This window comes from Treponema sp. J25 (genome assembly GCF_004343725.1).
Classification (GTDB): Bacteria; Spirochaetota; Spirochaetia; order Treponematales; family Breznakiellaceae; genus J25.
On sequence record NZ_PTQW01000016.1, the window covers coordinates 1 to 57,671 of the forward strand.

Consider the following 57,671-nt stretch of genomic DNA (forward strand, 5'->3'; position numbering starts at 1 on the left):
ACCATGTCTGTTAAATAACCACTTAAGGGTGCGTAGCGCCGTGACTGAGGCCCCCGGAGCGAGGGGGAGACTTCCCCCTCATAGTTCTCGTTCAGGATTTTTGTTTCATATTTAATGAAATATGAAACAAAAAAAGAATAGCGTCTCATAGATGAGACACAACTAGAGCCCTTCGGTAATTCGCAAAAGGTCGGTGAACATATAAATACTGGCGGACCTGCCTTTACCACTCCGCAGGGGCTCAATGATGTTATGCTGAACCAATAAATTAACAATGCGGATAGCTGTAGGTTTGGGAATATTTGATTCTTGTATAAAGTGGGGGGTAGAAAAAATCGGTATTCTGAACATAAAGTCCACCGCATTGGGTGCGTACTGGCTATGCGTTATCTCTGTAACCGAGGGCCGAAGTGTATTATACAGGGAAAGAATGTTTTTTGCTTTACGCTCGTTTTCCTGGGCTTGAGACAGTATCCCTTTTAAGAAAAACTCACACCATTCGGTCCAGGATCCATGGCTTGAAATAGCCCGGAGCCGGTCAATGTATTCATCCCGATTTGTTTCTAGGTAGGCGCTCATATAAAAATCCGGGCTGTGTAGCAGCTTTCTCTGATATAAAAAAAGGGGTATTAACATGCGACCCAGACGGCCGTTCCCATCGTTAAAGGGATGTAGCGCCTCGAACTCGGCGTGGATAATGGCTAATTGAACCAGGGCGTCGAGTTCTCGCTTTTCATTGAAGTAGCGTTCCCAAAGATCCATTCCTGTTTGTAGATGTTCGGGGGCTATGGGAATGTAACTGGCTGTCTCGATCGTAGAATCGGAGCTGCCAATCCAATTTTGATTAGTCCGATAAGCTCCCGGTGTTTTTCCCTGTCCCCGGACTCCTTGCATGAGTATTGCATGGGCGGATCTGAGAATATGCTGTGAAAAGGGGCGTTCTTCAAGGGCTTGAGAACAGGCTTGCAAAGCTTTTCGATAGTTGATGACTTCTTCGGCATCGTTCTTTTGAGATTCGGAAAGATTATGTATATGGGCTTCGTACTCAAGTACTTCACCAACAGTAACTCGGGTTCCTTCGATTTTTGAGGACAACACCGCTTCCTGAGTAACCAATGGAGATAGCAGCACATGAGGATTGGGTATCGCGCTAAGTAAACCGTCGTATCGGGCTAACGCTGCGTTTGCGGGACCAATCAGAGGAACTAAACGCTGCCAATCCAGTTGTTTGGGTGGAAACGCCCCCAGGTGATAAGTTACAGGTTTCATATGATGTTACCCATTACTGGTTCTGCCTTAAAAACAGTATGTCCCAAAATCTAGCTCCTGGCAAGGACTAGCGGGGGCACCCCGTATCGCTAAACCTCGGTATGCCATACGGGGAGCATTTAAGCGCCGCACAGAGACACAATCTACGGGGGCGTTGCGGGGGTGTCCCCCGCAGAGGGGGTAGCGGAGGCCGCCAGAGGGCGCGTTACGTGGCTGGGGCTCGCCGTGGGCGCGGCTGACAACCACGGTGCGGCGTCGCGGGAAAGGGCGTGCAGTGGCGAATCGCGTGGCCCCAGCGCAGCGGCGGTGTTTTCCCTCTGGCGGCCGGAGCGAGGGGGAGACTTCCCCCTGTGCATACCCTTTTTACTTGTCAACTTGACAAATATAAATGATGGTGCGATAGTATAACCATGAAAACACTTCCTGTTGGAGAGTTAAAAGCGCGATTCTCAGAGGTTCTGGAACGGGTTAAAGCAGGAGAATCTTTTGGGATCCTGTATGGCAAGAAAAAAAAGCCCATTGCCATGATTGTCCCCTATAAAGATTCAGCAGTAAAAAAAGAAAGGGAAATTGGGCCGCTCGAGGGGAAAGTAACTATTCAATTTGCTGATGACTTTAAGGTAAGTGAAGAGGAACTCCTGAAATTGTCATGAATTATTTATTAGATACCCACACGTTTTTATGGACGATTTCTGATACTAAGAACTTATCCGCTAAAGCAAAAGAAATAATTAAGAGTCCAAAAAATGAAATATTTGTGAGTGCTGTTAGTTTCTGGGAAATATCGATAAAAACACGACTAAAAAAATTACATCTTGGTACCCTTGATCCTGAAGAGTTACTTACGTTAGCTTTGCAAATGGATTTTCAAGTTATAAGTTTAACGCCGGAAGAAGCAATAACCTATCATACGTTAAAAGAAGAAACCCATACTGACCCTTTTGATAGAATGCTTATTTGGCAGAGTATTACAAGAAAAATGCCCCTCATAAGCAAAGATGCCGCTTTTTCTAAATTTATCCCTTATGGATTAAAGCTCATCTGGTAAGGCCTTCCCCTACCCCTCCAGGCTCCGCCCTTCCCAGTCTGTGATATTTCGTTCTTCGCTTGAAAAATTGATGCCGAGGAGGTGTATCCGCTTCCCCTGGCTCTGGTACTTTTCCCAGTAGCGCCGCTCTTCAATCTGTTTGATGGCGGGCTCGCTGCTATCCACCTTAAACTCGATGATGTAGATGTCCCTGAAAGTTTCTATGGTCATGTCGATTCTGCCCTGGTTCGTGGCGTCCTCGCAGGTGACCCGGTACCCGATGGCCGCAAGGAACACGTACACGAGGCTTGCCCAGTAGCCCTCGGCGGTGGCGATGTCGTTCTTCACGTAGTTGTTGTAGGGAATCCCCGCGCACAGCCGCTTGAGCTCATCCACCAGGGCCGAGAGGTTCGCCTGTTCCAGGGCCTTTTCTGCTTTGCTGCCAAGCTTGATGGGCAGGTCCCGGCTTCCGCTCAGGTAATACAGGAAAAATTGATTCAGCGATAATTGCACCTCAGCGTTGGGGACCCCCAGGGTAAAGGTGCGGACTCCCATGCTGTTTGTCTCTACGTCCTTAATCGTAAGGTACCCGGTCTGCCAGAGGAGGGCGCGAATATCGATGTAGTCCACATCAAAGGCATTCAAAAGCTCTTCGCTGGCCTCGCAGTTTTCCAGTTCCGGAAGAAAGTACCGCTCCTGCTTAAGGACTTCGATTAAAAAGCTCGGACTCCCGGTCTGCCACCAGTAGTTGCTGAAAATCTTACCGTTGGACAAAAAGAGGAGGATATCAAAGGGGTTGTAAAGTTTTTCCCCAAAATACCAATAGCCATTGTACCAGAGCTGGACAAGATGCATGTCTGAGCCTTCCATGGCGTCCGCAAAGACCGTCTCCAGGTCATGCTGGGTGTAGCCGCAGATTTCTCCATAGGCAGGGTTGAGCGTAATGTCTTCCAGGTTGTTAAGGCCGCTAAAGAGGGAAAGCTTACTGAACTTGCTCACCCCCGTGATAAAGGCAAGGCGCAGGTACCGATCGCTGTCCTTAAGGACCGAGTAGAGGTTTTTAAGGATGTCCCGGGCTTCCCGGGCGACCTCAGGCCGGGAAAGGTTATCCAGGATGGGCTTGTCGTATTCATCGATAAGGACCGCCACCGGGGCCTCGTAGCGCTCGGAGGCGGCCAGGATGAGGTTGGTGAGGGCGAGCTTGGGGTTCTGGAAGGAGGCTAGGTCGGGCATGGGGAGCTTCAGGCGCCGGTAGTTTTCGGTAAACATGATGGTAAAGGCGGTGGCAAGTTCTTCCTGGAGTTTCTTGTAGTCTCCACTTCCAAAGCTCAGGCGGATGACGGGATAGGGAGTAAAGTCGTATTTATCGTAAAGATAGAGGCCTTTAAAAAGCTCCCGGTTTCCTGAGAGGGCCTCCGCCAGGGTGTCGAGGAAGAGGCTCTTTCCAAAGCGCCGGGGCCGGGAGAGGAAGAAAAACTTTCCCTTGAGAAGCACCTTATGCACAAAAGGTGTTTTATCAACATAGTAATACTGTTCGGTTACAAGCTGGGAAAAAGTCTGGAGTCCAATGGGGAGACGCTTACCGCTCATAGTTCTGAGTATAAAACAAGCGGTCTCTTTAGACAATCAAGGGGGCCGCGGGGCAGAGCAATACGGGCGGCGCGGTTTGATCGGGGGTGTTGTGGCCGTCCCACCATGGCGTACGGCCGCACAAGGGCCGGTCCAGGACGGGGGCGTTGCGGGGGTGTCCCCCGCAGAGGGGGTAGCGGAGGCCGCCAGAGGGCGCGTTACGCGGCTAGGGCCGCTGAGGGGGCGGCTGACAACCACGGTGCGGCGCCGCGGGAAAGGCCGTGCAGTGGCGAATCGCGCAGCCACAGAGCGGTGGGGCCTGGCAGGGGCGCGGTCCTGAGGGCTAAGGGTCGCTGGAGGGGGCGGCGCCGAGGCGAATGGGGCGGCCGGAGCGAGGGGGAGACTTCCCCCTGTGGCCTCTTACTCCCAAGAGACCAAAGAAAAAGGAGCCCCTCGATAGGCGAAGGCTTAGGACACCAGGGCTTGACTAAAACTCAGGGACGAATCGCCCTTGGGGTCAGGAATTCTTCGACAAGGGTTTGGAAAATGAATCGGTATCTCCAAGGGGTAATTCGAGTCTGAAAGTTACCGGATCTGGAGAAACTAAGAACAGTCTCCCTTTATGTTTTTTTTCAACTATTTCTCGGCAGAGATTAAGACCGATGCCTGTCCCGACACCTTCCATCTTTGTCGTATAAAATAAATCAAAGATTTTATCAACCTGATCCGGTGCTAGGGGTTTACCGGTATCCATGATTTCACACCAGAGTGAAGTCTCATCGCAGCCGGTACGGATTTCCAGAATTCCCCGTTTCCCTGTTTCGGCATACTGGGCCTCGATTGCTTGAAGGGCATTGGTAAAGAGATTAAACAAAACCTGATTAATCGCCTGTTTTTGCATTCGCACCGGTGGAACATCCCCAAATTTTCGGACAATATCCGTCGTACGTTGAAATTCTATTTTCATGATGTTTAAAGTGGATTCGATGCAATCATGGATAGAGGCGATTTCAAAGGTTCCTTCAAGAGGATCATTGCGGGCTATATGGAGTAGGGATCGGGCTACTTCTTCTATCCGTCCAAAGCCCTCATAGATTCCCGAGGTAATGGCGGCTAATTCACCAAAGAGGGGCTCAAGAGACTCCGAGTGGGTCTGCCGCTTTAATTCTAGGAGCACATCATTAAGAGAGCGGATGTTGCTTTGTATGTACGCCAGCGGATTATTGATCTCATGGGCAAGGCCGGCCGCCAACTGCCCAAGGGTGGCGAGTTTTTCGCGTTTTATATATTCATTTTTGATGAACATATTTTCGTTGAGAAGTGCCACCTGAGTCGACACATCTTCCAGCATGATAATGGTACCATTTGGCGGGGTGCCGTTGGATTGTACCGTACACTTAAGAAAATAATTATTAATAAAAATTTGTTTTACTTGAGGTTCATTGCGGGTAACACCCTCTTCATATCCAATTTCACGAAGTAATTGGGTTAAAAAGGGAAAGTGTCGGTAATCCTTTCCGACCATCACCGTATCGAGGGATAGGAGTTCATCCACCCTTCTGTTATGGTCTACAATCCTGCCCCTGCGATCAAGCACAAGGATGCCCACATCGATTTCCTGAATAATAACGCTGCGGGAAACCGGCATTATCCAAAAGAGTCGGTGAAAATACATCCCGATCAGGAAAAAAATCCCGGAAGCTGCAAAGCCTATGGGGGTAAAATCTTTCATAATGCCGTGATACTGTCGAGTAAGATTAAGGATATTTGTTATGGCAGGTAGTAAGGTTCCCCCTACAATCCAGAGGGATTGACGGTGGTACAGGGTTTCTCCTTTGAGATAGGAACGAAAAATAATGATACATCCCGTGGCAATGCTCAGCCATGAGTAAACGAAGGCAACCCAATACAGGGGACCATACTGGGGTTTTAAAACCGAAAGGTTCTTCCACTCATAGAAATAGATTTTACTCCAATGGAGGCCATGGAATTCGTTGGTAAACACCAGGAGAATACCAACGGCGGGCCCTACAATTGCTATCAGTATGAGAGGCTTTATGAGCTTTGTAATCCAACCGGTAAAACGCAAGCTAAATGATAGCCAGGCGATAGGAATATACATAAAGGCCACATATTCAAGCTTGGCAAAAAAGACAGTTAAAGCCCCCGCAGGAGCAATTAACTCACCAATATTAGTAACCAGGAGCCAAACACACAAACCCAGATACCATAGGAGTGGCCGAGCTGCTGGCTCTTTACGGTAGGGGACAACAGTAAGGATTGCCACAATCAGTATAACAATCGCTACGGGCGCAACATTAATGAAGAATTCAAATCCGTTATCCATGAGAAGCTTCCGGTAAAAAGAGTATCGACATAAGGGTTACATCGTCGGTAAAGCAACCTCCGGGGAGGGCGGAACGGAAGGTGGCAACGATGTCTTCTATCGGCTGCTCCGGCATTGTCTGTAGGGTAGAAATAACCTCCGGACCTTTCATCGTAAAAAAATGCGGTACCGATTCAATAAGTCCATCGGTAAAAAGGAACAACCGATCTCCTGGAACAAATTCCCGTTCCACTTGTGTAAAGGGGGCATCTATGAAGGCCCCAAGCATGGGGTTACCACCCGAAAGAAATTCGGGTAAGGCCTGGTGGACATAGATAACGCTCGGCATTCCTGCATTCGCCACAGAGAGTCGTTTTTTTTCTATACTGATAGTAACCGCCACAAGGTCAATAAGCACCTCTGGCTCGTTGCGCAAGAGTTGACAATAGTAATTATTAAGGGAAGACAAAAAAAGGTCCGGTGTTTCTGGCAGTCCAGGCTCAAGAGCTATCAATTCGTCCATGGCGGTCTTAAGCATCACGGCCATCATGGCGGATTTTAAACCATGGCCTGCCACATCCCCTAGAATAACAAAAAAATTGTTATCGTCTAACCGGCGAAACTCGAAAAAATCTCCACCACAATGAAAGGTTTCAAAGGGGATAAATGATACCTCTATCTGCAGTTCAGAAATTGAAGGGATGGTGGAGGCAAACAGTCTTTTCTGGAATTCCCCTGCCTCTTTGAGCATGGAATCTATACGGCTAGCAAGCAAGGTGTTTTCCCGTCTGATGTTCCATAGTTCGTAAGCCTTAGCAATTTCTGTTTCCAGGGAGTCTCTGGTCCATGGTTTAAAAAGCAAACTCTGGATGGAAGCCATGATAGCTTTTTGAATGTCCTCTATATCCGTATAGGCGGTAAGCAAAATCGTCTGAATTTCCGGTGAGGCCTTCCGAACAAGAGTTAAAAGTTCACTACCGCTCATGGCGGGCATTCGCAAATCCGATATTACCAGAAATACGGAATCCCGATTATCCGCAATATACTTGGCTGAAATAAGAGGATCATTAAAGGCTTTAATAGAAAACCGCTCGTCACCGAAGATATGCCGGATTTCACGTTCCAGGGCCTCGGTCACCCGGCTTTCATCATCAACTAAAACTAGTTCATATTTTGTATTCATGTTCATTATGATCCATTGATACTAGTATACTACATTTAAGCCTTTCATGGGTGGGCTATCCACACCCATCCCTTAGTATGGTATACTCTTTTAAGCTAAAGAATAGGGTGTTTTTGGTGGAAAAATACGTTAGCCCAGGGATACTTTCTTATTGTAATTCCCCTGAGAATCTAGAAAAAACCTCCACCGCAAGGCACTATAAAAAGGGCATTATAAAGAAGGAGCAGTATGGAAACACCGGTTGTTTTTTTACATGGTTTTTCTCGGGAACAATTAGGGGCCATCATGAGGGCCGTTAAGGCGGTGGCCGCCGAAACAGGGATGGATCCCAAAGAAATCGCCTTTGCCACATCGACCCCAACAAACATGGAATGGAAGGTGCGGGACCTTATCGATGAGGTCCGGCAAGAACACGAATATCTTAAAAACAATCCGCCCCCTCGTATGGCGTAGTTGGGCATAGCTGGTGATTGGGGGGCCCCCAGAGAAACCCATGGAGCCCCCACACAAAGGAAAGCCGGCCCTTTGTTCCCCTCGCCGCTAGCTCCTCCCCGGGCCCGCCTAAGTTTCGGTGGCTTCTCCATGGCATAGCCAGCTATTAGATGATGGCGGGGGCCGTTCAGAGAAACCCCGGGGCCCCCAGACAAAAAAGCCGGCCCTTTGTTCCCCTCGCCGCTAGCCCCACCATCGGAGGTTAGCCCCCTTTCATGGAGGGTAGTGAGGGATGGAAGGCTGGCAGATTCAGTGGCGCACGCCCGAGGAGATTCCGCGGCGCCCGTCACCGTTACTTAAATCGATACCGGGATGGCCGGCCGGCGGTATTCTTTTTCAAGGCTCCGGGCAACCTCTTCTCCTGCAAGAAGGGCCAGGGGAGCCTGTTCGTATGCTCGATACAGTTCCCGGGCCCGCTGCGCCAGCGCCTCGGCGGTGCAGTTCACCAGGAATTGAAGCTTTTGTTCCCGCTGTCGCTCCGTAATACCGGTCAGGAACCGTAAAAAGTCGGCCATGGCCTTTTCAGGATTGGTTTTAGGCCGGGTCTCTTTGGCATAGGCGCCGATGATGATCTTTTCAAGATATTCCTCTGGAAGTTTCTCCTGGGATGCCTGTTCCAGGACCGCCCGGATACTCTGGATTGATCGGTGCACCTGGGGATCCCGATAGGTCGCCAGGACAAATACCGGCTCTAGACCATCGGGGAAGGCAAAGGCCCCATAGGCTCCCCCCTGCATGCGGATTTTCTCCCAAAGGGGCCCCGTGGACACATGATGGGCCAGCACCAGTTCTGCGCTGTGTTCGGGGCTCGCAAAGGGGGCCGCGGGAAAGGCCTGGGCCACAAACCCCACCTGGAGGGGCGGCACCAGAAAAATCTCAAGTCGCTGAGGGGACTGCGAGGGCTCTGAAGCAAGCGAGGCCCCAGCCTCCCCCCATACTTCCTGGGAAAACAACTCCTTTTGGGGCCGGGGAGCCGAAAAACCCTGCAGGTGCTGGGCAAGCAGGGCCTCGGCCCGTTCCCGATAGGAATCTTCGCTCGTCAGGTGCACGAGGAGCCCCGCGGAAGCTACCAGGGTATCCCGGAGAGCCGAGAGTTTTGCGGCCACCTTCTCTATATCGTCGCGCACCAATGTTTGAACATAGCCAATCTGGGGAATCCCATACCAGAGATCTTCCACATAGCGAGCGCGGGAAGCGTACCGGCCCGCCGCGGAGATCGCATAGGAGTGCCCCGACTGAATAAGAGAAGAGATCAGATCGTTTCGATACTCTACAAGGAGATCCTTAAGGCGGCGATGATCCGAAAAATCTGCAGTCCGGATAAGATCAAGCACGAGGGGCAGGGCCGCTTCAAACCGCTCGTGAAGGGTCTTGAACCGAAAAACAATCCAATCCCGGCCCACCAGATCGAAGATCCCCGGCGAAGTGGCCACGGCCCTTGCCGCCCCCGGCGCAGCCGAGGAACTGTGCAAGAAGGCAGAAAATCCACCCACCACCCGGGCCATTCGGCTTGAGACCTGAGCGTAGGATTCGCCGGGAAGCCCCAGGGCCGGAATACAGCGGGCAAGGAAGGGAAGGAGCGCATAATCTTCCTTACCCACCACATCTACCGGGAAGGCCAGGTCGCCGTAGGTAATCCCATTGGTATACAGGCTATGGGCCACAAGGGGAATGGCTCCCAGGGACCCCACGGACCGTTCAACCCGTTCTACCTTGAGGGATATATCGGTCCGACGGAGGTGGGGAATCCGCCCCAACATGGCCGGGTCATCCCCCTCACTTTGCTTTTGACGGACAAACTCGCTTTTCTGAAGGAGTTCCCGCCGTTCCTCTTCCGAAAGGCGCTCATAAAGGGCCTTCAGTTCCCGGGCTTCCGCTTCGGCTTTGCGCTGCGAAAGCCCCACCTCAGGGTACACCGAAACCAGGGCCCGATGGGGATTGTCCAGCAAATACCGGGTGATAAGCTCCTCAAAGTACCGGGGGTTTTGGGCTATCCGGTGCTTGAGCTGTTCAAAGGGCCTTCGAAATTGCAGGGTCTCCCAGGGGCTTGTGCCGTGGAGCCAGCCCCTGAGGCTCCGGCGCATAAGCACGAGCGAGAAGGGTCCCCCGGCCCGACGAAGTTCCTTGTTCGAAAACTCTAACGAGAAGAGGGCCGCCTCTATCTCCTGGGGCGGGATGCCCCTCTCTACCAGGTCATGGAGGGTGCTCAGGATGAGGGCTTCCACATCCTTTTCCCGATTCGGCGCTACCCCCCGCAGCCCTGCGGCAAAGACCGTTTCCCGAAGGTCAGTCTCGAGGCCCGTTCCGGGGGCCAGGTCCTCTCCCAGATGGGATTCCACCAGGGCCCGGGCAAGGGGAGATCCGTCGTGACCAAGGAGCACTTCCGTTAAGGCTGCGAGGCCCAGGGTTTCTTCTATGTCGGTGCTGTCCCCCGCAAGCCAGGAAAGGAGGACAATCGATTTTGCATCGGGAGAAGCCGCCGGATAGGGAACGGCAATGTGGCGAGGTTCCCCCCAGCGGGGAGCCCGCGGGAACAGTCCCCCCCTCTTTCCCGGTGCGACTCCGTTTTCAAACGGGAAGGAATCCGTAGCATTGCTAAAAAATCGTTCCTCTAAAAAGGCAAGCTGGTCTTCCGTAGGGATGTTCCCGTACAAGAAAATGCGGCAATTCGCAGGACTGTAATAACGGCGATGGAACGCCCGAAGTTCTTCCCAGCTCAGGCGGGGGATTTCGTCGGGGTCACCCCCCGAATCAAAACCGTAAGGGGTTCCCTGGAGCACCGAACGGAAGACCCAATCGGCGGCGATGGATTCGGCAGATGAGTAGTTTCCCTTCATTTCGTTATACACCACCCCCGTCCGAATCAGCGGGGCCGACCGGTTAGCCATCGCCCCGTTTGTATGGGGTTCCCCTTTTTCTATAGTGGCGGGGATTTCGATCCGATGGCCTTCCTGCATAAAGGTCCATTCTTCCAAAAGGGGATGAAACACCGCATCACCGTACACCGCCATCAGGTTAAAATAATCCTGCCGATTGGTAGAACTGGCGGGATATACCGTTTTATCAGGGAAGGTCATGGCATTCAAAAAGGTCTGGAGGCTTCCCTGGGCAAGCACCACAAAGGTATCTTTAAGGGGATACTGATGGGAGCCGCACAACACCGAATGTTCCAGGATGTGGGCCACCCCCGTTGAATCCGAAGGGGGTGTCGCGAAGGCAAAGGCAAAGAGGTTTTCTTCATCATCGGTATAGAGGTGGAACACCTCGGCCCCGGTTTGTTCGTGGCGGGCCCAGATACCCACCCCATTCAGTTCCTCGAGCGGTTCAATGGAAACAATAGTAAAACCGTGCAGGTTTTGACCAATCGTAAGGGATGTTTGTATCATGTTCTATTCATACCCCAGGGGACAGGACCGTGTAAACAGGCCCCTCTCCTGTGGATACCCCCTTGTGTATCCAGGGGGACCGCTCAAATTTCACCCGCCGAGTCGCCTGTACCACCACAAAAAGGGCGCCCGACACGTCCGTTGCCGCTAAAGTAACAAGGGGTTCATTTTCCCAAACCAAAAGATGGGAACGGGGCGCCCTCTTTTTCAAAAAGGCTCATCGTCTCAAACCCGTATAAAAGAGGGGAAAAGGGGCTCCTTCTTCGTCAAAAGGGATCGTTAGTTTTAAGCATTAGTTTTAAGAAGGGCATCCAACAAAAAAGCGTCGGGGGATCCTCTTCGCCAAAAGGATCCATCAGTCGTTAGGTAACCAGGTCTTCCTCATCGATAAAGGGGATGGTCCCCTTTTCACGGCCCAGACGAAGCCACGAAAGGAAGTCCCGCTCTATTTCCGCCACATCCCGGCGGGGAACCGCCCCCAGGAGTTCTCCTTCCTGTTCCACCAGGGTACGACGGGTACTCGAGAGATTCGATTTAATCTTATCCACCACCCGATGGGTCTTGCCTTTCAAAAGAAGGGCAATATCCCGATCGCCCATGGAACGGAGTTTTTCCTGGAGCACCCGGTCTTCTATTCGCACAATATCCTCGATGGTATACAACCGCTCTTTTAATTCCTGGCCCAGGGTAGGGTCCTGTTCTTCTAGGGCCTCTAAAATCTCTTCCCCCAGTTCTGGATTGCTATGTCGCAGTATTTCAGCCAGGGTAGCCTTCCCATCAATTTCAGGGCTATCTACCTTTCCTACATTCCGAATTTTCTCCCGGAGGGCCTCCGAAACCCGTTCGATCACCTCAGGGGCAATTTTCTGCATCTTCGCAATCCGTCGCACCACCTGGACCCGGATAGAAGGATCCAACAGCTTGATGCAGCGGGCCGCCAATGGGGGCGAAAGGTGGGAGAAAATAAGGGCCAGCGTAGGGATGGTTTCTTCTTTTAAAAGGGGGACAATCTGTTCCGCCCGGTATTCTTCTAAGAACTGAAAGGGTTTTTCCAGGGCTTGTGGAGCGGCCCGCCGGAGATAGCGCTCTGCCACCTCTTCCCCAAAGGCCTGGGTAAGGAGCAGTTTCGCCGTTTCAGGCCCTCCCTGTGCCTTCCGATCGACCCCATAGCTTCCCAAACGATGGGCCAAGAGGGCCCGAAATTCTTCCAGAACCTCTTTTGCCTCTTCCTGGGTAACCACCTTAATCGAGGCAAGTTCCCGGGTTATCGCTTCGATTTGGGCCTCATCCAGCCGCGAGAGGATCTGGGAGGCCTCTTCTTTACCGATAATCAGGAGCAGCTTGGCCACCCGCCGAAACTTGCTTTCCTGGGTTCCCCCCTTTGGAGTCGCCCCCCCTTCCTTCTCGGCCCGGGGTGCGCCCGACGGCAGCGGACCTTCTCTCGTTTGTTTCTGAAAGCCCCCCTCCCTCTCTCCTCGAGGGGTGTAGCCCTGTGAAGGCTTCCGCGACTTTTCTCCCTGTACACCCTTTGTGCGATCCTCCGCAGCATCAGGGGTACCCCTCGAAGAAGTAAAAGGGGCTCCCCTGGAAGAAGAGCCTTTTTGAGTATCCTTTTTGTGATCCTCTACAAACATGGACTTTTCCTTTGATGCCCCAGCCCCTGCGGTGGTAACCTTGAAGAAACCTCCCGCTGACGGTGCTTCTGTCGCCGAAGGGGCTCTTGTGGTCCCACTTTTTGGGGAAGGGGACCCTTCTTTATTTACAGGAGGTTTCTCATCGGAGCGAAGCGGCACCTCCTGGAGGACCGGGGAACCAGAGCGCCGGGGACGCCCAGAGCCGTCGCGAGAAGAACCAGGGCCCCCCGTTCCCTCCCCTTCTTTCTCCCCTTCTTCCGTATCCTGTTTGAGAATCCGCTTATACGCGGCGAGGCGCATCTTTTCCAGCGGTGTTTCGGAAGCACCCATGGGAAACATCCTATGCCGAGAAGCGGCGCCTCGTCAATGCGGAATCACTCCAGTCCGCCGGTCAATGCGCGAATATATTGAAGTCGTTCATAGGACGCTTCCCGGTTATTCGCCATGTAGGAAAGACAACCCCGGAAGGCATTGATATCCTCTATGTTTCGGCGATCGAGGTGAGCCGAAAATTCCTCTATCAGCCGTTCTAATACCCCGAGCCCCTTTTGGTACAATAGTGAACAGACCTGCACCGCCGTAGCCCCCGCAGCAATCATCTTAAGGGCCGTTTCAGCCGAATGAATCCCCGTGGCCGCCACCAGTTCACAATCTACTTTACCATAGAGGTTTGCAATCCAGCGGAGACTTTCATAGTAATCCTGAGGGGAGCTTAACGTCGGGCCAGGAATAACGGTCATGGAGTCTAATTTAAAATCAAAGCGGTAAAAGCGATTAAACAGCACCACCGACCGGGCGCCGGCCCCGGCAAGCCGTTCAATAAGGTTTCCTGGATTGGTGTAATAGGGGCCAAGTTTGACCGCGATGGGCAACTTTGTTCGCACCGAAACCTGACGGACAATGGCAAGGACCTGTTCCTCCAGGTCCCGGCCTTGTTCCTGGGGAGAGCGGGGCCAGAGGGCAATATTCAGTTCCAGAGCCCGGGCGCCAGCCTGTTCAATCTGTTCTGCAAAATCCACCCATCGGGAGGAGCTTATACAGTTAATGCTCGCAATGATAGGGACGTCCCCCGCACTGGCGACGGCCCGGCGAATCAATTGGAGATATTCGCTTGCCCCCGCCTCTATACCAAGATTTTCCAGAAAGGCCTCCGCTTCCGGGTGAGCCATATCAAGATCCTGTTGTACGCTGGCAAGATAGGAGCGGATCTGTTCCTCAAACAGGGATTTGAGCACGATGGCCCCCGCACCGAGGCTTACCAATTTCTGAATATTCTCCGGTGCATTGGTGATACCACTGGCCGCCACAATAAAGGGATTCCGCAAAGGAAGCCCCATATAGGTAGTGTTAATAATTGCCATGGATGCGCCTCCCCAACGATATTCACGCTACCTCAAATATACGGGACTTTCCATAAAAATGGTAGGGATTTTTCGAGAGAAAATCACTTCTTTCAACACCTCTGGGCTCCCCCCTTGCGCCTCTGGAACCACCAGTTCCTCCGCCCCCACCGGAAAGGCGGCTCGTGCCCTCATTGTCCAGGCGGGGGAGCACCGCAGCGCCCCCTACCGGCTTGGCCCGTACCAGACTGCCGCCTCATCCCTCGCGGCTCCCCCCACGCGCCTGCTTCCTTCGTCGCTTCGACATTACCCCCAGGCCGGGCTTCCAGCCCGGCCCACTACCTTAGCTCCCACGGCTCAGGCGATCAGGCGCTCCCCCCACTCCGGGCTCACCCCCGGCGGGGCCCTTCTCAGGGCCCCGCCGGGAGTTCGTGGGGAGGACGTCCCCCAAAAAAGATACAGGATTGCTATTTTCTCGCTATTTTTTAAGCGGTAAGGATTCTGATTTCTTGAACACAAAACTATACGCTTTACCGCTTACCTTTCCCATACCACACCATCAGATGAGGCCCACACATCGTCATAATAGTATCGCTACCGCCCCTGCCCGAGCGGGAAAAGTCTTAAATTAGTATAAGCACTTCATTATTATGCAATTTGAGCAGGATCCCCTATTTCTTTAGCACATACACACCCTCAGCACTGACTCCTGCACCAAAATCTAGATGTGCTGGATCACCATATTCATACACAAATATTCGATCCTTAAAATAAATAAAAAATAAAAGGCAGGTATCTTTGAGACGTACGGACGTTGGATTTGCTTCATAATAACCGAGAACAAGCTTATTTATCATAATAGTAATAGCCAAAAAGATAGACCTCATTTTCTACTTTGAATTCCTTCAATACCCTGGAAATAGGGTACTTCCCATCAATTTCTCCAGAATATTGCCGCATTGATACATCAGGACTTATGGCCTACGAAAAATCTGAAAAGAGAAAAAGAATAAAAGAAAACAATAGCACCATAGACACATTCCTTTTACCTTTTTTTTGGGATTGTAATAGATTGAACAAAGATGTCAATAAAATCCAGAAAAAATGACAGCCCCGTTTTTATCTATACAAGACATAAAAAAGTGCAACAGCGGCACTTCGAAATTCTAAAAAGACATGACTCGATCGTGCCGCCATCCTACTAACAGCATAATAACAGGGAAAGATGATTTATTTTAATGAAACGAGAATATTCTGTACCAGGCCGTCGGCCATTTCCTGCAACTGAGGAGAAAGATTCTCCCACAGGAGAGCCCCCCGTTGAGCTAGTTCCTGATGCCAAGGGAAACGGGCCAATACGGGGATACGGAGACTTCCCCTACTATCCCTTCGCTGAGCCTGAGAGAAAAGAGAAAATTCGGTTCCACAGTGGGGACACACCATGGATCCCATGTTTTCCACCATGCCCAGAACCTTTACGTTTGTTTTTTTCGCCATTTTTACTGATTTGGCCACGATCATGGACACAAAGTCCTGAGGGGTCACGACTACTACAATACCATCCAGGGGAAGTTGCTGGAAACCACTCAGGACCACATCACTTGTTCCCGGAGGAAAGTCCACCACAAGGTAATCCAGTTCACCCCATTCCGCTTCTTCATAGAATTGTTTTAGAGCCCCCGACAGAAGCGGTCCCCGCCAGATTACCGGTTCTTCTTCATCGGGCAAGAACATGTTAATTGAGATAACCTTAATACCTTGCTCGGCTTCTAGGGGGAAAATTTTTTCCCCATCACTTTCACCCTTCAGACCCTCAAGACCAAGCAATCGGGGGATACTCGGCCCAGTCATATCAGCATCGAGAATCCCCGTGGTATAGCCCCGGGCAGCCAGAGCCTGGGCCAACAACACGCTGGTAGTAGATTTCCCTACTCCACCCTTTCCGCTCACTACCCCAATCATTTGTTTAATTCCCCTCTTGGGGAATTTTTCTATTTCTCCACTCATGATGCTTTCATTATGAGCATATGACCATTTTTGTCAAGACAAAAAGATTTCACCATTTCTGGGTGAGGGAGGTGGATAGTATTGCAAAAATGCTCTTTAATTATGCCGCTACTACTCTGTAAAATGAGTATCGCCACCACCACATAGAGAAGTGCCTAAGAGCCGACAATAATACCCACTAGTTTGACCGATAGGGGCAGAAATCTGCGATTCATCTCATGAGTCAGTATGGGCTCGTATGGATTTTTCTGCAACCTTTATCTCCGGATGATCCGGGCTGCGCCGGGCAAAATCGATGGCCCGGCGGGCCGCTTCGGCAGGAAGGGTTGCGTAGGCACAGGTCTCCAACACTTCGATCCGGTCCACCAGACGGCCGGGGACCCCTCCGGCACGCTGTAACAGTTGGGCCACATCCCGGGCCCCTGCACCATGACGCCGGCCAATCCCAATAAAGATCCGCTGGCCCGCCCCATACGAAGAACCTCTTTTCGAAACAGTTCCGGCCTCGGCAGTACCCAGAACTTCAAAGCGATGGTGGAGCTGGCTTTTGAATTTTTCCCGGGGGAGGTTTTGTCCCTCTTTGAATCGCCGATGGTCCCCATCGGAGGCTGCTTCGCCCCATCGTCCCTTTTTCTTCGCCGTCGAGCCCCCCTGAAGAGAGCCGTTTCGCCGGGATCCAGAGGATTGCAGAGGACGACTTTGCCGACCTTCGAAGGGTCTATCCTTAAGTTCCACAAGAGGTCCGTAGCGGGAAGGATCCAGTTCGTTCCCAAAAGAAGCCCGCAGCACCAGTTCCAGCGCCCTCTGGGGGCCCACTTTTTCTGCCAGGGAGCGGGCTAAGCGATGGAGGGGATCCATACGGGGGGAACCTGGTTCCTCCTCGGTGACACTCCACGGTCCACCCTCCGAAGGAACCGCCATACGCAGGTACGGCGGGTTTTGTTCTTCCGTAAAAGTTCCTTTTTCAGAGACGCCGGCATCGCCCCAGGGCTGCAGTTCCTTTTTATTCTGAAAAATCTCAACATCACCTACTTGATCAGGCTCGCCGGTTTCCTCAGAGGCCAATGAAAGGATCCGGGCAAGGACCCGCCGTTCACAGGCCTGGATAACCGCTTCTACAGAAGGAACAGGCAATACGCGGAGGGGAGACCCAAGGGTTTTCTCCATGCTTCGGGAAAGGTGCTTAATCCGGCCCAGACTTTTAAGATCTCCAAAGGTAATGGCTACTCCCCGGCGGCCCGCTCGACCGGTTCGACCAATCCGGTGCACGTAGGTTTCCGTATCGTTGGGAAGTTCCCAGTTGATCACATGGGTCAGTCGTTCAATATCGATGCCCCGGGCCGCCACGTCGGTGGCCACCAGGATGGTGGTCATCCGGGAGCGGAAACGCCGCAGGGTACGTTCCCGGGCTTCCTGCGAAAGGTCCCCGTGGATAGCTTCGGCGGCATAGCCGTTCTCCACCAGGCGACGGGCAAGTTCATCGGTTTCCACCTTGGTGGGACAGAACACAAGGCCGTAAAATTCATCGGCCCCATCGATGATACGTCGCAGCGCCTCCAGGCGATCTTCCCGCCGAACCAACAGATAGTATTGATCCACCGCCGGCTTTTCTTCGAGGGAGCGGGTGTCTTCAACAATCTCCACGGGCCCAATAAAACGATGGACCACATCCAGAATTTCCGGGGGCATGGTGGCCGAAAAAAGAGCGACCCGACGCTGGGGATTGGTAGCGGAAAAGATCTTCTCCACATCTTCAAAAAAGCCCATGTCGAGCATCTCATCGGCCTCATCCAGGATAAACCAGTCGATGGCCGAAATATCCAGGCTCTTCCGTTCCAGATGATCCATTACCCGGCCGGGGGTCCCCACGACAATCTCCACTCCCCGGGCCAATTCTCGGAGTTGGGCCCCCAGAGAGGCCCCCCCATACACCGCCGCAATGCGAGGGTACGGGCCACCCGCAAGGGAACGAATTTCCTTTGCCACCTGCAGGGCGAGTTCCCGGGTAGGGGTTAAAATAAGGGCCCGGGGTTTTGGGCTTGGTCCCTGTATGCGCTCCACCAGAGGAATGCCAAAGGCGGCGGTTTTACCGGTACCGGTACGGGCCTTGGCAATGAGGTGGCCCTCATCGGCCAAAAGCCGGGGTAAGGCAAGGACTTGAATCGATGTTGGTGTGGTAAATCCCTTTGCCCGCAGGGCAGAAAGGACCCGTTCGGATAAACCGAATTGTTCAAAAGAGGAAACAGTTTCTTCTGTCATATACATCCCTGGCGCATATCCCGACGGAGCGTCACAAAATCGGTAGGATAGCCTCTATTCGGGATAGACCGGTACCTCAGACAGGATTTATAAACGCTAGCAGCGGGACGTTACGCCCATATAAAATACGGGGCCTTCTCCTACGCAAGGACAGCCCCTGCACCCCCTTTGGTCCCCCAAAGGGATAAAGGAATACATGGGTTCTCAAGATTAAAGAAAAAAACCTCTACAACCTTGTTCTGGACTCTACTATAGATGACCCTTTCCTGTCTAGAGGTTACGGTAAGCCTTTTGAAAACTTGGAGGAACATCTTTTTCAGGCCTACCACAGGCATCAATCATTTCCCCGGCAAGGGCCACAAAATTCAATCAATATTATTCAATCAACATTGATGGATTTCTTCTTCTTTTTTGGTAGCTATGATGAACAACAACATCCTCCTTTTTTCAGAGGTGGTTTCCCCTGAATCACCCCTTGCTACGGTTTCACAGGAGGGTCCTTTTACAGGAGAGGAGGCCCCCATTTCCCCCGACATCCTCAGCGCGGCGGCCCAACAGATCTTTGGACTTTCTTATCTTTATCCTTACCAGCGGCTCGTAATCACCAATATCCTGGAAGGCGCTCAAAGGGCTGGCATTTCCCTTATGGGGCCGCCAGAGCTTATGCGGGCCTTTCAAGAGAATCCAGAGCAGGCTCAAGGAGCAGAGATAGATCCTGAAGCACAGGAACCACCAGGGGCTAGAGGTTCTGAAGCACAGGACGGGATAGAGGAACGGGCCGGGGCATACCAGCATCAGATTGTGGTGCTCCCCACCGGTGCCGGTAAGTCCCTGTGTTTTTTGCTCCCCGCCCTTCTTATGGAACGGCCAACCCTGGTGTTATATCCCCTCCTTGCCCTGATGGAAGATCAGCGGCGACGCCTTGAGGCCCGGGGTATCCAGCCCCTTATACTGCGGGGAGGACAGACCGCCGAAGAGCGGCATCATATCTGGGATCGCCTTCGGGAACACAGGGCGGGGACCATCCTTATTGCCAATCCAGAAGTGCTCTGTACGCCCTCCGTCTGGGAACATCTTCCGGGGCTCACGATTGGGCAGGTGGTTGTTGATGAAGCCCACTGTGTCAGCGAATGGGGAGAAAGTTTTCGGCCTTCCTATTTGGAAATAGGAAATATCATTCAACAGTGTAAGGCTCCCCTGGTTACGGCTTTTACCGCCACCGCATCTCCGCCGGTGCTGGAAAAGATCCGCCACTACATTTTTCCCGACGGTGAAGCCCATACCATCCTCGCCAACCCCGATCGGCCGAACATTTCCTATCAATGTCAGGGAGCCGTTCTTAAGGACCTGGCAGTTCGGGATATCCTCCGTTCCGTAGAACGGCCCGCCATCGTGTTTTGTGGTTCCCGGACCCGCACCTGGGAACTCGCCCACTACCTGGCCTTTTACTATGGCTACGAGAGGGTTCGCTTTTACCATGCGGGGCTCAAAAAAGAAGAAAAAAAGGCCATAGAAGAATGGTTCTTCGCCAGTCAGGAGGGCATTCTCGTGGCCACCTGTGCCTATGGGATGGGGGTGGACAAGAGCAATATCCGAACGGTTATCCACAGGGATATACCTCCCAGTGTGGAAGCCTACCTACAAGAAGCCGGACGGGCCGGCAGGGATGGCAATCCCAGCACGGCCATTCTGGTGTGGGGGCCAGAGGATGAACTAGGCAGGGGACGAAGGACCGATGCCTACCATTTTCAACGGTATCAGGAACTTTTCGCATATGGCCGTAGCGCAGACCGTTGTCGACGGGAACAACTCCTTGCTTTCTTAGGCCACGAAGGGACAAGCTGTGTCCCCGGCCCCACCGCCTGTGACGTCTGTCAGGGAAAGGCCAATTCCCAGTGGCGGGAAACAAGAGCCTTGGTGGAATATGTCAAAAAACATCCCCGCCGTTTTACGGTCCCCGAGCTTTCCCAGCTTCTTATGGAGTCCCTTTTTGGCTGTTCCTTTCAGGAAGGAGAGAGACTGCTCCGCCATTTAGTCCAGACTGGGTACTTGAAGGAGCGTCGCTCCTGGTGGCTTCGGGGAAGACTGGAAGCGCCTCGCCGGTAGGTAATATAGGCCCTTCTTCCTGGTTGCACTAAGCACCACCTGTTTACTTTTTCGGGGGAAACGGACCCTGTCGCTCACCCTGTAGAGAACTCGCCCCCTTTTGCACAGAGCTTACTCTACCTCTACCTCGGGGGTCTCAGCATTGGTTGAAGGAGAGACCTCTTTCTTGGGGCGCTTTTTTTTGGGTTTATTACTTTCTAGCATCAAAAAGGAACGGGGCCGTCGGTTAAGGCGAGCCACATAGAGGACGAGGGAAAAATAAAAAATAACAACCAGGGTAACCGCCCACACTTCCCAGGAAAGGAGGACCCCTTTTAATAAAAACCACAGGTCTGTCATCATCATCCTCTTCTTGACCTTCTATTGGTATATCTCCTGCCTAGCCCTATCCTTACCTTTGAAGGGCCCCAAAACCCAGGACACCCTCGGCGGGGACCTTCTAAAATCGATATCCCTGGCTATTCAACCACGTTTTGAATTCCCCGTCGGTAGCACAGACCGCGGCCTGCTGGAGCAGGAAGGGGTCCGACAAAATGGTGTCCAGGGTATCCACATCCCATTGAATGGCATCCAAATAGGTAAGACTTTCTGGACCATCGGACGTAAAAAGCACGTATACTATTCCCTGCACAAAAATATCCCGTCCCCGGCCCAGAAGTTTTTTCCGTTCCCCCACCGTGGGAACCAAAAAAACCGCCTCAGACTGGAGGGCCCGGACAAGGCGCTCCCCTGCCACAGTACCCAGGAGGCCCGGTAACTGGCTGAGCCAGCCCTCAAGGCGTCGCTCCATTTCCTGGATCCGCTGGGGATCCCGATCTACATCCAGTCCCCGGTGTTTTAACAGGGCCTTGTGCATCTCGTTGGTTATGCCCCGATGGGCCCAGAGGTCCTGGTATGAATGGGTAAGCACCCCCAAAAGGTAAAGCCCATCTCGCAAAGCCCGGGGATTGGTATCGGCACTTTCCAGAAGATGCCGCACCCGAGAGAGCCCCGAATGCATGTGCTGGATATACTCCCTCAATGCCGCCGTTTCAATCTGGATAAGCTCTTCGGAGGAATACTTCTTTTTATATGAAAAACTTTTGGTCTGGGCATGGGGATACAGGGGACCAAAGAAGAACATATCTATGTCCCGGGCCGCATCGGCCATAAGATTTGCCGCATAGTAAGGATCCCACCGATACTCTTTAATGCCATACACGGGCATGGTTTTAACTAACTGGGCCGTCCCCAGGGGGCTTCCAAAAACCTTTTGCAGGGTCTTCCCCAGGGTATACATGTGGGAACCCGGATCATTGGAAAAACCCTCAAAGGCCCAGCCATACCTTCCCCAGCCTATGACAAGCCCCAGAACTCCCAGGAATCGAAGCCAGGACCGCTTCATATCAGGCTCCTAAAAATCGAGACAGGTAGTGGATCAGGGCTTCCCCGCCTTGCACCAGGAGGGCAAAGACCAGCCCCGATACGATAGAGGCAAGCAATTCCGTTCTTGTTTCCCGTTCATCCTGGACCGACCCACTGCGGGAGATGATCTCTACCAGGATTAACATGAGGGCGATAAAGAGGGCCAGGGCCGCCGAATAATATACGAGCCCCATACGGCGAATATACCGATAAAAGGCGTCGGAAATCATAAAGATCCCCGAGGAAAGGATGCCCCGCCAGAACGACACCATATACTGGCGGGTATGGACCCCCTTGCTAATAATGGAGACCACCACCAGGGCCAGAATCACCATGAGGGTCCCCAGGGATACTCCCGAAATCAGGTTCTGGTTCAAGGTACGGTCAAGCCGGGCCAGGGTAACTTCCGCTTCATCAAGCACAATATCAAAGGGATGAAAGAGTTCCTGGACTATCAGAAATGCGGCCCCCACAATAAGCATGATGATAACGCCATAGGTAAGGCGGGAAAGGAAACGCTTAAGTCGACTGGTGGGTTTTCGCACCACTACCATACGCTGCTTCTGCATAGCCATCACTCCTGCTTCACAGTACAATTTTTCTCACGGACCGGGGCCCCTCCTCTCGAATTCCCCGGGACTGGCCGGCAAACCCTTTTTCCCATCCCCTGCACCGACCGGGGCCCCTTTTTTACATCTTCCTGCACCGGCAGAAAAACTTTGGTCCGCCGAGGGCCGACCGGGGAAGGTATTCCGCACCCCGAACACACCGAAGGAAACCCTTTTCAGAGGTCCCCTATAGAGACTAAATCAGAGAGGTCCTGGATGACAAGATCGGGAACAAGATTTTGACAGAGCCGGTTGCCCTCCCGCAATCGGAGAGAACGACCATCGCCGGCAAAGAGGACCGTCCTGAATCCCACCATATGGGCGCCGTACACATCATTCAACATATCGTTTCCTACATACAGCACCTGGCTGGCCTCTATGCCCCGTTTTTCAAGGGCCCCTCGAGCCTGTTTAAACAGGGTTGGCGAGGGTTTTGCCTCTCCTACTTCAAAGGAATATATACAAAGGTCTAGCGCAAAACCCGCCGCTTCCAAGGATTTCCCCAAAACGGCTTCGAGCATTAAGGGGGTGTAAAATTGGGCATTCGACACGATCCCCAATACAAGGGACCCACGCCCAAGCTCACGGAGACATTCTTCCAGATGGGGCATGGGATACACCGGATTAATCGCCAGTTCGTAGCGCAGAGCCAGTTCCTGGGGATCCACATCTTCTCTTTTTCCGGGGAGGCGGGCCCACAGTTCCTCCACCCGCACCTCCGGATAGGGGGTAGTGGCATACTGGCGAAGATGCTCTGCCTGCACCGCATCCCTGAAGAAGGCCTTTAGTTCTTCCCCTGTCATGTCTTCGGTTGCCCACAGGGCCACCGCGTCGGCGGACCCCCGCAGATACTCGGTTTGAATAGCCATGTCTCCCGTGGCAGACTGCAGAAGCGTCCCATACACATCAAAGAGCACCGCCCGAATCTGCCAATCCTTCGGCTGATACGACGGATACAGACGCCCCCCGAACGGCTCCGGGAGTTTCCCAATCCCCTCCGGAGTCAGAGGACGAAGGGATTCTCGAATCAGGGCCAAAAACTCAGTCTTTTTCTGTTCATCCATAGGAAGTACGCATCCGTTTACTACAGTAATCCTATCCCCACTAAAGAAACCTTAAGGGGATCCAGGAAAAGGTCTAGGAGAATAGACCGGGAAATATGCATCCTGACAGGGTGCTCCTGTACCCCCCGATAGGCTGCAAGGAGGCGATCCAGGATAACCTGTTCCCGATAGTGCTGGAACACCCGCGTTTTATTTGCTTCTATGAGGGCAGGATCCTCGTTCCAGTTCTGTAGATTCTGAAGAAAAGGATTGAGTTCCCGCAGATCCTCTTGCACCGCTTCGTTGGAAGCCGCCATGGTAATCACATCCCGCTGCAGTTCCTCATCCATCCTGCCAAAATCAAAGACCTCCCGGGAAAAAAGGTCATCCGTAATCAATTTAAGCACATGGGGGGCCAGTTCAAGATTGAAGTCTTCATACACCTTTCGCAGGGTTCCTTCTATTTTTTTCCGAAGTATTACCGGCGGAATATAAGCAAAGGGAATATCTATACGTTCGTACAAATCGGGGAATTGGAGCCCCTCTTTCTCAAAGTCACTACACACATAATCAATCCGCCGCCCTATGACGGCCCGCCCGGCAGTCCAGGGTTCCAGGAAACAGAATCCAAAGCCTTCTTTTACCGAGGTGGTGATAATTGCCCGGGCCCGGCCGTACAGTTCCGGTAGAGGATGATGGAGACCCACTTCGAATTCTACAGGAAGACGCAGGTCCTGGGCCAATTGTTTCCAGGACTGGTAGATGGGTTCGTCCCGGGAAGACGTGGGTGGCAAGGTTATGGCAAGCCTGGTCCCCCGGGGAAGAAAGAGGGACAGGAGCAGGGCTTCCCCCAGATTTTTTCGCCGAATGCCCCGGACGGGATACAAAAAGAGATCCCGCTCGTGTTGCTCCACTCCTGAAGGGGAACTTTGAATGGGTACCACCACATTCGGTATAATGTGCACCCCTTCTCGCAGAGCCCCCGCCCGGATCATAAAAGAATAATCCCGGCTATTGATCACCCCATAATGACAATCATCAGGATAGGCCACTGAAAAGGCATACACATCGGGCCGAAAGTCCTCTGCAAAATCATGGACCTGGAGAAAGAGGGGTATCCCCCGCTCTTTCAGAAGCGCCAAGGCTGGCAACAATTGTCTGTTTTTACGCAAGAGAGGATTGTGTACATGGAGGACGTCTATCGAAGAAAACGATTTTGCTATGGCCTTTTCAAGATGCCGGGCGAGGTCCTCTGCCGAAACCTCTTTTTGATGGGGACCTTCTTTTTCTCTCCCTGCAATTGGCGGAACTCCCGTTTCGTACAGCTTTCCCTCATATCCCAGGCCAGGGATTTCTACAATCGGGATATCAGACAGGGCCTTTCCTTTCTGGCCCGTAAAAACAACCACCCTATGACCAGCCCGCTGCAACATCCGGGCCTGCTGGAGGAGTACCGTCGTGACTCCCCCCTGGAGCAGATGATAATGAACTAATCCTATTTGCACCGCCGCGCTCCTTCTTCGCCACTTCTTGTCATTCTCTTTATTCTATTCTATAACAACTATCCTGCCAATAATATACTGCAAATTCCCTGCGGCCCATCAATTTTTCTGGTAAAACCCACGAATTCTCTTAAATTCGAAATAACACTTTATATAGAGTATTCATCCTTTACATTACACCATTAGTATGGTATTATAAGAATATTGATAATGATACGGCTAACAGAGCATCATAGACCGTGGACAGAAACAAGGAGCATCCTATGAAGATTGAACGGTATTTTACCGCCGGCACACAAGGTCCCTACAGCGATATTCTCTGGGAAAAACGGAAAAGTGAAATCAGGAATCCCGATGGGAAACTGATTTTCTCGGAAGAGACCGTGATCGTTCCCAGTTTCTGGAGTCAAATTGCGACAGACATTTTGGCCCAGAAATACTTCCGAAAGGCGGGGGTTCCCGCCGATCGGGCCCTGGCATGGCAAGAGTGGGTCCCCGGGGGAAGCGGCCGGGGAAGTGGAGAAAGCGGTGAGGATATTCCCCGGGACGGGGCCGAACACGATGCCCGACAGGTGTTTCACCGTCTTGCCTATACCTGGATGTGGTGGGGGAAAGAACAGGGCTATTTTGATACCGATGAAGATGCCCGGGCCTTTTATGACGAAACCTGCTATATGCTGGCCCATCAGATGGGGGCCCCCAATAGTCCCCAGTGGTTCAACACGGGGCTCTACGCCGTGTATGGTATCGATGGTCCACCCCAGGGCCACTACTACGTAGATCCTGCCGATGGGCAGGTAAAAAAATCCGACAGTGCCTACAAACGCCCCCAGCCCCATGCGTGTTTCATCCTCTCCATAGAAGATGACCTGGTAAACGAAGGGGGCATCATGGACCTTATTACCCGGGAAGCCCGGCTCTTTAAGTATGGGTCCGGGACGGGGTCTAATTTTTCTAAAATTCGGGGAGCCAACGAGCGGCTTTCCGGTGGCGGGGTTTCCAGCGGGCTCCTCTCATTTCTTAAAATAGGAGATCGTTCGGCCAGCGCCATTAAATCGGGGGGAACCACCCGACGGGCCGCCAAGATGGTCACCCTCGATATGGACCATCCGGACGTAGAAAAATACATCGACTGGAAGGCAGAGGAGGAACACAAGGTGGCCTCCATGGCTACCGGTTCCCTTATCATCAAAAAACATCTGGAACGGATACGGCAGGCCCTTGCTAACTTCCGGGGTCCCGATACCGACCGCTTCAACATAGAAAAAAATCATGAATTAACGGTGGCCCTCCGGAAAGCCCTGGAAGACGCCATTCCGCCCACCTACCTGTATCAACTTTTGCGTCGCCTTGAGCAGGGGGATACCACCGTAAACCCCGCGGTCTTTAGCACCGCCTGGGATGACGAGGCCTATAACACCGTTTCCGGCCAATCGAGCAACAACAGTCTGCGGGTCCGGGACGAGTTTATGCAGGCGGTAATCAACGATACCGAGTGGACCCTTACCGCCCGGGTCGATGGAAAACCGGTAAAAACCCTCAGGGCCCGGGAACTCTGGGACCGCATTGCCCGGGTGGCCTGGCAGTGCGCCGACCCGGGGCTGCAGTACCACACCACCATTAATGATTGGCATACCTGTCCTGCGGGGGGCGAAATTCGGGCCTCCAACCCCTGTTCAGAGTACATGTTCCTGGACGATACGGCCTGTAACCTGGCCTCCGTCAATCTCCTCCGGTTCTATGATGTCTCCCGTCGGTATTTTGATGTGGAGGCCTACCGTCACGCCATTCGCATCTGGACCACCATTCTTGAAATTTCGGTGGTCATGGCCCAGTTCCCCTCTGCCCGCATCGCCCAGCTTTCCTATGAATATCGAACTTTAGGGCTCGGCTTTGCCAACCTCGGAAGCCTTCTCATGGTGATGGGCCTCCCCTACGATTCAGAAAAGGGTCGGGCCGTGGCGGGGGCCCTGTCGGCAATTCTTTCGGGTGAAGCCTACGCCCAATCGGCCCGGATGGCCCGGGCCCTGGGTCCCTTCCTCCGGTACAACGAAAACCGGGAGGCTATGCTGCGGGTTATCCGGAATCACCGGCGAGCCGCCTACAATGCTCCCGCCAGAGAATACGAAGGGCTCCATACGATTCCCTGCGGCATTAACGCCGCCCTTTGCCCGCCGGACCTTCTCGCGGCGGCCCGGGCCACCTGGGACGAAGCCCTTACCCTGGGAACCGAGCATGGCTTCCGAAACGCCCAGGTTACGGCTATCGCCCCCACGGGAACCATTGGTCTCCTTATGGACTGTGATACCACCGGCGTAGAACCGGATTTTGCCCTGGTTAAGTTTAAAAAGCTTGCCGGCGGAGGATACTTTAAGATTATCAACCAGTCGGTTCCCCCGGCCTTAGAAGCCCTCGGCTATAGCCCGGAAGAAAGGGAAGAAATCATTAGGTACGCCCTCGGTCACAAGACTCTGACAAGCGCCCCCTTTATTAATCCGGGAAGCCTTGCCAAAAAAGGATTTGGCGAAGAGGAACTTAGGGCTATCGAAAAGGCCCTGGACAATGCCTACACCCTGGAAGGGGTCTTTACGCCCTGGGTGCTGGGCAAAAACTTTTTCGAAGAAAAGCTGGGTATCCCAGAAGCCACCTACCAGCTACCCGGCTTTAGTCTCCTTAAACACCTGGGCTTTACCACTGAAGAAATAGAAGCGGCGGAAACCTACGCCTGTGGTACCATGGGACTCGAAGGGTGTCCTCTCCTCAAACCAGAACACATCCCGGTATTCGATACGGCCACGCCCTCGGGGAAGGGATCTCGCCGTTCTATTCCCTGGGAAGCCCACATCGGCATGATGGCGGCGGTACAGCCCTTTATCTCGGGGGCCATATCCAAGACTATCAACATGCCTAACAGCGCTACCTATGAAGATGTGAAGGGGGCGTACATGCTGGCCTGGCGCAGCGGTCTTAAGGCGGTAGCCCTGTATCGAGATGGGTCTAAACTTTCCCAGCCCCTTTCATCCTTTGCGCCGGGCACAGATCCCCTGGCGGATACCATCGTGGCTATTCAAAAGACCCTGGACAGTTCTCTGGCACCTCAGCGAAGCCCCTCGGTGGCAGAAAAGGGCAGCCCAGGCAGTGCCGGTGCATCGAATGCTTCCGCAACCACCGAACCATGGCACCAGCGGGGCGTCCGTAAACCCCTGCCCAACCGGCGTTCCGGATATACCCAAAAGGCAAAAATCGGTGGGCACTCCATCTTTATCCGCACCGGTGAATACGAAGACGGGACCCTGGGAGAAATCTTCCTGGATATGCACAAAGAAGGAGCGGCCTTCCGGAGTCTCCTTAACAGTTTTGCCATCGCGGTCTCCCTGGGATTACAGTACGGCGTTCCCCTCGAAGAATACGTGGATGCCTTTACCTTTAGTCGCTTTGAACCCAACGGCATCGTACAGGGACATGATTACATCAAGATGGCCACCAGTGTGATCGACTATATCTTCCGGGACCTGGCAATCAGCTACCTGAAACGGACCGACCTGGCCCAGGTAAAACCGGAGGATCTTTTGGCCACCGCCACGGGGGGAGACGGTTTTTCCAGTGCTTCAGGAGGAGAAGAAAGCCATCGCCGGCCGGGGAACGGTACCGTCCGTCCCAGCACCGGTTTCCGGCCCTACGGACGTTCGAAAGAAAGTAGCCGGTCCGCTGCAAAGGACGCTGGAACCAGTACCACCGCTACCGACGGAATTTCAAACGAAGAAAGGGTCCTGGCGCAAAAAATAGCCCAGGCCCGGGTAAAAGGGTATGAGGGAGACCCCTGTCCCGCCTGCGGAAGTTTTACCCTCATTCGAAACGGCACCTGCCTTAAATGTGACACCTGCGGGAGTACCACAGGCTGTAGTTAAGGCAAGCTGGACAAAAGGGCTTCTCCCCGCTAGGATACACCACAGAAAGGAGTGGGTACCGATGAATCACGTAGAAGCTATACCCCCAGTGGTGCAGGCCCTCCTGGCCACCCTATTCACCTGGGGTCTCACCGCCCTGGGTGCAGGAATGGTTTTTTTCTTTAAGACCATCAATCGGAAAGTGCTTGATGGAATGCTTGGTTTTGCAGGAGGAGTGATGATAGCGGCGAGTTTCTGGTCCCTCCTTGCTCCCGCTATCGATCTATCCGAATCTATGGGCTTTATTCCCTGGGTACCAACCCTGGTAGGCTTCTTGAGCGGCGCCTTCTTTCTCCGAGTGGTGGATCGTTTGTTACCTCACCTTCATATAGAGTATCAGCGCAGTGAAGCAGAGGGAATTAAAACGAGCTGGAGCCGTTCTATCCTCCTGGTTCTGGCTATTACGCTGCATAACATTCCAGAAGGATTGGCTGTGGGAGTGGGCTTTGGAGCCGTAGCTGCGGGGATCCCCTCTGCAGACTTAGCAGGGGCCATCGCCCTGGCAATCGGTATTGGACTGCAGAATTTCCCCGAAGGGGCCGCCGTTTCTATTCCCCTTAGGCGGGATGGGATGGGACGTTTTAAGGCCTTCTGGTATGGACAACTTTCGGGCATTGTGGAACCTATCGCAGGGGTAGCGGGGGCGGCCTTGGTCGGATTGTTGCGGCCCCTTCTGCCCTATGCCCTTGCCTTTGCAGCGGGGGCCATGATTTACGTGGTGGCCGAAGAAGTCATTCCTGAATCCCGCCGAGAAGGGAACGAACACATTGCAACCCTAGGCCTTATTGTGGGCTTCGCGGTTATGATGACCCTCGATGTAGCACTAGGTTAAGCATAGAGCCATGCCCGTTCGGACCTTTGGGTTTCTCGCAGCCCGCCTGGATGACCCCTATCAACATGCGGTGTGGAACGGCGCGGCCGACGCGGCCCGCCAGTGGGGGGGAACCATCGTCTTTTTTGGTGGCCAGCGCCTCAAAAGTCCCATCGGATTCGAAGCGATGGATAATATCGCCTTTGATGTGGCAGAGCGAAGTAACCTTTCTGCCCTGGCGGTTATGACCAATGTCATTGCCACCTATATAAGCCAGCAGGAGCTATTGCGTTTTCTTTCCCATTTTAAGGGGAAACCGGTGATTTCCATAGGGGTTAATCTCCCGGGAATTCCTTCGGTGTGCATCGATAACCGGGGGCCCATGGAAGAGTTAGCAGAGCACCTGGTAAAAGTCCATAACCGGCGTCGTTTTCTCTTCCTGGCAGGCCCTTTCCGGCATCCCGAATCAATGGCCCGGCAAAAAGAATTTACCCAGAAAATCAACAAACTTCTGGGACCGGAAAGCCAGGTACAGGTAGAATATTGCAACTTTCAGGAAGATGAGGCAAGCAACACCATCGCTACCATCTTTTCCCAGAGCGTTCCCTTTGATGCGGTGGTAGCTGCCAATGATCAAATGGCCCTGGGGGCCCTGAAGACCCTTTCAGAATTGGGAATCTCCGTCCCCGAACAGGTGTCCGTCACCGGCTTTGATGATACCGAAGATAGCCGCTTCAGCATTCCCCCCCTCACCACGGTACGACAAAAGGCCTACGAACTGGGATTCCAGGCCATTAATCAATTAGCCATCGCCCTGGATACAGAGCAAGCCCCCCAGACCGTCATGCTACCGGGGGTATCCTGTATTTACCGGGAATCCTGTGGATGTCGATCCCCGCATCTTACCGCTATAGATATCCCCGATGAACCCCTTTTTAAAGGAACCATGCCGGATCCTCTGGAACGCCTTGTGCACGAAGTGAATGCCACCCTCGCCCAGGGGAAAAACCCCGCGGGAATCGGCCATTACCATCTTACCCCGGGTCAGCAAGAACGGGCCCGAGTTATCGTTGCCGATGGGATAGCCCGGTATCAGGCAAATCTTCGACGTTCGGTAGAACGTCGGACCGCGGTGCTTCAAGAGATAGAGGCATCCCTGGTGGCATCCTTTTCACTCCCCGACATTTTAGCTGAAATAGGCCGGGGCATCCGAACCCTGGGCATATCTGCCTGCTGGCTTGTGGTGTTTGCCTCTTCCGAACCCCGCCCTGTATGGGGACGGCTGTTACTTGCCGCAACGGGAGACCGGATCCGCATTCTTGCTCCCCGGGGGCTCCGTTTTCGCATCGCCGACATTATCCCCGGTGGACTTCCCTATCGCTGGGCCTCATACGTCTGTGAGCCCCTGCGATTTGGCAAAGAACGGCTTGGCTACTTTATCTGTACCGGCGATAGCGAAGACCGACGGGTCTTTGATGCCCTGCGGGATCAAATTTCCAGTGCTTTGAAAGGGGCCCTGTTAATGGCCTCTGAACGAAACCGGGAAGAAGAGCTTGAACAGGAGGTGCGATTACGAACAATAGAACTTTCAAGGGCCAACAAACGCCTTATAGAGGAAATTGAACGGCGTCGGGCCCTGGAACAGGAACTGCTCGCCATTTCCCACGAAATCATGGGTCGCATAGGCCGGGATATCCACGACGATCTATGTCAGAACATTGCCAGTATCGGCCTTATGGCAGCCATTCTCGAAGGGAACCTTCGCCGCTTAGGAACCGCTGCCGGAGAAGAGGCCGCCCGGGCCGCCTCGGAAATTGCTGAGGAAGCAAGCCGCACCGCCCGCCACGCCAAGTATATTGCCCGGGGACTATACCCGGTGGATTTAGAGGACCGGGGTTTTATTGAAGCGGTCAAGGAACTGATTCACGCGGCCCAGGCCCGCAGTCAGGCTACCATTCAATTCCATGTAGAGGGATGTTTTTCTATCAAAAAATCAGATGTGGCCCTTCATTTGTACCGAATCATCCAAGAGGCCTTGAATAATGCTATTGCCCATGCTAAGGCTAGTAATATCACCGTATCCCTCAGAAAAATCCGGGAAACGGTCCTCATCGAAATTACTGATGACGGGATCGGGTTTTCCCTGCCCTCGAGTTCTGGCATGGGCTTACGAATCATGAAATACCGGGCCAGTGTCATTGGGGCTGAACTAGATATCCAGTCCAGCGAAAAGGGAACGACCATTATCTGCAGAATGGGGAGGTAAAAATGGCCTTCTATCCCTCTTTTATTATTGTGGACGATCACCCCCTCTACCGTCAGGGGGTAGTTACCCTCGTGCAACAGGAACTAAACCTAAAACTAGAAGGGGAAGCGGGATCCATAACCGAAGCGTTGGAGCTATTATCCCAGCGGCGGGTAGATCTGGCCATCATAGATATCTCATTGCAAGAAAAAAGCGGCCTCGAGCTTATCAAAATCATCAAAAACGACTATCCGCAGGTAAAGGTCCTGGTGGTTTCCATGCACGAAGAATCCCTCTATGGAGAGCGGGCCCTGGCAGCGGGGGCCCTAGGCTACGTGATGAAACACGAACGTCCCGAGGTTCTTTTAAACGCTATTCGAACCGTGTTAGATGGCCGTATAGCGGTAAGTGATCATTTGCGGGACCGAATGCTTTCTGGCATAGTGGGGGGGCACGCTTCCAAGGATCCCATAGAACGACTCTCAGACCGCGAACTGGAGGTCTTTCGGCTCATTGGCAAAGGATATAGCGCTGCGGAAATCGCCGAGGCCCTCCATCTTTCAGTTAAAACTATTAATGCCTATCGGGATCACATAAAAGAAAAATTGAATCTTAGCTCTGCTTCGGATCTCCGTCGCTATGCCGTCGATTGGATAGCCAGTAGAGAACGATTATAACAACGTTGACACAGGTTATGGGGTACCACTATAGGTATTACGTCAAGAGGAGGAAAGGTGCTCAAACGCATACCCCCCACAGGGCTCTTATTTCTCCTCTACTTCTTTATTTTCCTCACCAATCATAGGTCAAAGTACCGATAGGCAAACCCGGTCTCTCTCCGCTAGTATGGAAGCTAACTTTTTGAAACATTGTTTTATCGGAGGACATAATGGCTGTGGTTGTTCCGGAAAAGGATTTTTATTCCCTCCACGGTATATGGGGTGCCTATGCATCGTTGGTAATCGGGCGTTTCAATAAAGGTGCAGGACTTGTTGTAGGAAACGTACAACCTCCTCAGCGGGCTCTTTTTGTGGGGTATCAATACGGGAATGCTATTCCTCGTCTTTTACCTTTTTGCCCCTCCATTAAGGTAGGTCTTGGGGTAGAAGCCTATGTGGATCCTGATGCGCCTGCTCGTCCCTCTTTGGAGGTACCTCGCTATATTCTTTTTACGGAAGAAGAAATTCAGCGGCAGGTATCGTATAGCGGAGAACGATGGGATGCGGGCCAGCTTTCTATGGAAATTACTTCTTTTTTTGGAACTGTTCCCAATCCTGCCAATACCGAGACTCAGGTCCTTCAAAAACACCTGTGCCCCGCCATCTATGTGACCCTTACTTTTGACAACCAGACGGGAAAAGAAGAAATGCGGGGTATCTTTGGAATGCAGGGGATCCGGCGGCCCCTCTCTGATAGCACGGGGGGTAATCTCCTGGGATTCGCCCAGGGAACAAGTTGGGGTTTTGCAACGGTACCATCTGAGGCAGTGGAAGAAGCCATGGACTGGCAGGTCCTGGAGGCGGTGTTCAATGGTCGTAGACCTCTCCGTCGCCTTGCTTCTGAAGGGGCTCTTCGCTTTACCATAAAACCGGGAGAAAAGAAAACCTTTATTATCGCCCTCGGGGTATACCGGGATGGGATTGTAACAGCGGGAAAACCCATGTACGCCTACTACACCAGTCTTTTCCGGGACCTGGAAGAGGTGCTCCAGTACGCCCTTCGCCATAGCCAGGAAGCTTTAGATCGAGCCCATAGGCTTGATATGGAACTAGACCGTTCATCCTTATCGGAGGATCGCAAATTTCTTTTATCCCATGCCGCACACAGTTACTGCGCCAATACGGAACTGTTGCTTTCCGAAACAGGGGATCCCTACTTTATTGTAAACGAAGGGGAGTATCAGATGATGAATACCCTGGATCTCACGGTAGATCAGGCCTTTTTCGAGCTCATCTACTCCCCCTGGACCGTAGGACTAGAACTGGAAGCCTTTCTGGAACGTTCTTTGTATCGGGATTCGTACGGGATTGCCTTTACCCATGACCAGGGGGTAGCAGACTGTTTTTCTCCTGTGGGAACTTCGTCCTATGAGCTACCCAACCTTTCTGAATGCTTTAGCTATATGACCTACGAAGAAACGGCAAACTGGCTCCTTACGGCCTGTCTCTACATCCATAATACCAATAACCGCCCCTGGTTTGAAAAACACCAGGAATATGTGCGGGGCGCCATTCAATCGATACTGGCCCGGGATGCAAACAAGGATGGCATCATGGATATCGATTCGGATCGCTGCGGTAAAGGCTCAGAAATAACCACCTACGATTCCTTAGATGCTAGCCTTGGTCAGGCCCGAAACAACCTTTATTTAGCCGTAAAGGCCTGGGGAGCCCTCATCTGCGGAGCCGAAATACTTAAGCGATATGGGGATGCAAACAAGGAAAATGCCCTAATTCAAGAAATCAGTCAGCAGGCCCAGGCCGCTGCTGCCACTATTGCCTCCCGGTTCATTGCAGAAGAAGGGTATATCCCCGCGGTCTTCGAAAATAATAATCAATCCCGGATCATTCCGGCGGTAGAAGGCTTGATTTATCCCTATATCATTGATGCCAAAGAAGCAGTCTCAGAAAAGGGGCCCTTTGGTACTTTTATAACCACCCTTAAAAAACATCTTTCTACGGTTCTCAAAGAGGGGCTCTGCTTAGATAGTACCTCTGGAGGATGGAAGCTTTCTTCTACCAGCAAAAACACCTGGCTTTCCAAAATTTTCATCAATCAATTTGTGGCCGAGCGGATTCTCGGGTTTTCGGGGGAGAAAATTGAGCGGGATGGAATCCATGCCCGATGGCTCAGAACAAGTAGTTCCCAGTGGGCTGCCACCGACCAGGTAGAATCAAGTAGTGGGAAAGATTTGGGTTCCCGCTTATATCCCCGCCTGGTAACAGCCATTCTCTGGTTGAAGTATTGATAAATTTGGCAGGGGAAGGATAGCAGACCTTTTCTTTCCAATCCTTTTTTATTAACATGGGGAGGTGCAGGCCCTCCCCAGGTTTTTATTCAATGGTAAGGGTGCATTGAGGTGTTTGGGGAATCAACCTCATCCCTTCCGGGACTAACTCTACCTTCCCCTGCCCCGAAACAAAAGCACCCTTCTTGTTAGCTCCAACAAGAAGGACTGACCAGTTTGTAAGCTTACCTTCCGCCTGAATTTCGTAGGTCTGTCCCCGGCGAAGCACCGAAAGCTGGGCACAGGACTTTCCCTTTTCGTCAGGTATAACTACCCGGGCAGGTTCGTTTTCTTTTAATTGGTATACCCTGAACTCTACCCCATCGGCATAGGTATAATCGGGCCTCTCTTCTTCTGCTCCCAGAGGAAGAATGCTGTGGGGGCGCACTAAAAGGGGAATTTCCCGGAACGAACAGGTTTCTTCTATCCATCGGGGGCCTTCGATGGTTTTACCGGTAAACCAGTGGGTCCAGCGCCCCGCCGGTACATAGTAGCGGACCCTACCGGAACCAGAAAACACGGGGGCCACAAGCAGGGCATCACCGAGCATATATTGCAAATCGAGGTACGCACAGGTGGGATCCTCCGGGAATTCTACAAACAAGGGCCGTAGCATGGGAATTCCCTCTTGATGGGCCTCCACGGCCTTCTGGTACAGATAGGGCATAAGTCGATACTTTAGGCGGGTAAAGTCTCGGGCTACCGTCACCGCTTCTTCATCAAAAAGCCAGGGAACCCGATAGGAACTAGACCCATGAAGACGGCTTAAGGGAGAAAGAAGACCAAAGGCAAGCCAGCGCTTGTACAAATCCGCCGGCGGCATTCCTTCGAAGCCCCCAATATCGTGGCTCCAAAAGCCAAAACCACTAACCGCTAAGGAGAGCCCCCCCCGCAGGGTTTCCGCCATAGCTTCATAGGTCGATTCACAGTCCCCTCCCCAGTGGGCGGGGAAACGCTGGCTGCCTGCCGTGGCAGAACGAGCAAAGAGGACCGCCTGGCCGGTACCCTTTTTATCTTCGAGGACTTCAAACACGGTTTTGTTATAAAGAAAAGAATAAAAATTGTGCATCTTCACGGGATCCGAACCATCATAGTAAACCACGTCGGTGGGAATTCGCTCCCCAAAATCGGTTTTAAAACAGTCCACCCCCATATCCACGAGCCGTGCGAGTTTTTCCTGGAACCACCGGCGGGCCCCGGGATGAGTAAAATCGATAATCCCCATCCCTGCTTGCCACATATCGGTCTGCCAAACATCCCCATTCGGTTTTTTAAGGAGAAAGCCCTGTCGGGACGCTTCTCTAAACAGAGGAGAGCGTTGCGCCACATAGGGATTAATCCATACACAAATCGAAAGGCCCTGACTTTTTAAGCGCCGGAGCATTCCTTCGGGGTCAGGGAAAGTCCGACTATCCCAGGTAAGATCAACCCAGTTATACTCCCGCATCCAGAAACAATCAAAGTGAAACACCCGCAGGGGGATTCCCCGACTCTTCATCCCATCGATAAAGGATTGGACCGTTTGTTCATCATAGGACGTAGTAAACGATGTGGTAAGCCAGAGCCCAAAGGCCCAGGAAGGGAGCAGGGCGGGTCGACCGGTCAGGAGGGTATACTTAGCAAGAATCTCCTTCGGGGTGGGGCCATAGATAAGGTAGTATTCCAGTGTTTCTCCCGGCACACTAAACTGAAGGCGGCTGATCTTCTCCGAGGCCACTTCAAAGGAGACCCGATCACAGGAATTCACAAAAATTCCATAGTTCCGGTTCGAGATACAGAAGGGTACATTCTTGTAGGCCTGTTCACTGGCGGTTCCCCCGTCTTCGTTCCAGATATCCACAGACTGACCATTTTTGATAAAAGGCCCAAAGCGCTCCCCCAGACCATAGATGCATTCCCCCGGAGAAAGTCGTAGCATATCCACCATATAGGGCTGTTTCTTATCCACCACCATATAGCCGGTGGACTTACCATCCCAGGCCGTAAGGAAGTCCCCATCCCCCAGGGCTTGTACGTGCCAGCCCTGTCCACCTAAATCAACCTGAATCGAAAGACGGCCTGCCGTAAAGGTAGCCACCGGAGGCACAGGGGAAGGCACGGTATTCTGCGGGGCGTTGGGGGCCTTCCCATTCTGAGCAAGGAGTCGCTCGGCCGGGGTTATTCCATCAATTCGACGGTACACAGAGGGAGCTACAAGGCCCACCGTTTTCCCCGGGGAAGTTTTTTTCTCTTCCACATCAGGGAACAGTTCATAGTGGGGGCCCTGATCAACTGCCCCTTCAAAATGGGTAACCCGAACGCGCACCACATCTTCCATAGGAGCGCTGTATTCAATCTTGAGGAGGGTTCCGTTCAGCGTATCTCCCCGGTGATTCACCCGACGGGTCGGTGCATACACCACTAAGGCAGGCCGGCCAGCCTCATCACAGGTTTCTTCCACATCGTAGGCCTCCGCCACATAGGCGGCATCCACATTCTCTTTAATAAGCCAATAACCGTTCGTAAATTTCATTTGATACTCCCTGCGGTGATTCCTTTAGTAAGAGTTCGTTGAAATAAAAAGAAAAATAACAAGCATGGAAGAATACCCAACAAGGCTGAGGCACTTGCCATGGTAGCATCCATGTTATGCTGTCCTTGAGTTACCGAAATAGCAATCGGCACAGTTTGCCGGTGATTTGAAATGAGTAAAATAAGGGGCAGAAAAAATTCGTTCCATGTCCAAATAAAAAAGAAAGTAAACAAAACCGAAAGGGTTGGCATACTGATTGGAGCCACAATATAAAGAAGATTTTTCATTTTACCACAACCATCAACTTCGGCAGCTTCTAAAATATCTCGAGGGAAAGATGCAAACACAGAGCTGAGTAAATACGTTCCAAAGGCGCTCTGAATAACAGAGAACACAATTATAACAGCTATTTGTCTATCATATATTTTTAATAATTTAGCTAAATAATAAAGAGGATACACAAGAGCTTCATGCGGCAAGGTATTAGCAACAACAAAAAGTACAAGAAAAACTATCCGCCCCTTAATTCGTCCGAGGCCTAATGCATAGGCATTTAAGAGAGAGAGCAACACACCTATTATTGCCACAGAAAAACTAATGGCAAAACTATTTATGAGTTTATTGGAAAAATCTACTCGTTGCCAGAAAGATATAATCCCATTAAATGAGAACAATCTTGGCCAGGTCAACGGACCATATTGAGCATAATCCGCAGGTGTCTTAAAGGCATTAATGAATACTATATAGAAAGGGAATAACATGATTAATAAGACTATACTTACTAGAATTGCCGCGGCTATTTTCTTAAGGGATTCTAAGGATGTTCGATATTGTTTCATTAGTATTCCCCTATTCCTTCATGGCTCATTTGTATTTTAATAAATACTGCAGTAAGAAGAAAAATAATCAAAGTCATTATGGTAGAAACTGCAGCCCCATATCCTACATTAGCTTTTTCAAAAAAGTTCTGGTAAGCAAAATATGATGGTACTATGGTTGCGGTCCCTGGCCCCCCTCTTGTTAACACATAGATTTGAGCAAACAATTTTAATGCATAGATTGTGGTAGTCAGCACAACCACAAGAATCTCTGGACGAATGATGTAGACTGAAATAAGAAAACGCCGAAACCATCCTGCGCCATCTATTTGAGCAGCTTCGAGAATTTGAGGATCTATTCGCTGAAGGGCAGACATAAAAATAACCAAAGGATAACCTATTTGAAACCATACCATTATTGCCATCACAGATGGTAAAGCAGTCGCAGGATCACCAAGCCAATTATGAGCAAAAGAACTAAGACCGATAGATTGTAATATTCTATTAAGAGCTCCATAATTAGGATTTAGAATCCATCCCCATACAATACCTGCAATAGCCACGGGTAATATTTGAGGAAGATATATTCCTCCTCGAATAAAAGAAACTGTTCGTTGCCCAAAATGAGGAATGCCATAATCGAAAAGGAAAACGGACAACAATAATCCAATAAAAGTAGGAAGTACCGTTACAGCAAAAATCATCAAAATATTATTACGGAAAGAGGCCCAAAATACACTATCCTGAACAGCCCGAACATAATTAGCTATCCCAACCCATTGTGGAATTCCTACACCACTCCATTTAGTACAACTAATATAAAGATTCATAGAAAAAGGTAAAAAAACTACTAGTAGTAGCAACATAAATCCCGGTACTAAGAAAATACCATAGCCCTTATCTTTTAATCGCATACGTCATTCTGTTCCTTTTAGTAGATACTGTTAAAAACCTTACCGAAGGCCCCTTAGGGGGCCTCTTCAATTTAAAACAAGGGAATAATTATCTTTCTACTGACTTTTATTTTCAGAATAAGCTTTTCCGATAGATTCTAAGAATTGTGCTACGTTTTTGGTACCACCCATTAATTCCTGTACATTCGCAACCAATGTGTCGTAGTAACCAGCCGCAGGCCAATCAGGGTAAAAAGCTAGACCATCGTTCTTCACTATTTTTTCAAAATTTTCTACCAGTTCTTTAATCTTTATATCTGTTATTTTCGAGACATCCGCATTTACAGGAATACCTCCGGCATTAGCTAATATAGTTTGTATTTCAGGAGAAAGGGTAATATCAATAAAATCATAAGCAAGATCTTTATTTTTTGATTTAGCAGAAACGACCCAGATGTTTCCGCCAGAACCGGGATGAAGATTGTTACCAGGGAAGAGGAAAATTCCCCACTCAAAGTTTTTAATTTCATTCATGAAACGACCATACCACCAACTTCCAGAAATCATAAGAGGATAGGAGCCATTAGAAAAAGCTACCCCCATATCTTCTGCTTTCATGCTAATAGCTTCTTTTCCGATATAGCCTTTTTTTACCCATTCCACAAGACGATTGGCACCAAAGGTCATTTCTGGTCCTTTAAAATTAACATCACCTTTGTACAGTTCATAGGCATTTACAAAATCTCTATTTGCTTTTGACAGCACTAATTCGTAAAACACCTGCTGGGCGGGGTATTCAGCACCAGCTACCACCAAAGGAGTGATTTTTGCTTTTACAAAAACATCCATTACTTTTTCAAATTCTTCCAGATTAGATGGTATTGAGAGATTATACTTTTTAAACAAATCTTTATTGTAATAAACCATCACATATTCACCATAATTGGTGACCCCATACCATTTCTCACCACCCATAATCCCGCGATCGTCATATTTACAGGTAGTCTGTAAACTAGGGCTCAAAATGGTATCCCATCCTCGTTTTTTTGCTTCCTCAGTAAGGTCTGCCAATAATCCCTGCTTTGAGAGAAGCCCCGCGGATGCATTTCCTTTATTATATTCCATTATGTCGGGGGCATCCTCAGAATTTAAAACCATCTGGGCCGTTTGCCGAATTTGTTCAAATCCCTTATTTTCATATATCACATTTACATCCGGATGTTTTTCTTTAAATTTTTCCATTGCTACTTTCCATGCCGAACCCATTGCCCCATTTTCCGATTCATAGTGCCAAATCTTAAAGGTTCTACCTACTTCCTTTTTAGGGGCACAACCTAACATTCCGAGCATGCTTAAAACAAGTAAAATAAAACCAAGATTTAACAAGCCCGACCTTTTCATACCTATACCTCCCTTTATCAAAACATAATCCTGATTTACTAAGTAAATCAGTTGTTCTAAATGGGACTAATAAACAGCCCCATCTTTTCCCAATTAATATTTAGCAGCTATCTTTATCCGCTCTTCTCCCTGTAGATCCCCTCTCTATGAGGGGGCAGCGAAGGGTGTTATGAAGGGGGCCTCCTTGTTTTCCTTCAATCTGACAAATGAGCTGTTGGACTGCCTGGGATGCCAGCACCTGAGCGGGAAATTCCAGGGTAGTAACCGGCGGATAGAGCATTTCTGCGGCTCGCTCTGAACTTACCATACTCAACACCGACACATCCTCGGGGATCCGTTTTTTTTCTTCATACAGGGCTCGATACACCCCTGGCAGGGCTCGATCATTCATGACAATAAGGGCATGTATCTCCGGTTCCTGTTGGATAATATGCCGGGTAATTTCATAACCCGCCTCATTGGTTGCCTCACAAAAGTAATGTTCCAGCTTTTCAAAAGCGTACAAGCGCCGGGCCCGTTCCAGTGCTTCAAAGGAACGAACTACCGGGCCATACCCATTTTCGTACACCGCCCGGGATTGATTAATAAAGGCAACATCCCGATGCCCCAGCTCTAGGAAATACTCCAGGGCCGTATGAAGGGTTCCTTCAAAATCTATATCCACCCAGTTAAGTGATGGCTCAGAAGAAAAGCGTTCCGCGGACTTATCCGGTGTTGTATCTCCTATGGTCTCGCAGCGGCCAATCAGTACAAAAGGAATCTTCGTAGTGCTTAACAACTGAACCCGAGGATCATAGGTATGAACTTCCATAAGGATAAGCCCATCTACAAGGCTTGTATGAATAAACTCTTGCAGACTACTGAGATCGTCATATTCGTCGGTGAGTAGCAGGGTATGGTAACCGGCTCGAAGGGCTTCCCGGGAAACGTGGCTTGTAAAATCAATTTCCGTCTCTCCCAGCCCCCGCCGTGTGGGAGGAATCAAAAGGGCAAGAAGGTGGCTCTGCTTACTTGCCAGAGCCCGGGCATGAGGATGGGGACGGTATCCCAGTTTTTCCATCGCCTCTTGAACCCGGGCTTTCGTGGCCGCCGAAATAGGGCGACTTCCGCTTAATACATAGGAGACGGTGCTCACCGAAACACCCGCCGCTTCTGCCACATCCTGAATCGTCGCCATAGCTCCATCCTACCCAATAGTACTACCCTTCTTAGTTATCGAAACGATTCATCGAATCGTTTCGATTCTATATACAAAAGAGTATACCCTCTTTTGAAATCTGTCAAGTAAAAATTTTTATCATCTTGTGTATCGAAAAGCTGTTGAAAAGAGAACTGTTTAAAGACCTAACAATAAGGATACTCCCCCAGGCCATCTTCTCTATAGAAAAGATGGCCTGGAATTAAAGTGGCCCTATTACTTCTTACCTGAAACGCTTTGGGTTTGTGTTGCTGTGGCGGTATTCATCTGAGTTTGTGTCCTGGTCTGGGTCTGCTCACCGGTTCCATCCTTAAGCTGAAGGAGAAGTCGTTCCTGGTCCTGTGCCGTAAGCCGTACTGCATCCTGGACCTGTTCCTGTTTTCCATTAATCTCACAGGTGCGGGCATATAACCTCGTTTGAATCTGGGCCGTCGTATCCCCCGGCACCAAAACCCCGTGGAACCGGATGCGGGCTTGTTCCCGAATCTGAAGACGGGCGATTTCCTTTAACGGAAGGATTACCTCAACTATTTCCCCATTCGAGGATTGCAACGAGATTCTTGCTTCCGTTTGCAAAGGAGTAATCTGCAGTATCGTTCCTTCGAGGGTGCTTAATTTTTCCTGATTGCCATTCGCCCACAGCGTCCCCATGCTAAGGGTCACTACCAGCGCTATCAAACCGAACCGTTTCATACGAACCTCCTGAGTAGGTATTTCAGAATTCGCATATCCCTTTTGGGATGCTTTTCACTCTTATATACCCACCCCAGGAGATATCGGTTGCATAAAATCTTGATTTTCTTGCGGTTTTATACAATTCACCTTTCTATACCTGAAAACAGGCCTCACAATATGCTATAGTAATATTCTGTGAATTATTCAGATACGGCTACGGAAGATGCTATCCTTCTTGCGGTTCAACATGTACTTGCCGGCGACAAAGAGGCATTCCGCAAAATTGTAGAGACATACAAAGATTCGTTGTATAGATATTGCCTTACCAGGATAGGGAATGAAGAACGGGCAAAAGATTTGGTTCAAGAAATATTTATCCGGGCATACCGTTCCCTTCCCACTTTTAAATTAGGGAGACAATTCGGTCCCTGGATCTTCACCATCGCATCTAATGTATTACGCTCTTCGTGGCGTCGCACCACCCGAGAACAAGCCATGACAAGTCATTTGTTTTATCCCGAGGATCCTGAACAGGAGAATCCTGAAAATAATATGCTCCAGCGAGAAACCCAACGGGAAGTAGTACGGGCGCTTCGAAATCTTCCCCACGAACTGTACGAAGTCCTCTATCTCTATTATTTTGAAGGCCTTTCGGTAAGCGAAATTGCAAAAACCCTGGAACTGGAGGAAGAGAATATAAAATCCCGTCTTTTTAGGGGACGTAAAAAATTAAGAAAAATATTGCAACCAGAAACTCCTAAGAAAGGTATAATAGGATGATGAATTGTGTTCAGATAGCGACCCTGGTGAGAAGGTGGGAACAAAACGAGACGATTTCGCCCCTCGAGGTGGAAGCAGTAAAAGAGCATCTTTCCCGGTGTTCTTCCTGCGCGCAGCGGTATGCATCTCTCATTCAACTTTTCGAGCGGGATGCCGGGATCATTCCAAAGATTTCTTCTCTTTCCCGGGAGGTTCCACCGCTTGATACCAATCATATCATGGCACACATTGAAGAACGATCTTTCAAAACATTTACGCAGAGAGGAAAACAGAGACATCTTCGAAGATTCAGCCACTTCATTCCGTGGGTTGCAGCCGCGGCACTCCTCCTGGTGGTACCATTGGGCTATATGTTGTATACAAACAAGGACTCTGACATGGTAACCGTCCGCTTTGTTTTAGAAGCTCCTGAAGCCACCACGGTGATAGTGTCGGGGAACTTTAACCAGTGGTCAAACGTAGATATTCCCCTGCATCCAGAGGGAGATGGAAAAACCTGGTCCACCACTATTCGACTAAAGCGTTCTTTTGAATATCGATACAATTTTGTCATCGACAATAAGATCTGGATACCGGATCCTAATGCGGCAGTATCAATCGACGATGATTTCGGCGGCAAAGTATCCTTATTGGATTTATAGATTCATGAATAGGAGGGCTGTATGAAACACCTAAGACTTCTTATGGTTATCGGATGTATATTTCTTACCTGGACGCCGGGATTTGCTCAAAAAGCAGAAAATCAATCTTTTTATGCCGAACAAATACTTCAGGATTTAGAGAAAGCGTTCCCCTCTCTACGGGAGAATGAAACGCTAAAAGAAGACATGGGTCGGCAAATTACTCTGCAATTACTAGAGGGACACACCTATCAGGAAACGCTTGCCCGGTTTAAACAAATAGTCTCTTATCAGTTTGACAAAAAGTCAGAACAAAACGAGAGAGAACAACAACACCGAAGGGAAGCTCTTCGTAACCTACAAAGATTACAGATTGAGCAGGATATTCTTGGTACTTCATTAGTCAAGGGATGGATGCATCTGCATCTTCCTGGCTCCTCTTCTCGACGAAACAAAAGATAAACGATTAATGAAATCGATGAAGAAACGTCTTTTTATTTTGTTTGTCTTTTTTCTTCCTTTCACGTCCTCTGCATGGGCAGAATATGGTCCGCGTAATTGGTTACACAGTAGTACGGGCGCTTTGTATCAGGAGGTAGCCTCCGAGTTAGAGGTAATCATCAACGAAGCAGAGCGTCAGCAAATTCCCGGAGACTTATTGGTAGATAAATTAAAGGAAGGGGCGGCAAAGCGCGTTACAGGGACCCAGTTGGTCCAAGCATTGCGAACTGAGGTGGACCGCCTAATTACAGCCACAACCCTATTAAAAAAACCAGGCCGTAGGGTCTCTGGGGACAGGCAGTCCCTGTTACGAACCACTTCGTTGCTTTTACAAGGGGGTATTCCCGTGGATACCATTGATGCGGTCCTTGAATATGCAAGTTTAATAGACAAATCTTCTAATCGGGCTATCAATGCCCTCTCCACAGCCCTGAGAGTTATTGCGATAGCCCAAGCGCCGGCAGACCTTTTACGGCCCCTTTCGGAATGCCTTGTGCGGAGCACCCTTCAGGATCCACAATTTTCGCAGTTACAATCCTTTACGGTCCGAGCAAGGGGGAAACAAATTCAGGGAGAGCCCCTTATAAAATTGATTATCGGGAGCCTTGATAGTGGAAACGGCCTTGCATATCTAGACCGCGAGATAGAAAGAAGGAGTCAACGCCCATGAGAAAGTATCCTTCCTCTGCAAAGGGATTCTACTTTTTATTCATGTGTATGCTCGCCCAGACCGTAATGGCCGAACTTGTCATAAAACCCTCTGTAGGATATGGTTCGCCCGCTGAAGATATACAGGTGGGACCTTTATATACGGGACAGGTAGGTTTTTCTCACGATACCCTCCTGGGAGATAATAGGCTTCTTTCTCTTTTTAGTTCTGCCGATACCGCATGGTGGCAGTCTTTGCATGAGTATCAAGCCACAGTTCAAGGCGGGGCTGAACTCTCTTTGGGAATAGGGCGCTGGATATACCTTGTGGGTATGCAGGGAGTCTTTCAGGAAGACAGAACAACAAACACGGCACCAACAGGAAGTATAACAGCTCGCTTGGTAGGTATTCATAACAGCACCGATTATAGCCTTCAGCTTGAGGGGGAAGCCAGTGTTGTCTTTGGCCAAACCTACGATACCGTATATACCGGCACAGTTTCCGCTTCCTTTTTGCAGGGAGAATTGGTAATCAAACCATCTGTACTCATCTCAGCCTCATTTTCACACTACACTCCTGTATCATGGTCCGTGGGACCAAAAATCGGTTTTTCCTGGTACCCCCCCTTCCCGATAAATCTGGGTATTTTTTGTCTTTACCAGCACGATATCATGGATACAGACGCTTCCTGGCAAATCGCAGTGGACCTGGCGGTACAACCGCTTTCCTGGCTGGGATTCAATCTTTCCCACGGGGCAGAGTGGACGGAGATGAACTATAACGGTACGGCAAAGGGGGAACTGCGTTTCAGTCTGGCCTCATCCCCCTGGTATACCAGTGGATATTTTATTGGAACTGACCTGGAATATGTAGTGGAGCCCTTTGATCTCACCCAATGGAAGATTACCACTGGCATAAGCTTTCAGATATTCTAGAAATGCATCGAATATACCAAACCCGCTATTCCGCGCCCCGGAATTCCTAAAAAGATCCTATCGGAGGTTTCCCAGCCAGATGAGTAACCATGCAAGCTGGCCAGCTAGCCAAAACAAGTGTATATTTATTGTATGAAAACCAAGGGGCCTCAAAGCATTGCCGTTCTTCTCAGTACCCTTGATGATGAATACCAAAAAAACCTTGTTTCCTGTTTTACCCGGGCGGGAGAAAAACGAAATGTTCATCTTTCCTTTTTTGCAGGCTATAGCCTCTGTTCCCCCTATGGGTACCAAGCTGCCAGTAACTCTATCTATGCGCTCATCCATCGACAGCGTTTTGCGGGAGTAGTTATTAGCTCTACCCTTTTTACTTATATAGATGAAAATACTATTCATACTTTTCTCAGCTATTTTGATAAGGGACAGATACCGTTCATTATCTTTTCGTATCCCCTCTCGGGATACCCCTGTGTCCGGCTCAGTGTCGAAAAGGCTATCTATGTTGCCATTGAACACCTTGTCCAGGATCACGGAGTTAAACGGATAGGCTTTATTCGGGGACCTAAAAACTCTGAAGAAGCCAATGAACGTTTTCTTGCGTACCAAAGGGGCCTGGAACGCTGTCAATTACCCTATGAACAAGATCTGATTCTTCAGGGTGATTATGGAAGGTTTAGCGGATATCACGTCATAGATGAGTATATCGCCACAGGTAAATCCTTACCCGATGCCATCCTGGCAGCAAACGATCTTATGGCTCTGGGAGCGCTAGAATGCCTACAACACCATGGGATTGCTGTTCCTCAACAGGTAAAAATCATCGGATTTGATGATATTGGGGAAAGTGCTGTGTCTATTCCTTCTTTGAGCACAATCCGACAACCCTTGCAAGAAATGGCCACAGCTACCTTAGACTATATGAGTCAATTTCGGAACGAAGGGACAGGTACCTCAGCCCTTATGAATACCCCACCCTCCGAAATCTCTATCGAGGCATCGTTTATTCGCCGAGAGTCCTGTGGATGTTTTGATACATCTCCTTCTCTATCTTCTTTCTTTTTCCTTCTTCAGAAATCCGCCAATAACATTCTGCAGGTCCCCCAAGACATTACCTCTTTTCAAGAGAAAGGAAAAAACACCTTTCAAGACACTGAAAGTTCCTCTTACAGAACTATTGAAGGTTTTAGGGATAGTAAACTTTTACGTCATTTTGATACAGCCCTGGAAGAGGTACTAGCTGAGAAACGTCCTAAGAAAGAATTAAAGGAAATCGTGCTTCATTTTCTGCCGGAGGTATCTCTACTCGAATCCCATCTCCTTGAATTACAGAGGGTATCCTTCTCCTCTCAGGGAAACGGGCATTCTCAAATAAAGACAGCCCTAATCGCCGAACTTCTTTCCTATATTCATAAGGTAAAAGAGCGCGTTTTTTTACGACAATCCTATCTTTTTACATTACACTTTCAAGAGTTCGAGTATGCAAGTCAGTTTATCACCGTGAGCTTTAATCTCCAGGATCTCATTACAAATCTAAAAAATACCCTTTCCCGGATCCATATCGAGAATTTCTTTCTGTGTTTTTATTCCAGTACGGTACAGTGGGATAGAAGATTATCCTGGAAATTACCGGCAAAGTCAAAGATAATTCTTTTCTATAAAGATGGCGTACCCGTTTCTTCCTGGGAGAATAGAATGATAACGACGAGAACCCTGTACCCCAAGGACTTTTTAGCTAATAAAGGCTCTTCTATTATCTTGCCCCTCTACTACGAATTTGAGTCTCTTGGCTACCTTGGCGCATCTCCTGTTCCAGAAGATACAATTGCGATGAACATCCTTCGAAGAGAGGCCGCCATGGTACTAAAAGGGACCCTAATCTTAGAAAAAGAAGAAAAAACAAAGGCGGAACTAAAAAAATCATTAGATACCATAAAGAAACTAAACCGGAAACTGCAAGGGCTTTCGATAATTGACGAACTAACAGGCCTGTATAACCGCCGTGGTTTTCTTACGGAAGCCCAAAAAGTATTTAATATAAACAAACGCAGTCTCCGTCCATGTGTTCTCTTTTTTTTCGACGTGAACGGCCTAAAAAAATAAATGACCACTATGGTCACGGAGAAGGGGATTTTACCATAAAATCTGTCGCCACGGTTCTGCAAAGGACCTTTCGATCTACCGATATCCTTGGAAGATGGGGAGGCGATGAACTCGTAGCCCTGGCCATTGATTGTAGCCTTGAAAAACTTCCCATAATACAAAAAAGATTACAAGAAAACTTAGAAAGTATTAACGCAAAACTCCAGAAACCTTATGCTATTTCTTTTTGTTATGGGGTGGCAGCAACAAACCCAGAAGAGCCTGTGCCCCTTCAGGAACTTTTTGATATGGCGGATAAGAACCTATATGAGGAAAAGGACCGGTTTTATTTCCGCCATGAATAATAAAGATAAACCAGTCGAACAAAGCCGAATTGGCCGAAGTTTATTGCAATGGGATAATATCGTTTCCGAACAAACGCCCCCAGAAGAATCCATACCTACCTTTATCTGTGATGTTCACCTCGGAAAATTAAGTCGAATACTCCGCCTTCTGGGATTTTCAGTATATTATCGAAACGATTTAGAGGATCGAGAAATCGCCGATCGGGCCGCCGCTTCGTCTGCCATCGTGCTCAGTCGAGACAGGGGGCTTTTACGAAGGAAAAAGATTAGCCAGGGCCTTCTTCTTACCTCTACCGACCCCTATGAACAGGCCCGGGAGGTTCTCTGGCACTTTAACCTGCTCCCATCGGTTCGTCCCTTTAGTCGCTGTTCCCTCTGTGGGGAACCAATCAAACCGGTGCCCCGAGAAATGGTATACCATCAGCTGCCAGCCTCAGTAAGAGACAAGTACCCTACCTTTTATCAATGCTCTGCCTGTGGGAAGCTTTTCTGGAAGGGGGACCACTTCAGAACCATGGAAGGCCTTTTAAACCGCCTTCTTTCTCCCAGGGCCGAGTAAAAATACCCTCCCTTAGCGCAATGCCCCCTGCGATACCGCCAGAATTTCCCCGAAATACACCCGGTGATAGTCCTGCCGGGGATAATTCTGGTCTATGGCGGGGTCCAAAAAATGGGAAGGATCCAGGTCCTGCCAGTATATCTTTCTACATTCTATGACAAGATAGGCCTCTGCAAAGGAAGGGGCCGCCACACGATACGAAGAAACAGGAGTAAGCCCCGCCAGGCTAATCTTATCGCCATCCCGGCCAGAGCGACTTCCTAATAGGCTTAGGGCCTTTCGATATTTTTCAGGCGCAAAGGCCGAAAGCGTAAAAGTATCGTACCGTTCCATAAATTCATAGGTATACCGCGTGGGCCGCACCACCACCTGAAAGAACATCCGGTCCCAGATCTGACCATAACTTCCCCAGCTAATGGTCATGGCGTTAAAATGCCCTGAGGCATACTCGCCCGCACAGAGCAGGAGCCATTCTGTTTTTAGTTGGAGCGGATCGTAGTGAAATTCAGAGAGGGGTATTTCCTTTCGTACTCCTGGAGAATTTCCTTCTCCATACCCTCCACTCTGATAGGACCCTGTTGATTCTTCCATCCTGGCCATCGGTGTTTTTCCCTCCTCCTGTGAATCTCCTGCAAATAAAAGATAGCCCAAAAAAACCAAACATGGTTCCCATATTTTAGCCCTTTTTACTATACTATTGAACAGGTGTGATGGTACAGGGGGAGGCGACACAGAGAAACCAAGAAGTCTCCCTCCGTCGTGAGGAGGTTTCCCTTGGTCCGAAAAATAGTTTTTTTTCTTCTTGCGGGGGCAATACTTATGGCGGGGGCGATATTTTTTAGGGTTGAGCGGCCCTCGTTACACCTTACGGTTTATCCCCCCAACGCCAGGATTCTTCTGAATGGGAAAGAGATCACCAGCGAGCACCCCCTTTCCCTTCCGTGGTTTTCACAAGAGCTTACCCTCCAGGTCCAGGCAGATGGATACAAACCTCAAGAGCTGTTCTATCGGCCCCATTTATTCGGCCCCTCCCATCTGAGTATCACCCTGGAGCCCCAATCATTTCCCGTTACCATCGACCTTGAAGAAGGGAGTTCTACTGTGTTCTGGCAAAATAAAAACCTGGGAAACACCCCGCTTTCCACAGAACTGCCGACGGGGCTCCAGGAAATCCGGCTTGTTCGGGAAGGTTACGCCGACGAGTGGTGCCGCCTTTATGTCCAGGGGCCGGGGAAATTCCGCCTACGCCACCATCCCGAGGGAACTCCCTTTAAACAGATTGGAATCTTTCCCTGTGGTGCCCAACCCAAACAGGTGGTCTTCAGCCCCGACGAACAAAAACTCTGTATTCCCCTTCTGGATGAAGAGGGGTTCGATGTGCTTGATATAGCGGATGCTCTGCATGGGGAACCGCACATAGAACGCATCACTCCACCGGATCCCCAAAAACAACGGGGCTACGTGGAGGCCCTTTTCATTGAAGAGCCAGCTTCCCCCGCGGCTGAACAGAGCAAAGAGACGGCGACCATCCTCTTCTGGATAAGCCAGATGACCACTGGCCGAATGTATGAATACCGCTACCCCGATTTTATCTACCAACGGAGTATTCCGACAGGAGGAAGCTGGTCCAAATTTATGGCCTGGTCCGCACCAAAACAGGTAGTAGCCGTATCCAACTGGCTCAGTGATACCGTCTCGATTATTGACATTCCGACGGGAACGGTGCAAACGCGGCTAGCCACCGATCCGGTACCACGGGGACTTGCCTTCAGTTCCGATGGATCCTTTTTGTTGGTAACGACCTACGATGGAGGGACGTTTATTCAATTTGATACCACCACATGGAAACCAATTCAACGGCTCAAGTTTGCCGGCTCTAATCTTCGCCACGTGGTACTCAGCCCTGACAACCGATGGGCCTATGTGTCCGACATGGCGAAAAATCGGGTGTACCAGATCAGGGTAGCATCCTTTTCCATTGAGAAAACCTTTACGGTAGATCACAATCCCAATACTATCGATCTGAGTCCCGACGGAAAATGGCTTTTTGTCTCCTGCCGGGGGCCGAACAACCCCGACTCATATCTTCTCCGCAGCCCCCGCAGCGGCCGCATCGCGGTTATCAATCTTGAAGCAGGGAAGGTAGTCCACGAATTTTCCACCGGTAACCAACCCACAGGGCTCGATGTGTCTCCCAGCGGCTCGTACCTTGCCCTTTCTAACTTCCTCGACAATACGATAGAACTCTTTTGGATTCGGGATTTTCTGGAACCCCTTTCAAAGGGAGCGGCCTCTCCACCAGGCCTATCCTCCGGTCCTTCACCGGAAACAAAACTCCCCTAAGGAGCAGGTCAATGCCATCGATACCCCTTAACCAAAAGCCCGATTCCTAGGGACTGTCAGAAACAAGGGGCACAAAGGAAACTCCATAATAGGTATTTCTCTGTGTTCCTCCCGGATCTTTTACCACTACATACAAATTTCCATGACTTTCGGGATATACCAGAATTCCTCCTAGTATCAGTTGGGCCAGAAGAGTTGCCTCCAGTCGCGGACGCTCCTTTCCTTCTACTCCGGCGGAAACAAGGATGCGATCAAAGGGAGCTTGAGAGGGGAGCCCTCTGGAACCATCCCCTTCAATAATCACTACCCGATCCCGGAGGCCCGCCAAATTTTGCCGGGCCTGTTGGGCAAGTTCGGAGATCCGCTCAATTCCATAGAAGGTTCCTCCCGGAGCAATAAGAAGGGCCCCTATGGCGGCAGCATAGCCACAGCCTGTACCGATTTCCAGAACCCGCTGCCCCGGTTGCAAATCCAGCTTGTCCAGCATAAAGGCTACCATACTGGGCTCACTGCAGGTCTGCCCATGTCCGATGGGGACCGGCTCATCATGGTACGCCCAGCGGCGCTGGTCAGGAGGAAGGAAGAGGGCCCGATCGACCCGTTCCATGGCAGCAAGCACCCGTTCTGACCGGGGAGAGGTGTCAAGGTAGGTGGGAGCCCTTCTTCGTACCACTTCTAGTAAATCATGATTTGTTTCATGATTGATGGGCATAAACTTTCCTTTCCTCAAGGTCTTAAAAGGAGCCCCTAAAGGCATCCCTTTCCCAGAAGAGATCCTAGGTTCGCAGCAGGTTCCGCAGGGCCTCTAACCAACGAAGAAGAAGGGCGTTTTCTTTTCTTTCTTGCTCACTGCCCAGGGGGAAAAGGGTGCCCTGGGCCATGACATCCAGGAGGGAGCGGTGCTCCTGGTTTAAGTAGGGACCGACCAGACTCAGGGTAAGGAAGGGGGTTTCTTCATTAAGCACCTGGAGAGCCTCCGATGCAGTAAGTTGGGTAAAAAGACGAGATTCCTGGCTTTTTGGATTCAAGGAATAGAGACGGGCCGTGTATACACGAACTGGCATCGGCCCTTTATTATATAAGGAAGGATAGATGCGGTAAAACGCAAGTTCCTTACTAAAGGGTCCTTTTTTATACCCGTACGGACCAAAGAGAAGGGGCTTTTCATACCATTGAAAATCGTTGTGGATATCTTCCTGGGTGTAAAATTGCCATTGGGCCGTAAGGAGGCCCTCCTTCTGACAGGTTCTTAAAAAAGCAAGAAGGGCCTTTCCCCCTTTCTGAGAAAAGAAAGGGGCGTTCTCGTCAAGATGCATCATACTGGCCGCATCAAATCCCACCAGCGAGGGGTTATTCTCAGCGATGGCTTGCCTCAAAAGCTCTGGCAGCGAAGGAGTGTTAGAAGGGGCAAGATGAGCAAAAAGAGCAGAAAGAAAGGCAAAAAGAATCCCGTCGTCGGCCCCGGCAATCAGCAGGAGATGTCCTCCCTGGATTAAAAATTGAGGAAAGGGAAGGCCGGTTTTCTCCATACCCGCCGGGACAAAAAGACCATAGCCGTCAAAAAAGAAAAGTTTTTTTTCCTGAGAGCCGGTAGGGGCAAGCAACGAAGCCCCTGCCAGAGGCCCTTCTTCCCATCCACTCAGTTCCTGGAGCTTGATAACGGACTGTTTCTGCCGTTCCCCCCGAAAATACCAGGGGAGTTCCTGCTCAGACGTAAAGGGCTGAAGAGAACCATCCCCTTTTTGCAGCCAGCGAGAAAGTACTTTAATTAAAGCCCGGTCCCCCTGAACCAAGGCGGTGGTCTTAGCACGCCACCAGCCATAGGAAACGATTCCAGTGCCCCCTACGATGAAAAGAAGCAAGAGACCCACTAAGAGAAAAAGCCACGGGCGTTGTTTTCCCTTTTCTTTAGAGCTCTGGGGTTTTTTATTATGAAGAGATACCTGTTCTTTTTTCACCGAGCCTGAACCTCTCTCTACTCACTTAGGGAGATATAGAGTACCTCTAATCATACTATAGGAATAGCAGAACCTCAAGAATAGTTCGCTCCTTTGCGCCCCCTAGGCAAAGACCTTTTTTTCGGTTACAACCAGAATGAATGAAAAAAGCGGAGATTCCAGTTTATGGGCCGGTAATAGACAGCCAAACCCGTTGTATACACTACCACGGGCCCCTTGATGTCATAGCCATTAAGTTTAAATGCTGTAAGAAATACTACCCCTGCCACCTCTGCCATATGGAGTGTGAGTCCCATCCCCTTGAACGATGGACCCCAGGTGAATTTCATGAAAAGGCTATTCTTTGCGGGGTGTGTGGGAAGGAACTATCTATTGCGGAGTACCTCGGAGTATCATCATGTCCCTTCTGTGGAGCCCAATTTAATCCGGGGTGCAAAACCCATCTTCACTACTACTTTGAAATACCCGAGGGTTGTGGCAACGAAAACACCCTTTCTACCCCCAAATCGTAAAACCTGGGAATATACGAAAGCTGCTCATCGAAAAATGGTTTATCCAAACTTCCCAGCTAGCCCCTCTGCTCTCTATGCACAGAAAATACAAGGCCTCTTTATCCTTTTTTGTTCATAACGGGAAGTCCCTGAACATCTTCTCTTTTATGGGTTTCATTTTTAATGGGTCTCATTTTTGCCCCAGATGGGCTTTTAAGCAGTTTTCATATTGCTTATCTGTAATAGCAATATGCTCCAGGGTCCAATCCCGCAGGAAACGGGCAAAATTGTTTGGAACAAAGGGTTTACCACCTTCAAAATCCCGAACCCCTTCCAGGACTTTAGCAACGAAGGCAGCATGCTCTGCCTTATGTTCCGCATAGAGAGGATACCCCGCCTTTTTCATCAGTTCTTCTTCAAAAGAAAAATGGGTTTGCACATATTTTACCGCCTCTTTTACAATGCGACGGAATTCCATTTGGGCGGCATCTTTTCCCTGTACACAGGCGGCAAAAAGTTGATTCGCTATATCCAATAATTTTTTATGCTGCTCATCGATTTCAGGAATCCCTACGGAATACTTATCACTCCATTCTACCAATTCCATGGTTCAATCATAGTAATCTTTACGAAGATTTTCAACTCTCGATATTCAGTCCTGGGCAGGCCTTTTTGGGGGAAAACCATTGTAACAGCATATGCACACCCTCTACCTATACATACAAGCCTTTACACTCCCAGAACCATGATAGGCCCTTCTTACTCTCTATGAAGATACGGCCTTCTTCTTTATATTCTGCCACACAGGGATAAGGAAACTCCATATTCTGATATTGTTTCTTTTTAGTCCAGGTGAAAGGCCGCCTCCAATTCCGCTACTTGTGCATCATTGATAGCCACCACATCTCCAAGTTCACTGGCCGCGATCAAAGCCTTTGCACTATACTCGGCCACCTCGAGTCGATCAAAGGCATTGAGGAGGGTGCTGCCTGTCACAATAATACAATCATTTTCCACCATCACAATAGGAGTTTTTTTGGAAAAGCTCCGTGCTACCTTTTCCTGGTCCATAAAAGTTGATCCAAAGGACACTGTGGGAATAGTGCGCAACAAGATATAACTTTCTGGTATGGTCCGAGAATTAAAACGGGCCTCTGTTACCGCAAAGACCATCACCGATGGGGGATGGGCAATAATAATTGAATTGATATGAGGATGTAATTCGTAGATCCGCTGATGCAACAGGACAGAACGACTCGGTGTTTTTCCCTTTTCTTTCCTGCCATTCTGGATTCGAACAAGGTCTTCCGGTTCCAGGTATTTTCTATCTTTCCCATAGGGAGTAATGATAAAGTCATTTTGTTCAAGTCGCTGGGAGAAGGTCCCCTGGGTACTGGAGAAAAGGCCCTGATCATAAGCGCGATGGATCAGGGTACACATATCCCGTCGGGCAGAACGTTCTTCACTTGTTATCCCCAGGGGTTCGAATTCCTCCATTGGAACCGCTTGTTTCCGGTAACTTACATCGATCTGCTGTTGTGTTAAGGCCCGGGGGATCCCAATACGACGGGCCGAAATTTCAAGGCGCGCGCAAAAATCCAGTGTTTCGAAAGCCATAAAAGCCCTGAAGAGGTCGGCGGCACCTACTACAATACCATGGTTTTCGAGGAGCACCGTATTGATTCCTTTTTCGAACACGGCGGCAATATTTTCCCCCAGTTCCTGACTCCCCGGTACCGCATACGGAGCCATGGCTACCGGACCACATACAAGCTGTACGTTAGGGATAAGGGTGGTAAGGGGTATCTTCCTCACGATACTAAAGGCTACAAGGGCCGGTGGATGAGCATGGAGTATAGCCCCCAGATCTGGACGCCGTTCATAGATGGTTTTATGAAAGGGAAATTCACTGGATGGACGATGGTGCCCCACCACTGAGCCATCTTTCTTCACACATACCACATCCTCCCGCCGTAGCGATCCCTTATCAACCCCCGCGGGACTGATCCAAATATCTCCATTTTCATCTTTTATAGAAAGGTTTCCCCCCGAAGTCGTCGTCATACCATACTGGTATACCCGTTCCATGATCATCACAATTTGATCCGCCGGATGGAGCATATCAAAGCGCATACCTATTCCTCCTCAGAACAACCGGTGGGCCCAGGGCCCTAATCAGGAACACCTAACGCCCACCGGTACTGCGAGTAGCTTAGGTAGTTTTATTGATTTTTTCTAGTAGGGACTGTAATTCGATGGGATTCACGGTTGGGACCATCCGTACGATACTTCGGAGGGGTGTTTCTTCAATAAAGGAAGTGATAATCAGCGCCTGGGGATCATCGGGATTAGGAGCACCAAACATTTTGAAAAAGGTTTCCCGAATTCGGGAAACAAATTCTTTCGCCTCGGGAAAACCTTCGAGATCGGCGATGGTACTATTCATATCAAGGGGAAGCAGCACAGAGGGAGTGGTAGAGATACAACGAACCACAGCGCTAAGCCGTAGATCTACGCTCGAGGCTCCCACTGCAAGAGTATATGCTCCCGTTTCTACCACCCAATCATGATGATCCACCGACCAGTAGGCAAAAGAGCGCTTGTTTAATGAAAACTGGGCAGTTTTTGTTTCTCCAACCTCGAGGGAAAGCTTTGCAAAGCCCTTAAGTTCCTGTTTTGGTCGTACTACTTCAGTAGACTGTGGGGGTATCACATACAGTTGCACTATTTCTTTTCCAGGTAAAGGACCCCGATTAGTCACATCAACTTGAACCAATACTTCTTCGTTATCAGAGAATTGAGACTTAGATACCCGGAGATTGCTATACTCAAAATGAGAATAGGATAGCCCATGCCCAAAGGGGAAAAGGACCTGCCGGCCTACGCTTATATAATAGCGATAGCCTATAAAAATTCCTTCCCGATATTCCACCCGTCGTCGGTCTCCAGGGAAATTAAGATACGCCGGTGTGTCCTGAATACTGATGGGGAAGGTTTCTGCTAACTTTCCACAAGGGTTGGCCCGCCCAAACAACAGATCCACTACAGCCGTTCCCCATCCTTGCCCCCCAAGGTAGGTTTCAAGTACCGCAGGAACCTGGTCTATCCAGGGCATTTCGACAGGGGCTCCATTACTCAACACCACTACAACCCGTTTCTGCACCTTACACAGGGCATCGAGGAGGGCCACATGACTCTTCGGAAGGGAGAGGTCCTTCCGATCGTAGCCTTCCGATTCGTAGCGATCCGTAAGCCCTATAAAGAGTACCACCATCTCCGCTTGTTTAGCTACTTCGCAGGCCTCTTGAATAAGTCCCGGGTCAGGATCATCCTGATCAAGACGGTACCCATCGGCATAGAGGATAGAGGGGCCCTTTAATTTTTGTGCTGCCGCCAATGCCGTATCAAGCTGAGTGGGGGTAATATGAGAACTTCCTCCACCCTGATATCGGGGGTATCGAGCAAAGGCACCAATAAAGGCCACCGAAGAATGGAGAGAAAGAGGAAGAAGGTTCCCTTCATTTTTAAGAAGCACCGCCCCTTCCCGGGCCGCACGGCGAGCCAATTCATGATGGGCATCTCGGTCATAGCTGTAAAAACCCGCGGATGATTGAGATGCAGCTTTTTGCGTCGCCATAACCTTTGCCGTCAATTCCAGGATACGCCGGCAGGCCCGATCGAGGACCGTTTCGTCTAGAACACCGGAACGAACCGCGGCTACTACCTCAG

Annotated in this window: 47 protein-coding genes (1 of these 47 running past the window's edge); 19 read left to right on the forward strand and 28 right to left on the reverse strand. The window is 50.4% G+C overall.

Going from position 1 to position 57,671, the window contains the following annotated elements; genetic code table 11:
• Positions 1-162: 162 nt before the first annotated feature.
• Positions 163-1,269: a Fic family protein gene (locus tag C5O22_RS06060; RefSeq protein WP_132780318.1), complete on the reverse strand. Its 1,107-nt coding sequence runs from the start codon at positions 1,267-1,269 to the stop codon at positions 163-165.
• 410 nt (positions 1,270-1,679) lie between these two features.
• Here C5O22_RS06060 and C5O22_RS06065 point away from each other — a divergent pair, with 410 nt between their 5' ends.
• On the forward strand, positions 1,680-1,922 hold the full coding sequence (locus C5O22_RS06065; protein WP_132780319.1) for a type II toxin-antitoxin system Phd/YefM family antitoxin: 243 nt from the start codon (positions 1,680-1,682) through the stop codon (positions 1,920-1,922).
• The gene (locus C5O22_RS06070) at positions 1,919-2,317 is read left to right on the forward strand and encodes a type II toxin-antitoxin system VapC family toxin (protein ID WP_132780320.1); all 399 of its coding nucleotides are present in this window, start codon (positions 1,919-1,921) and stop codon (positions 2,315-2,317) included. The genes C5O22_RS06065 and C5O22_RS06070 overlap by 4 nt, the downstream gene beginning before the upstream one ends.
• Before the next feature lie 9 nt (positions 2,318-2,326).
• Here the strand turns inward: C5O22_RS06070 and C5O22_RS06075 are convergent, their stop codons facing one another.
• From C5O22_RS06075 to C5O22_RS06085, 3 genes are all read right to left on the reverse strand, one after another.
• On the reverse strand, positions 2,327-3,886 hold the full coding sequence (locus C5O22_RS06075; protein WP_132780321.1) for an ATP-binding protein: 1,560 nt from the start codon (positions 3,884-3,886) through the stop codon (positions 2,327-2,329).
• A 496-nt stretch (positions 3,887-4,382) separates the two neighbouring features.
• On the reverse strand, positions 4,383-6,212 hold the full coding sequence (locus tag C5O22_RS06080) for a histidine kinase N-terminal 7TM domain-containing protein (protein WP_132780322.1): 1,830 nt from the start codon (positions 6,210-6,212) through the stop codon (positions 4,383-4,385).
• Complete coding sequence (locus C5O22_RS06085; protein WP_165910430.1) at positions 6,205-7,374, reverse strand: PP2C family protein-serine/threonine phosphatase; 1,170 nt, start codon at positions 7,372-7,374, stop codon at positions 6,205-6,207. Before C5O22_RS06085 ends, C5O22_RS06080 begins: the two co-directional genes overlap by 8 nt.
• A gap of 228 nt (positions 7,375-7,602) precedes the next feature.
• On the opposite strand from C5O22_RS06085, the gene C5O22_RS06090 reads away from it, so the two are divergent.
• Positions 7,603-7,827 (forward strand): DUF3783 domain-containing protein, encoded by a 225-nt coding sequence (locus C5O22_RS06090; RefSeq protein WP_132780324.1) that lies wholly within the window; start codon positions 7,603-7,605, stop codon positions 7,825-7,827.
• Positions 7,828-8,162: 335 nt separating this feature from the next.
• Here the strand turns inward: C5O22_RS06090 and C5O22_RS06095 are convergent, their stop codons facing one another.
• The 6 genes from C5O22_RS06095 to C5O22_RS06120 all read right to left on the reverse strand — a co-directional run bounded on the left by C5O22_RS06095 (position 8,163) and on the right by C5O22_RS06120 (position 18,492).
• Positions 8,163-11,252: an insulinase family protein gene (locus C5O22_RS06095; protein ID WP_132780325.1), complete on the reverse strand. Its 3,090-nt coding sequence runs from the start codon at positions 11,250-11,252 to the stop codon at positions 8,163-8,165.
• Positions 11,253-11,614: 362 nt separating this feature from the next.
• Positions 11,615-13,216 carry a flagellar motor switch protein FliG gene (locus C5O22_RS06100; protein WP_165910431.1) on the reverse strand — a complete coding sequence of 534 codons (1,602 nt, stop codon included), beginning with the start codon at positions 13,214-13,216 and terminating at the stop codon, positions 11,615-11,617.
• 44 nt (positions 13,217-13,260) lie between these two features.
• Complete coding sequence (locus C5O22_RS06105; RefSeq protein WP_132780327.1) at positions 13,261-14,247, reverse strand: dihydroorotate dehydrogenase-like protein; 987 nt, start codon at positions 14,245-14,247, stop codon at positions 13,261-13,263.
• Positions 14,248-14,897: 650 nt separating this feature from the next.
• Positions 14,898-15,098, reverse strand: coding sequence for a hypothetical protein (locus tag C5O22_RS06110; protein ID WP_132780328.1), 201 nt, complete (start codon positions 15,096-15,098; stop codon positions 14,898-14,900).
• A gap of 358 nt (positions 15,099-15,456) precedes the next feature.
• Positions 15,457-16,233 carry a P-loop NTPase gene (locus C5O22_RS06115; RefSeq protein WP_132780329.1) on the reverse strand — a complete coding sequence of 259 codons (777 nt, stop codon included), beginning with the start codon at positions 16,231-16,233 and terminating at the stop codon, positions 15,457-15,459.
• 216 nt (positions 16,234-16,449) lie between these two features.
• Complete coding sequence (locus C5O22_RS06120) at positions 16,450-18,492, reverse strand: DEAD/DEAH box helicase (RefSeq protein ID WP_132780330.1); 2,043 nt, start codon at positions 18,490-18,492, stop codon at positions 16,450-16,452.
• Positions 18,493-18,912: 420 nt separating this feature from the next.
• Between C5O22_RS06120 and C5O22_RS06125 the strand changes: the two genes are divergently transcribed.
• Positions 18,913-20,598, forward strand: a complete 1,686-nt coding sequence (locus C5O22_RS06125) for a RecQ family ATP-dependent DNA helicase (RefSeq protein ID WP_243692883.1) — start codon at positions 18,913-18,915, stop codon at positions 20,596-20,598.
• 111 nt (positions 20,599-20,709) lie between these two features.
• Here C5O22_RS06125 and C5O22_RS06130 read toward each other — a convergent pair whose 3' ends face one another.
• The 5 genes from C5O22_RS06130 to C5O22_RS06150 all read right to left on the reverse strand — a co-directional run bounded on the left by C5O22_RS06130 (position 20,710) and on the right by C5O22_RS06150 (position 25,158).
• Positions 20,710-20,943 carry a hypothetical protein gene (locus tag C5O22_RS06130; RefSeq protein WP_132780331.1) on the reverse strand — a complete coding sequence of 78 codons (234 nt, stop codon included), beginning with the start codon at positions 20,941-20,943 and terminating at the stop codon, positions 20,710-20,712.
• A 94-nt stretch (positions 20,944-21,037) separates the two neighbouring features.
• The gene (locus tag C5O22_RS06135) at positions 21,038-21,982 is read right to left on the reverse strand and encodes a hypothetical protein (RefSeq protein WP_132780332.1); all 945 of its coding nucleotides are present in this window, start codon (positions 21,980-21,982) and stop codon (positions 21,038-21,040) included.
• A 1-nt stretch (position 21,983) separates the two neighbouring features.
• Complete coding sequence (locus C5O22_RS06140; protein ID WP_132780333.1) at positions 21,984-22,571, reverse strand: hypothetical protein; 588 nt, start codon at positions 22,569-22,571, stop codon at positions 21,984-21,986.
• Positions 22,572-22,786: 215 nt separating this feature from the next.
• The gene (locus tag C5O22_RS06145) at positions 22,787-23,674 is read right to left on the reverse strand and encodes an HAD family hydrolase (RefSeq protein ID WP_132780334.1); all 888 of its coding nucleotides are present in this window, start codon (positions 23,672-23,674) and stop codon (positions 22,787-22,789) included.
• Positions 23,675-23,694: 20 nt separating this feature from the next.
• The gene (locus C5O22_RS06150) at positions 23,695-25,158 is read right to left on the reverse strand and encodes a glycosyltransferase family 4 protein (protein ID WP_132780335.1); all 1,464 of its coding nucleotides are present in this window, start codon (positions 25,156-25,158) and stop codon (positions 23,695-23,697) included.
• A 260-nt stretch (positions 25,159-25,418) separates the two neighbouring features.
• On the opposite strand from C5O22_RS06150, the gene C5O22_RS06155 reads away from it, so the two are divergent.
• From C5O22_RS06155 to C5O22_RS06175, 5 genes are all read left to right on the forward strand, one after another.
• Positions 25,419-29,063, forward strand: coding sequence for a vitamin B12-dependent ribonucleotide reductase (locus tag C5O22_RS06155; RefSeq protein WP_132780336.1), 3,645 nt, complete (start codon positions 25,419-25,421; stop codon positions 29,061-29,063).
• A gap of 61 nt (positions 29,064-29,124) precedes the next feature.
• Positions 29,125-29,934 carry a ZIP family metal transporter gene (locus tag C5O22_RS06160; RefSeq protein WP_132780337.1) on the forward strand — a complete coding sequence of 270 codons (810 nt, stop codon included), beginning with the start codon at positions 29,125-29,127 and terminating at the stop codon, positions 29,932-29,934.
• A gap of 10 nt (positions 29,935-29,944) precedes the next feature.
• On the forward strand, positions 29,945-32,179 hold the full coding sequence (locus C5O22_RS06165) for a substrate-binding domain-containing protein (protein WP_132780338.1): 2,235 nt from the start codon (positions 29,945-29,947) through the stop codon (positions 32,177-32,179).
• Positions 32,180-32,181: 2 nt separating this feature from the next.
• Positions 32,182-32,835 (forward strand): response regulator transcription factor, encoded by a 654-nt coding sequence (locus tag C5O22_RS06170; RefSeq protein WP_132780339.1) that lies wholly within the window; start codon positions 32,182-32,184, stop codon positions 32,833-32,835.
• 212 nt (positions 32,836-33,047) lie between these two features.
• Complete coding sequence (locus tag C5O22_RS06175) at positions 33,048-35,126, forward strand: glycoside hydrolase family 52 protein (protein WP_132780340.1); 2,079 nt, start codon at positions 33,048-33,050, stop codon at positions 35,124-35,126.
• Between the two features lie 85 nt (positions 35,127-35,211).
• On the opposite strand, the gene yicI is transcribed toward C5O22_RS06175, so the two are convergent.
• From yicI to C5O22_RS06205, 6 genes are all read right to left on the reverse strand, one after another.
• Positions 35,212-37,677 carry an alpha-xylosidase gene (yicI, locus tag C5O22_RS06180; RefSeq protein WP_132780341.1) on the reverse strand — a complete coding sequence of 822 codons (2,466 nt, stop codon included), beginning with the start codon at positions 37,675-37,677 and terminating at the stop codon, positions 35,212-35,214.
• Complete coding sequence (locus C5O22_RS06185; RefSeq protein ID WP_132780342.1) at positions 37,674-38,516, reverse strand: carbohydrate ABC transporter permease; 843 nt, start codon at positions 38,514-38,516, stop codon at positions 37,674-37,676. The genes yicI and C5O22_RS06185 overlap by 4 nt, the downstream gene beginning before the upstream one ends.
• Positions 38,516-39,409 carry a carbohydrate ABC transporter permease gene (locus C5O22_RS06190; RefSeq protein WP_132780343.1) on the reverse strand — a complete coding sequence of 298 codons (894 nt, stop codon included), beginning with the start codon at positions 39,407-39,409 and terminating at the stop codon, positions 38,516-38,518. Before C5O22_RS06190 ends, C5O22_RS06185 begins: the two co-directional genes overlap by 1 nt.
• A gap of 96 nt (positions 39,410-39,505) precedes the next feature.
• Entirely contained in the window at positions 39,506-40,789 is a 1,284-nt protein-coding gene (locus tag C5O22_RS06195; RefSeq protein WP_132780344.1) for an ABC transporter substrate-binding protein, read from the reverse strand.
• Positions 40,790-40,889: 100 nt separating this feature from the next.
• On the reverse strand, positions 40,890-41,966 hold the full coding sequence (locus C5O22_RS06200; RefSeq protein WP_132780345.1) for a LacI family DNA-binding transcriptional regulator: 1,077 nt from the start codon (positions 41,964-41,966) through the stop codon (positions 40,890-40,892).
• 237 nt (positions 41,967-42,203) lie between these two features.
• Complete coding sequence (locus C5O22_RS06205; protein ID WP_132780346.1) at positions 42,204-42,680, reverse strand: hypothetical protein; 477 nt, start codon at positions 42,678-42,680, stop codon at positions 42,204-42,206.
• A gap of 177 nt (positions 42,681-42,857) precedes the next feature.
• On the opposite strand from C5O22_RS06205, the gene C5O22_RS06210 reads away from it, so the two are divergent.
• From C5O22_RS06210 to C5O22_RS06245, 8 genes are all read left to right on the forward strand, one after another.
• Positions 42,858-43,442: an RNA polymerase sigma factor gene (locus tag C5O22_RS06210; RefSeq protein WP_132780347.1), complete on the forward strand. Its 585-nt coding sequence runs from the start codon at positions 42,858-42,860 to the stop codon at positions 43,440-43,442.
• The gene (locus C5O22_RS06215; RefSeq protein ID WP_207895352.1) at positions 43,442-44,083 is read left to right on the forward strand and encodes an isoamylase early set domain-containing protein; all 642 of its coding nucleotides are present in this window, start codon (positions 43,442-43,444) and stop codon (positions 44,081-44,083) included. The genes C5O22_RS06210 and C5O22_RS06215 overlap by 1 nt, the downstream gene beginning before the upstream one ends.
• 21 nt (positions 44,084-44,104) lie before the next feature.
• On the forward strand, positions 44,105-44,524 hold the full coding sequence (locus C5O22_RS06220; RefSeq protein WP_132780349.1) for a hypothetical protein: 420 nt from the start codon (positions 44,105-44,107) through the stop codon (positions 44,522-44,524).
• A 7-nt stretch (positions 44,525-44,531) separates the two neighbouring features.
• On the forward strand, positions 44,532-45,233 hold the full coding sequence (locus C5O22_RS06225) for a hypothetical protein (RefSeq protein WP_132780350.1): 702 nt from the start codon (positions 44,532-44,534) through the stop codon (positions 45,231-45,233).
• Complete coding sequence (locus tag C5O22_RS06230) at positions 45,230-46,147, forward strand: hypothetical protein (protein ID WP_132780351.1); 918 nt, start codon at positions 45,230-45,232, stop codon at positions 46,145-46,147. The genes C5O22_RS06225 and C5O22_RS06230 overlap by 4 nt, the downstream gene beginning before the upstream one ends.
• 132 nt (positions 46,148-46,279) lie before the next feature.
• Positions 46,280-48,247, forward strand: coding sequence for a substrate-binding domain-containing protein (locus C5O22_RS06235; RefSeq protein ID WP_132780352.1), 1,968 nt, complete (start codon positions 46,280-46,282; stop codon positions 48,245-48,247).
• A complete protein-coding gene (locus C5O22_RS06240) occupies positions 48,205-48,591 on the forward strand; it encodes a GGDEF domain-containing protein (RefSeq protein ID WP_132780353.1) in 387 nt (128 codons plus the stop codon). Before C5O22_RS06235 ends, C5O22_RS06240 begins: the two co-directional genes overlap by 43 nt.
• Entirely contained in the window at positions 48,584-49,150 is a 567-nt protein-coding gene (locus tag C5O22_RS06245) for a Mut7-C RNAse domain-containing protein (protein ID WP_165910433.1), read from the forward strand. Before C5O22_RS06240 ends, C5O22_RS06245 begins: the two co-directional genes overlap by 8 nt.
• Positions 49,151-49,162: 12 nt before the next feature.
• Here the strand turns inward: C5O22_RS06245 and C5O22_RS06250 are convergent, their stop codons facing one another.
• On the reverse strand, positions 49,163-49,750 hold the full coding sequence (locus C5O22_RS06250) for a flavin reductase family protein (RefSeq protein WP_207895353.1): 588 nt from the start codon (positions 49,748-49,750) through the stop codon (positions 49,163-49,165).
• 174 nt (positions 49,751-49,924) lie between these two features.
• Here C5O22_RS06250 and C5O22_RS06255 point away from each other — a divergent pair, with 174 nt between their 5' ends.
• A complete protein-coding gene (locus C5O22_RS06255) occupies positions 49,925-51,493 on the forward strand; it encodes a beta-propeller fold lactonase family protein (protein ID WP_132780355.1) in 1,569 nt (522 codons plus the stop codon).
• 46 nt (positions 51,494-51,539) lie between these two features.
• Here the strand turns inward: C5O22_RS06255 and C5O22_RS06260 are convergent, their stop codons facing one another.
• From C5O22_RS06260 to C5O22_RS13650, 3 genes are all read right to left on the reverse strand, one after another.
• Positions 51,540-52,205: a protein-L-isoaspartate O-methyltransferase family protein gene (locus C5O22_RS06260; RefSeq protein ID WP_132780356.1), complete on the reverse strand. Its 666-nt coding sequence runs from the start codon at positions 52,203-52,205 to the stop codon at positions 51,540-51,542.
• Between the two features lie 64 nt (positions 52,206-52,269).
• Positions 52,270-53,451 carry a hypothetical protein gene (locus tag C5O22_RS06265; protein WP_132780357.1) on the reverse strand — a complete coding sequence of 394 codons (1,182 nt, stop codon included), beginning with the start codon at positions 53,449-53,451 and terminating at the stop codon, positions 52,270-52,272.
• A 125-nt stretch (positions 53,452-53,576) separates the two neighbouring features.
• On the reverse strand, positions 53,577-53,780 hold the full coding sequence (locus C5O22_RS13650; protein WP_243692884.1) for a hypothetical protein: 204 nt from the start codon (positions 53,778-53,780) through the stop codon (positions 53,577-53,579).
• On the opposite strand from C5O22_RS13650, the gene C5O22_RS13795 reads away from it, so the two are divergent.
• Complete coding sequence (locus C5O22_RS13795; RefSeq protein ID WP_486389491.1) at positions 53,682-53,963, forward strand: CHY zinc finger protein; 282 nt, start codon at positions 53,682-53,684, stop codon at positions 53,961-53,963. The genes C5O22_RS13650 and C5O22_RS13795 overlap by 99 nt on opposite strands.
• Positions 53,964-54,132: 169 nt before the next feature.
• Here C5O22_RS13795 and C5O22_RS06275 read toward each other — a convergent pair whose 3' ends face one another.
• The 3 genes from C5O22_RS06275 to C5O22_RS06285 all read right to left on the reverse strand — a co-directional run.
• Entirely contained in the window at positions 54,133-54,549 is a 417-nt protein-coding gene (locus tag C5O22_RS06275) for a bacteriohemerythrin (RefSeq protein WP_132780358.1), read from the reverse strand.
• A 236-nt stretch (positions 54,550-54,785) separates the two neighbouring features.
• The gene (locus C5O22_RS06280; RefSeq protein ID WP_132780359.1) at positions 54,786-56,075 is read right to left on the reverse strand and encodes a class II aldolase/adducin family protein; all 1,290 of its coding nucleotides are present in this window, start codon (positions 56,073-56,075) and stop codon (positions 54,786-54,788) included.
• Positions 56,076-56,154: 79 nt separating this feature from the next.
• A protein-coding gene (locus C5O22_RS06285) for a glycoside hydrolase family 3 C-terminal domain-containing protein (RefSeq protein WP_132780360.1) crosses the window boundary here: on the reverse strand, positions 56,155-57,671 show its 3' portion. The gene runs 769 nt beyond the window's last position; only the last 1,517 of its 2,286 coding nucleotides appear in the window; the start codon falls outside the window, past its right edge; its stop codon occupies positions 56,155-56,157.

What these genes read in the sequence shown, in the direction of transcription:
- C5O22_RS06060 (WP_132780318.1), bottom strand. Translation starts at nt 1,269, where the DNA reads ATGAAACCTGTAACTTATCACCTGGGGGCGTTTCCACCCAAACAACTG.
- C5O22_RS06275 (WP_132780358.1), bottom strand. Translation starts at nt 54,549, where the DNA reads ATGGAATTGGTAGAATGGAGTGATAAGTATTCCGTAGGGATTCCTGAA.
- C5O22_RS06130 (WP_132780331.1), bottom strand. Translation starts at nt 20,943, where the DNA reads ATGATGATGACAGACCTGTGGTTTTTATTAAAAGGGGTCCTCCTTTCC.
- C5O22_RS06095 (WP_132780325.1), bottom strand. Translation starts at nt 11,252, where the DNA reads ATGATACAAACATCCCTTACGATTGGTCAAAACCTGCACGGTTTTACT.
- C5O22_RS06220 (WP_132780349.1), top strand. Translation starts at nt 44,105, where the DNA reads ATGAAACACCTAAGACTTCTTATGGTTATCGGATGTATATTTCTTACC.
- C5O22_RS06250 (WP_207895353.1), bottom strand. Translation starts at nt 49,750, where the DNA reads ATGGCCAGGATGGAAGAATCAACAGGGTCCTATCAGAGTGGAGGGTAT.
- C5O22_RS06230 (WP_132780351.1), top strand. Translation starts at nt 45,230, where the DNA reads ATGAGAAAGTATCCTTCCTCTGCAAAGGGATTCTACTTTTTATTCATG.
- C5O22_RS06075 (WP_132780321.1), bottom strand. Translation starts at nt 3,886, where the DNA reads ATGAGCGGTAAGCGTCTCCCCATTGGACTCCAGACTTTTTCCCAGCTT.
- C5O22_RS06240 (WP_132780353.1), top strand. Translation starts at nt 48,205, where the DNA reads ATGTGTTCTCTTTTTTTTCGACGTGAACGGCCTAAAAAAATAAATGAC.
- C5O22_RS06165 (WP_132780338.1), top strand. Translation starts at nt 29,945, where the DNA reads ATGCCCGTTCGGACCTTTGGGTTTCTCGCAGCCCGCCTGGATGACCCC.
- C5O22_RS06185 (WP_132780342.1), bottom strand. Translation starts at nt 38,516, where the DNA reads ATGAAACAATATCGAACATCCTTAGAATCCCTTAAGAAAATAGCCGCG.
- C5O22_RS06135 (WP_132780332.1), bottom strand. Translation starts at nt 21,982, where the DNA reads ATGAAGCGGTCCTGGCTTCGATTCCTGGGAGTTCTGGGGCTTGTCATA.
- C5O22_RS06115 (WP_132780329.1), bottom strand. Translation starts at nt 16,233, where the DNA reads ATGAGTGGAGAAATAGAAAAATTCCCCAAGAGGGGAATTAAACAAATG.
- C5O22_RS06200 (WP_132780345.1), bottom strand. Translation starts at nt 41,966, where the DNA reads ATGGCGACGATTCAGGATGTGGCAGAAGCGGCGGGTGTTTCGGTGAGC.
- C5O22_RS06195 (WP_132780344.1), bottom strand. Translation starts at nt 40,789, where the DNA reads ATGAAAAGGTCGGGCTTGTTAAATCTTGGTTTTATTTTACTTGTTTTA.
- C5O22_RS06225 (WP_132780350.1), top strand. Translation starts at nt 44,532, where the DNA reads ATGAAATCGATGAAGAAACGTCTTTTTATTTTGTTTGTCTTTTTTCTT.
- C5O22_RS06090 (WP_132780324.1), top strand. Translation starts at nt 7,603, where the DNA reads ATGGAAACACCGGTTGTTTTTTTACATGGTTTTTCTCGGGAACAATTA.
- C5O22_RS06160 (WP_132780337.1), top strand. Translation starts at nt 29,125, where the DNA reads ATGAATCACGTAGAAGCTATACCCCCAGTGGTGCAGGCCCTCCTGGCC.
- C5O22_RS06070 (WP_132780320.1), top strand. Translation starts at nt 1,919, where the DNA reads ATGAATTATTTATTAGATACCCACACGTTTTTATGGACGATTTCTGAT.
- C5O22_RS06235 (WP_132780352.1), top strand. Translation starts at nt 46,280, where the DNA reads ATGAAAACCAAGGGGCCTCAAAGCATTGCCGTTCTTCTCAGTACCCTT.
- C5O22_RS06125 (WP_243692883.1), top strand. Translation starts at nt 18,913, where the DNA reads ATGATGAACAACAACATCCTCCTTTTTTCAGAGGTGGTTTCCCCTGAA.
- C5O22_RS06065 (WP_132780319.1), top strand. Translation starts at nt 1,680, where the DNA reads ATGAAAACACTTCCTGTTGGAGAGTTAAAAGCGCGATTCTCAGAGGTT.
- C5O22_RS06120 (WP_132780330.1), bottom strand. Translation starts at nt 18,492, where the DNA reads ATGACAGAAGAAACTGTTTCCTCTTTTGAACAATTCGGTTTATCCGAA.
- C5O22_RS06260 (WP_132780356.1), bottom strand. Translation starts at nt 52,205, where the DNA reads ATGCCCATCAATCATGAAACAAATCATGATTTACTAGAAGTGGTACGA.
- C5O22_RS06080 (WP_132780322.1), bottom strand. Translation starts at nt 6,212, where the DNA reads ATGGATAACGGATTTGAATTCTTCATTAATGTTGCGCCCGTAGCGATT.
- yicI (WP_132780341.1), bottom strand. Translation starts at nt 37,677, where the DNA reads ATGAAATTTACGAACGGTTATTGGCTTATTAAAGAGAATGTGGATGCC.
- C5O22_RS06155 (WP_132780336.1), top strand. Translation starts at nt 25,419, where the DNA reads ATGAAGATTGAACGGTATTTTACCGCCGGCACACAAGGTCCCTACAGC.
- C5O22_RS06145 (WP_132780334.1), bottom strand. Translation starts at nt 23,674, where the DNA reads ATGGATGAACAGAAAAAGACTGAGTTTTTGGCCCTGATTCGAGAATCC.
- C5O22_RS06105 (WP_132780327.1), bottom strand. Translation starts at nt 14,247, where the DNA reads ATGGCAATTATTAACACTACCTATATGGGGCTTCCTTTGCGGAATCCC.
- C5O22_RS06175 (WP_132780340.1), top strand. Translation starts at nt 33,048, where the DNA reads ATGGCTGTGGTTGTTCCGGAAAAGGATTTTTATTCCCTCCACGGTATA.
- C5O22_RS06140 (WP_132780333.1), bottom strand. Translation starts at nt 22,571, where the DNA reads ATGCAGAAGCAGCGTATGGTAGTGGTGCGAAAACCCACCAGTCGACTT.
- C5O22_RS06280 (WP_132780359.1), bottom strand. Translation starts at nt 56,075, where the DNA reads ATGCGCTTTGATATGCTCCATCCGGCGGATCAAATTGTGATGATCATG.
- C5O22_RS13650 (WP_243692884.1), bottom strand. Translation starts at nt 53,780, where the DNA reads ATGAAATTCACCTGGGGTCCATCGTTCAAGGGGATGGGACTCACACTC.
- C5O22_RS06215 (WP_207895352.1), top strand. Translation starts at nt 43,442, where the DNA reads ATGAATTGTGTTCAGATAGCGACCCTGGTGAGAAGGTGGGAACAAAAC.
- C5O22_RS06190 (WP_132780343.1), bottom strand. Translation starts at nt 39,409, where the DNA reads ATGCGATTAAAAGATAAGGGCTATGGTATTTTCTTAGTACCGGGATTT.
- C5O22_RS06170 (WP_132780339.1), top strand. Translation starts at nt 32,182, where the DNA reads ATGGCCTTCTATCCCTCTTTTATTATTGTGGACGATCACCCCCTCTAC.
- C5O22_RS06205 (WP_132780346.1), bottom strand. Translation starts at nt 42,680, where the DNA reads ATGAAACGGTTCGGTTTGATAGCGCTGGTAGTGACCCTTAGCATGGGG.
- C5O22_RS06245 (WP_165910433.1), top strand. Translation starts at nt 48,584, where the DNA reads ATGAATAATAAAGATAAACCAGTCGAACAAAGCCGAATTGGCCGAAGT.
- C5O22_RS06085 (WP_165910430.1), bottom strand. Translation starts at nt 7,374, where the DNA reads ATGAATACAAAATATGAACTAGTTTTAGTTGATGATGAAAGCCGGGTG.
- C5O22_RS06100 (WP_165910431.1), bottom strand. Translation starts at nt 13,216, where the DNA reads ATGGGTGCTTCCGAAACACCGCTGGAAAAGATGCGCCTCGCCGCGTAT.